The 57,671-nt window shown below is 67.7% G+C and carries 51 protein-coding genes and 2 rRNA genes; 27 read left to right on the top strand and 26 right to left on the bottom strand.

Features of this window, described 5'->3' with window-relative positions:
- Positions 1-170: 170 nt before the first annotated feature.
- The 9 genes from BJ970_RS13640 to BJ970_RS13600 all read left to right on the top strand — a co-directional run bounded on the left by BJ970_RS13640 (position 171) and on the right by BJ970_RS13600 (position 15,037).
- Positions 171-1,142, top strand: coding sequence for an ABC transporter ATP-binding protein (locus BJ970_RS13640; RefSeq protein ID WP_184726605.1), 972 nt, complete (start codon positions 171-173; stop codon positions 1,140-1,142).
- Complete coding sequence (locus tag BJ970_RS13635) at positions 1,142-1,996, top strand: ABC transporter permease (RefSeq protein ID WP_184726604.1); 855 nt, start codon at positions 1,142-1,144, stop codon at positions 1,994-1,996. Before BJ970_RS13640 ends, BJ970_RS13635 begins: the two co-directional genes overlap by 1 nt.
- A gap of 151 nt (positions 1,997-2,147) precedes the next feature.
- On the top strand, positions 2,148-5,918 hold the full coding sequence (locus BJ970_RS13630; protein WP_184726603.1) for an ABC transporter ATP-binding protein: 3,771 nt from the start codon (positions 2,148-2,150) through the stop codon (positions 5,916-5,918).
- A gap of 626 nt (positions 5,919-6,544) precedes the next feature.
- The gene (locus BJ970_RS13625; RefSeq protein WP_246471518.1) at positions 6,545-10,162 is read left to right on the top strand and encodes a multifunctional oxoglutarate decarboxylase/oxoglutarate dehydrogenase thiamine pyrophosphate-binding subunit/dihydrolipoyllysine-residue succinyltransferase subunit; all 3,618 of its coding nucleotides are present in this window, start codon (positions 6,545-6,547) and stop codon (positions 10,160-10,162) included.
- A gap of 334 nt (positions 10,163-10,496) precedes the next feature.
- On the top strand, positions 10,497-10,673 hold the full coding sequence (locus BJ970_RS13620) for a DUF6104 family protein (RefSeq protein WP_184726601.1): 177 nt from the start codon (positions 10,497-10,499) through the stop codon (positions 10,671-10,673).
- 796 nt (positions 10,674-11,469) lie between these two features.
- Entirely contained in the window at positions 11,470-11,742 is a 273-nt protein-coding gene (locus BJ970_RS13615; protein WP_184726600.1) for a hypothetical protein, read from the top strand.
- 156 nt (positions 11,743-11,898) lie between these two features.
- Positions 11,899-12,939 (top strand): L-threonine 3-dehydrogenase, encoded by a 1,041-nt coding sequence (gene tdh, locus BJ970_RS13610; protein ID WP_184726599.1) that lies wholly within the window; start codon positions 11,899-11,901, stop codon positions 12,937-12,939.
- Positions 12,939-14,126, top strand: coding sequence for a glycine C-acetyltransferase (locus BJ970_RS13605; protein ID WP_184726598.1), 1,188 nt, complete (start codon positions 12,939-12,941; stop codon positions 14,124-14,126). Before tdh ends, BJ970_RS13605 begins: the two co-directional genes overlap by 1 nt.
- Positions 14,123-15,037: a LysR family transcriptional regulator gene (locus tag BJ970_RS13600; protein ID WP_184726597.1), complete on the top strand. Its 915-nt coding sequence runs from the start codon at positions 14,123-14,125 to the stop codon at positions 15,035-15,037. The genes BJ970_RS13605 and BJ970_RS13600 overlap by 4 nt, the downstream gene beginning before the upstream one ends.
- A 410-nt stretch (positions 15,038-15,447) precedes the next feature.
- Here the strand turns inward: BJ970_RS13600 and hutI are convergent, their stop codons facing one another.
- The 5 genes from hutI to hutH form a co-directional block, all read right to left on the bottom strand.
- Positions 15,448-16,605 (bottom strand): imidazolonepropionase, encoded by a 1,158-nt coding sequence (hutI, locus tag BJ970_RS13595; protein WP_184726596.1) that lies wholly within the window; start codon positions 16,603-16,605, stop codon positions 15,448-15,450.
- Positions 16,606-16,678: 73 nt separating this feature from the next.
- On the bottom strand, positions 16,679-17,995 hold the full coding sequence (locus BJ970_RS13590; protein ID WP_312864238.1) for a formimidoylglutamate deiminase: 1,317 nt from the start codon (positions 17,993-17,995) through the stop codon (positions 16,679-16,681).
- 4 nt (positions 17,996-17,999) lie between these two features.
- Positions 18,000-19,202, bottom strand: coding sequence for an allantoate amidohydrolase (locus tag BJ970_RS13585; protein ID WP_184726594.1), 1,203 nt, complete (start codon positions 19,200-19,202; stop codon positions 18,000-18,002).
- 52 nt (positions 19,203-19,254) lie between these two features.
- Complete coding sequence (gene hutU, locus BJ970_RS13580) at positions 19,255-20,907, bottom strand: urocanate hydratase (protein WP_184726593.1); 1,653 nt, start codon at positions 20,905-20,907, stop codon at positions 19,255-19,257.
- Positions 20,904-22,451 (bottom strand): histidine ammonia-lyase, encoded by a 1,548-nt coding sequence (hutH, locus tag BJ970_RS13575; RefSeq protein ID WP_376775032.1) that lies wholly within the window; start codon positions 22,449-22,451, stop codon positions 20,904-20,906. Before hutH ends, hutU begins: the two co-directional genes overlap by 4 nt.
- Positions 22,452-22,562: 111 nt before the next feature.
- On the opposite strand from hutH, the gene BJ970_RS13570 reads away from it, so the two are divergent.
- Positions 22,563-23,354, top strand: coding sequence for an IclR family transcriptional regulator (locus tag BJ970_RS13570; RefSeq protein WP_184726591.1), 792 nt, complete (start codon positions 22,563-22,565; stop codon positions 23,352-23,354).
- A gap of 65 nt (positions 23,355-23,419) precedes the next feature.
- On the opposite strand, the gene BJ970_RS13565 is transcribed toward BJ970_RS13570, so the two are convergent.
- The 4 genes from BJ970_RS13565 to BJ970_RS13550 are packed head-to-tail and all read right to left on the bottom strand — an operon-like array spanning position 23,420 to position 26,773.
- Entirely contained in the window at positions 23,420-24,298 is an 879-nt protein-coding gene (locus tag BJ970_RS13565) for an ABC transporter substrate-binding protein (RefSeq protein WP_184726590.1), read from the bottom strand.
- Positions 24,298-24,978 carry an ABC transporter permease gene (locus BJ970_RS13560; protein ID WP_184729082.1) on the bottom strand — a complete coding sequence of 227 codons (681 nt, stop codon included), beginning with the start codon at positions 24,976-24,978 and terminating at the stop codon, positions 24,298-24,300. Before BJ970_RS13560 ends, BJ970_RS13565 begins: the two co-directional genes overlap by 1 nt.
- The gene (locus BJ970_RS13555; RefSeq protein WP_184726589.1) at positions 24,975-25,631 is read right to left on the bottom strand and encodes an ABC transporter permease; all 657 of its coding nucleotides are present in this window, start codon (positions 25,629-25,631) and stop codon (positions 24,975-24,977) included. Before BJ970_RS13555 ends, BJ970_RS13560 begins: the two co-directional genes overlap by 4 nt.
- A complete protein-coding gene (locus BJ970_RS13550; RefSeq protein ID WP_221467139.1) occupies positions 25,628-26,773 on the bottom strand; it encodes an ABC transporter ATP-binding protein in 1,146 nt (381 codons plus the stop codon). Before BJ970_RS13550 ends, BJ970_RS13555 begins: the two co-directional genes overlap by 4 nt.
- Positions 26,774-26,909: 136 nt before the next feature.
- Here BJ970_RS13550 and BJ970_RS13545 point away from each other — a divergent pair, with 136 nt between their 5' ends.
- On the top strand, positions 26,910-28,454 hold the full coding sequence (locus BJ970_RS13545) for a bis-aminopropyl spermidine synthase family protein (protein WP_184726588.1): 1,545 nt from the start codon (positions 26,910-26,912) through the stop codon (positions 28,452-28,454).
- A gap of 70 nt (positions 28,455-28,524) precedes the next feature.
- On the opposite strand, the gene BJ970_RS13540 is transcribed toward BJ970_RS13545, so the two are convergent.
- Positions 28,525-31,341, bottom strand: coding sequence for a sensor domain-containing protein (locus tag BJ970_RS13540; RefSeq protein WP_184726587.1), 2,817 nt, complete (start codon positions 31,339-31,341; stop codon positions 28,525-28,527).
- 313 nt (positions 31,342-31,654) lie between these two features.
- Positions 31,655-32,857 carry an NAD(P)-dependent malic enzyme gene (locus BJ970_RS13535; RefSeq protein ID WP_184726586.1) on the bottom strand — a complete coding sequence of 401 codons (1,203 nt, stop codon included), beginning with the start codon at positions 32,855-32,857 and terminating at the stop codon, positions 31,655-31,657.
- A 432-nt stretch (positions 32,858-33,289) separates the two neighbouring features.
- On the opposite strand from BJ970_RS13535, the gene BJ970_RS13530 reads away from it, so the two are divergent.
- Complete coding sequence (locus BJ970_RS13530; protein ID WP_184726585.1) at positions 33,290-33,898, top strand: dTDP-4-dehydrorhamnose 3,5-epimerase family protein; 609 nt, start codon at positions 33,290-33,292, stop codon at positions 33,896-33,898.
- Positions 33,899-33,902: 4 nt separating this feature from the next.
- On the opposite strand, the gene BJ970_RS13525 is transcribed toward BJ970_RS13530, so the two are convergent.
- Complete coding sequence (locus tag BJ970_RS13525) at positions 33,903-34,223, bottom strand: S24/S26 family peptidase (RefSeq protein ID WP_312864237.1); 321 nt, start codon at positions 34,221-34,223, stop codon at positions 33,903-33,905.
- A 75-nt stretch (positions 34,224-34,298) separates the two neighbouring features.
- Here BJ970_RS13525 and sodN point away from each other — a divergent pair, with 75 nt between their 5' ends.
- On the top strand, positions 34,299-34,706 hold the full coding sequence (sodN, locus tag BJ970_RS13520) for a superoxide dismutase, Ni (protein WP_184726584.1): 408 nt from the start codon (positions 34,299-34,301) through the stop codon (positions 34,704-34,706).
- Between the two features lie 122 nt (positions 34,707-34,828).
- Here the strand turns inward: sodN and BJ970_RS13515 are convergent, their stop codons facing one another.
- Both BJ970_RS13515 and BJ970_RS13510 read right to left on the bottom strand, forming a co-directional pair.
- The gene (locus tag BJ970_RS13515; RefSeq protein WP_184726583.1) at positions 34,829-35,299 is read right to left on the bottom strand and encodes an NUDIX hydrolase; all 471 of its coding nucleotides are present in this window, start codon (positions 35,297-35,299) and stop codon (positions 34,829-34,831) included.
- Positions 35,300-35,302: 3 nt separating this feature from the next.
- Positions 35,303-36,052 carry a DUF5919 domain-containing protein gene (locus tag BJ970_RS13510; protein ID WP_184726582.1) on the bottom strand — a complete coding sequence of 250 codons (750 nt, stop codon included), beginning with the start codon at positions 36,050-36,052 and terminating at the stop codon, positions 35,303-35,305.
- Between the two features lie 234 nt (positions 36,053-36,286).
- Between BJ970_RS13510 and BJ970_RS13505 the strand changes: the two genes are divergently transcribed.
- From BJ970_RS13505 to BJ970_RS13485, 5 genes are all read left to right on the top strand, one after another.
- The gene (locus tag BJ970_RS13505) at positions 36,287-36,484 is read left to right on the top strand and encodes a hypothetical protein (protein WP_184726581.1); all 198 of its coding nucleotides are present in this window, start codon (positions 36,287-36,289) and stop codon (positions 36,482-36,484) included.
- A 23-nt stretch (positions 36,485-36,507) separates the two neighbouring features.
- Positions 36,508-36,804, top strand: a complete 297-nt coding sequence (locus tag BJ970_RS13500) for a hypothetical protein (RefSeq protein WP_184726580.1) — start codon at positions 36,508-36,510, stop codon at positions 36,802-36,804.
- Positions 36,797-37,057 (top strand): hypothetical protein, encoded by a 261-nt coding sequence (locus tag BJ970_RS13495; RefSeq protein ID WP_184726579.1) that lies wholly within the window; start codon positions 36,797-36,799, stop codon positions 37,055-37,057. The genes BJ970_RS13500 and BJ970_RS13495 overlap by 8 nt, the downstream gene beginning before the upstream one ends.
- Positions 37,058-37,434: 377 nt before the next feature.
- Entirely contained in the window at positions 37,435-38,031 is a 597-nt protein-coding gene (locus BJ970_RS13490) for a histidine phosphatase family protein (protein WP_184726578.1), read from the top strand.
- A gap of 74 nt (positions 38,032-38,105) precedes the next feature.
- A complete protein-coding gene (locus BJ970_RS13485) occupies positions 38,106-38,573 on the top strand; it encodes a GNAT family N-acetyltransferase (protein ID WP_184729079.1) in 468 nt (155 codons plus the stop codon).
- A 9-nt stretch (positions 38,574-38,582) separates the two neighbouring features.
- On the opposite strand, the gene BJ970_RS13480 is transcribed toward BJ970_RS13485, so the two are convergent.
- Positions 38,583-39,020 carry a hypothetical protein gene (locus tag BJ970_RS13480; RefSeq protein ID WP_184726577.1) on the bottom strand — a complete coding sequence of 146 codons (438 nt, stop codon included), beginning with the start codon at positions 39,018-39,020 and terminating at the stop codon, positions 38,583-38,585.
- A gap of 108 nt (positions 39,021-39,128) precedes the next feature.
- On the opposite strand from BJ970_RS13480, the gene BJ970_RS13475 reads away from it, so the two are divergent.
- The 3 genes from BJ970_RS13475 (at position 39,129) to BJ970_RS13465 (ending at position 40,874) form a co-directional block, all read left to right on the top strand.
- Positions 39,129-39,374: a hypothetical protein gene (locus tag BJ970_RS13475; protein WP_184726576.1), complete on the top strand. Its 246-nt coding sequence runs from the start codon at positions 39,129-39,131 to the stop codon at positions 39,372-39,374.
- A 69-nt stretch (positions 39,375-39,443) separates the two neighbouring features.
- Positions 39,444-40,370 carry a diacylglycerol/lipid kinase family protein gene (locus BJ970_RS13470; protein WP_184726575.1) on the top strand — a complete coding sequence of 309 codons (927 nt, stop codon included), beginning with the start codon at positions 39,444-39,446 and terminating at the stop codon, positions 40,368-40,370.
- Between the two features lie 249 nt (positions 40,371-40,619).
- On the top strand, positions 40,620-40,874 hold the full coding sequence (locus tag BJ970_RS13465; RefSeq protein WP_010304783.1) for a WhiB family transcriptional regulator: 255 nt from the start codon (positions 40,620-40,622) through the stop codon (positions 40,872-40,874).
- A gap of 281 nt (positions 40,875-41,155) precedes the next feature.
- On the opposite strand, the gene BJ970_RS13460 is transcribed toward BJ970_RS13465, so the two are convergent.
- Together BJ970_RS13460 and BJ970_RS13455 are read right to left on the bottom strand one after the other, a co-directional pair.
- Positions 41,156-42,649, bottom strand: a complete 1,494-nt coding sequence (locus BJ970_RS13460) for a PAS domain-containing sensor histidine kinase (RefSeq protein ID WP_184726574.1) — start codon at positions 42,647-42,649, stop codon at positions 41,156-41,158.
- Between the two features lie 30 nt (positions 42,650-42,679).
- Positions 42,680-42,895, bottom strand: coding sequence for a biotin/lipoyl-binding carrier protein (locus BJ970_RS13455; RefSeq protein ID WP_184726573.1), 216 nt, complete (start codon positions 42,893-42,895; stop codon positions 42,680-42,682).
- Positions 42,896-43,077: 182 nt separating this feature from the next.
- On the opposite strand from BJ970_RS13455, the gene BJ970_RS39975 reads away from it, so the two are divergent.
- The gene (locus BJ970_RS39975; protein ID WP_371812874.1) at positions 43,078-43,155 is read left to right on the top strand and encodes a 50S ribosomal protein bL37; all 78 of its coding nucleotides are present in this window, start codon (positions 43,078-43,080) and stop codon (positions 43,153-43,155) included.
- 74 nt (positions 43,156-43,229) lie between these two features.
- Here the strand turns inward: BJ970_RS39975 and rsrA are convergent, their stop codons facing one another.
- Both rsrA and BJ970_RS13440 read right to left on the bottom strand, forming a co-directional pair.
- The gene (gene rsrA / locus BJ970_RS13445; protein ID WP_184726572.1) at positions 43,230-43,562 is read right to left on the bottom strand and encodes a mycothiol system anti-sigma-R factor; all 333 of its coding nucleotides are present in this window, start codon (positions 43,560-43,562) and stop codon (positions 43,230-43,232) included.
- Positions 43,559-44,191, bottom strand: a complete 633-nt coding sequence (locus tag BJ970_RS13440; protein WP_184729078.1) for a sigma-70 family RNA polymerase sigma factor — start codon at positions 44,189-44,191, stop codon at positions 43,559-43,561. Before BJ970_RS13440 ends, rsrA begins: the two co-directional genes overlap by 4 nt.
- A 302-nt stretch (positions 44,192-44,493) precedes the next feature.
- Between BJ970_RS13440 and ybaK the strand changes: the two genes are divergently transcribed.
- Positions 44,494-44,970 (top strand): Cys-tRNA(Pro) deacylase, encoded by a 477-nt coding sequence (gene ybaK, locus BJ970_RS13435; protein WP_184726571.1) that lies wholly within the window; start codon positions 44,494-44,496, stop codon positions 44,968-44,970.
- A gap of 451 nt (positions 44,971-45,421) precedes the next feature.
- Here the strand turns inward: ybaK and BJ970_RS13430 are convergent, their stop codons facing one another.
- From BJ970_RS13430 to BJ970_RS13420, 3 genes are read right to left on the bottom strand one after another with little or no spacing between them, the layout of a single operon-like run.
- On the bottom strand, positions 45,422-46,033 hold the full coding sequence (locus tag BJ970_RS13430) for an alpha/beta hydrolase family protein (RefSeq protein ID WP_184726570.1): 612 nt from the start codon (positions 46,031-46,033) through the stop codon (positions 45,422-45,424).
- Entirely contained in the window at positions 46,020-46,745 is a 726-nt protein-coding gene (locus BJ970_RS13425) for an SOS response-associated peptidase (protein WP_184726569.1), read from the bottom strand. Before BJ970_RS13425 ends, BJ970_RS13430 begins: the two co-directional genes overlap by 14 nt.
- A gap of 56 nt (positions 46,746-46,801) precedes the next feature.
- Positions 46,802-47,566, bottom strand: a complete 765-nt coding sequence (locus BJ970_RS13420) for an SOS response-associated peptidase (protein ID WP_184726568.1) — start codon at positions 47,564-47,566, stop codon at positions 46,802-46,804.
- A gap of 135 nt (positions 47,567-47,701) precedes the next feature.
- On the opposite strand from BJ970_RS13420, the gene aroA reads away from it, so the two are divergent.
- The 3 genes from aroA (at position 47,702) to BJ970_RS13405 (ending at position 51,045) form a co-directional block, all read left to right on the top strand.
- The gene (gene aroA, locus BJ970_RS13415; RefSeq protein WP_184726567.1) at positions 47,702-48,970 is read left to right on the top strand and encodes a 3-phosphoshikimate 1-carboxyvinyltransferase; all 1,269 of its coding nucleotides are present in this window, start codon (positions 47,702-47,704) and stop codon (positions 48,968-48,970) included.
- Positions 48,971-48,989: 19 nt separating this feature from the next.
- A complete protein-coding gene (gene rsgA, locus BJ970_RS13410) occupies positions 48,990-49,997 on the top strand; it encodes a ribosome small subunit-dependent GTPase A (RefSeq protein ID WP_184726566.1) in 1,008 nt (335 codons plus the stop codon).
- 184 nt (positions 49,998-50,181) lie between these two features.
- Positions 50,182-51,045 (top strand): SCO4651 family lipoprotein, encoded by an 864-nt coding sequence (locus tag BJ970_RS13405; RefSeq protein WP_184726565.1) that lies wholly within the window; start codon positions 50,182-50,184, stop codon positions 51,043-51,045.
- Positions 51,046-51,297: 252 nt separating this feature from the next.
- Here BJ970_RS13405 and BJ970_RS13400 read toward each other — a convergent pair whose 3' ends face one another.
- Positions 51,298-51,801: a DUF6912 family protein gene (locus BJ970_RS13400; protein WP_184726564.1), complete on the bottom strand. Its 504-nt coding sequence runs from the start codon at positions 51,799-51,801 to the stop codon at positions 51,298-51,300.
- The gene (locus BJ970_RS13395; protein ID WP_184726563.1) at positions 51,798-53,234 is read right to left on the bottom strand and encodes a WS/DGAT/MGAT family O-acyltransferase; all 1,437 of its coding nucleotides are present in this window, start codon (positions 53,232-53,234) and stop codon (positions 51,798-51,800) included. Before BJ970_RS13395 ends, BJ970_RS13400 begins: the two co-directional genes overlap by 4 nt.
- Before the next feature lie 83 nt (positions 53,235-53,317).
- Between BJ970_RS13395 and BJ970_RS13390 the strand changes: the two genes are divergently transcribed.
- A complete protein-coding gene (locus tag BJ970_RS13390; RefSeq protein ID WP_184726562.1) occupies positions 53,318-54,079 on the top strand; it encodes a TrmH family RNA methyltransferase in 762 nt (253 codons plus the stop codon).
- 124 nt (positions 54,080-54,203) lie between these two features.
- On the opposite strand, the gene rrf is transcribed toward BJ970_RS13390, so the two are convergent.
- Both rrf and BJ970_RS13380 read right to left on the bottom strand, forming a co-directional pair.
- A 5S ribosomal RNA gene (gene rrf, locus BJ970_RS13385) occupies positions 54,204-54,320 on the bottom strand.
- Between the two features lie 127 nt (positions 54,321-54,447).
- Positions 54,448-57,521, bottom strand: a 23S ribosomal RNA gene (locus BJ970_RS13380).
- Positions 57,522-57,671 lie beyond the last annotated feature (150 nt).

Genomic DNA, 57,671 nt, shown 5'->3' with positions numbered 1-57,671 from the left:
CCGATCGCGGCAAGATCTACCCGGCATCCGTGATCGACCGGTCGATCCGCTGGCTGCGGCCGCGATACCGCTGAGAACGACCTGGGAAATCGACGACTCCGCACCTGAGCACCGGTGCGTGTCCGGCAGGATGGGGACCGACGGCTGAACAGGTGACGATGGAGGGGCGTGTGCACGACGGCAGTGGCCGGCTCATTGTGCAGGGTCTCAGCAAGAGCTTCGGGCCGGTCAACGCGGTACAGGACCTGAGTTTCACAGTGCGGCCCGGCGCGGTGACCGGGTTCCTCGGTCCGAATGGGTCGGGCAAGACGACGACGCTGCGGATGCTCCTCGGCCTGGTCACGCCGACCTCGGGCACGGCCACGATCAATGGTCTCCCGTTCCACCAGCTACCGAACCCGGCGAAGGTGGTTGGCGCCGTCCTCGACGCGCAGAGCTTCCACCCAGGCCGCACCGCCCGCCACCACCTGCAGTGCTACGCCGCCGCGATGAACGTGCCGGACGCGCAGGTGGACCGCGCGCTTGAGCTCGTCGGCCTGTCCGCCGCCGCGAGGCGCAAGGCGGGCGCCTTCTCGCTGGGCATGCGGCAGCGCCTTGCATTGGCCACCGCGCTGCTCGGCGACCCGCAGGTGTTAGTGCTGGACGAACCGGCCAACGGGCTGGACCCGGAGGGCATCGCCTGGCTGCGGAACTTCCTGAAGGCCTTCGCCTCGAGTGGTCGAACGGTGCTGATGTCCAGCCACTTCCTCCGGGAGATCGAGCACACCGTGGACCAGCTCGTGATCATCAGCCGCGGGCAATGCGTCTTCGACGGCCACCTCGATCAGCTTCGTGCCGCGCAGCGCTCCAGGGCCCTCGTGCAGGCCGCCGACCCGGGCAGGCTCGTCGACAAGCTGCAGGAAGCCGGGCTCGGTATCGAGTACCTCCCGGACGGCCGGATCGCGGTGACCGGCGCCGACTCCCGCGCGGTCGCGGATCTCGCGTTGGATGCCGGGATCGCGTTGTACGGCATGCAGGACGAACGGATCGGCCTGGAGCAGTTGTTCTTCCAGCTCACCAGCGGCCAATACACCGGTGTCCAACAGCACGGCGACGCGCAGTGGGCCGCACCAGACGGCCGCGGATTCGGGGGGAACGCCTGATGGGCGGGCTGGTCAAGGCGGAGTTCCGCAAGATCTTCACCACGAGCCTGTGGTGGGCGCTGCTCATCCCGGTGGCATTGCTCGGTTTCGGCGCGGGTTGGTTGGGCACCGCCATCGTCGCGCTCATCGACATGGTGCAGCAGTACGACCGATCGCTGCCGCTCGGGCTGCTCTCGGTGTCGATGTCGACGAACTTCAGCACGATCTTCGCGGCGCTCTTCGGGGCGATGGCGTTCGCCGGTGAGTACCGGAACAAGAGCATCACGACGACCTACCTCACCGGCAACCCGCGAGGTGCCGTGCTAGTGGCGAAACTGATCGCATGCTCGGGCATCGGTCTGATCTACGGTCTCGCGAACGTACTGTTCGCAAGCCTGGGCGGCTTGCTCGGGGCGGGCCAGGACTTCGGCGATTTCGGCAGCCTGGCCGACTGGCTCAGCGTCGGCGCGGCCGGGGTGTTCGCAATGGTGCTGTGGACGCTGCTCGGAGTCGGGTTCGGCGCGCTGGTCGCTAACGCCGTGCTCGCGATCATCGTCCCGTTGGTCTACAAATTCGTGGTCGAGTTCATCCTGTCGCTGAGCCTGATCGAATCCCCAGCTGCCGGTGTCGGTGCCTACCTGCCCGGAGCGGCCGGGAACGGGATCGTCTCGAACCTGGCGGTGCCGTTGTTCGTCGCCGCGGTGGCCGGGCCAGACGAGCCGAACACGCCACGGGTCGCCTTCGAGTTCCTGCACCTCTTTTTCGGCGGCAGCTACGGCCACCCCTGGTGGGCGAGCCTGCTCACCTTCGTCGGCTACACCGCCGTGTTCGTCGCCGGCGGCTGGCTCGTCAGCCGTCGCCGCGACATCACCTGACACGCCCGACCCTGCCCGTCGCGGGTCGACGTCACTGAGATCCGCCGCCCGCACAAGGCCGTTGGTGAGCTTTCACCAGCTCCCCCGTTTGCCGAGGGTCGCACCGGCTCGGTCGGTCTGCGTGGTCGGTCGGGCGGCATAACCTGGCAGGGTGAGCGATTCCGGTAATCCCCGCCCTCCGGCCGGCGGTTGGATCCGTCGCCTCCTTGCCGCCGGCCGTCGGCATCCCGTCTCCCTGACATTGGCCTTGGGGGCTTCCGTCACGGCTGTCGGGTTGGAGGCGCTGGTTCCGCTGTTGACCAAACTCGCGGTCGACGACGCCGTCGCACGCACCACCGACCGCCTGTGGTGGATCGTGATCGCACTGGTCACACTCGGCGCGTTCCGCTTCGCTTCGGCGTTCGTTCGCCGCTACAGCGCTGGGCGGCTGGCCCTCGACGTGCAACACGACCTGCGACGGGCAGTGTTCGCGGCGATGCAGCGGCTGGACGGTGGGAAACAGGACGCGCTGCGCACCGGTCAGGTGGTGTCCCGCTCCATCAGCGATCTGCAGCTGGTGAACTCGCTGCTGGCGATGCTGCCGCTGGCGGCCGGGACAGCGGTGCTCGCGCTGTTCGCGATCATCGCGATGTTGTGGCTGTCGCCGCTGCTCACGGTCGTGTCTCTGATCGTCGCGCCGCTCATCGCCGTGGTATCCGCTCGCAGCAAGAAGAGCTTATTCCCGGCGACGTGGTCGGCCCAGCAGCGAGCAGCGGACATCGCGCAGCACGTCGAGGAAACCGTCACCGGTGTCCGGGTCGTGAAGGGCTTCGGCCAGGAGGACCGGGAGGTCGGTCGGCTGGAAGGCCGTGCGCGGTGGCTGTTCGCGGAACGGCTGCGCGCCGCCCGGATGACCTCGACGCCCGCGGCGAGTCTGGCCGCGCTGCCCTCCGCTGGACAGGTGGGGGTGCTCGGCCTCGGTGGCTGGATGGTGCTGCAGGACCAGGTCACCCTCGGCACCTTCGTCGCCTTCGCCGGATACGTGGCGATGTTGGCCGGTCCGGCCCGGATGTTGTCGAGCGTGATGATCCAGGCGCAGCTCGCCCGCGCCGGTGTCGAGCGCATCCACGAACTGATCGATTCCCAGCCCGAGGTGCAGGAGAAACCAGAAGCGGGGGCGCTGCCGGACGAGCCGCTGCAGGTCCGGCTCGAAGATGTGAGCTTCGGCTACACCCGGGACCAGCCGGTCCTGTGCAACGTGTCGCTTGACGTCCGTCCAGGCGAGACGATGGCGCTGGTCGGCCCGGCGGGATCAGGGAAATCGACGGTGTCGTTGCTGTTGCCGCGTTTCTACGACCTGCACTCGGGAAGCATCACGATCGGACCAGCCGACGACGCTGCGGCAAGCCACGACATCCGTGACCTGCGCTTGGGTTCGCTGCGGGCCGCAGTCGGGGTGGTATTCGAGGAGGCTTTCCTGTTCTCCGACACCATTCGCGGCAACATCGCCTACGGCCGACCTGACGCTTCGGAAGCCGACGTGGTCTCTGCGGCGAGGGCAGCCGAAGCGCACGAATTCATCACAGCCCTGCCGGACGGCTATGACACGGTGGTCGGTGAGCGTGGTCTCACGCTGTCCGGCGGGCAACGCCAACGCGTGGCGCTCGCACGGGCACTGCTTTCGAACCCGCGCGTCCTGGTGCTCGACGACGCCACCTCAGCGGTGGACCCCGCTACCGAGGCAGCGATCCACGACACCCTCAGGTCGGTGACCGCCCAGCGCACCACGCTGCTGATCGCGCACCGCCGGTCAACGCTGGCACTGGCTGACCGGATCGCAGTGCTCGACGAGGGACGCGTCGTCGACATCGGCACCGAAGACGAGCTGACCGAGCGGTGCGAGCTGTTCCGGTCACTACTAGCCGGCCCCGGGGAGTCGATCGACAACCGCTGCGACGGTCAGGTCGCGACAAATTCGGAGGGCATCACGCCGGAGCTTTGGCCGCCGGAGGACGCGGCGGAATCGGCGGCGACCAGTCACACAGCCGTCCTGACCGGGTCGCGCGGCATGGGCGGCACGGCGATGCCCCCGACACCTGAGCTGATCGAAGGCATCCGGAAGCTCCCGCCCGCAACCGATCAGCCTGATCTGCACGGCGAAGATCCCGCCGCGCCGGACCCGGAATTCAGGCTGTCCCGGCTGCTGCGGCCGATCCGCTGGGGCCTGCTGCTGACCGTATTGCTGGTGGCCGGGGACGCGCTGACATCGATCTCGCTGCCGTCACTGGTCCGCCACGGAATCGACGGCGGTGTGGGGGCCAGCGACATCGACGTGCTGTGGATCGCGACGGGACTGGGTGCCGTCGTCGTCGCCGTCGGCTGGCTGGTGGTCAAGCTGCAGACCGTCGTCACCTCGCGAACCGGTGAAACCCTGCTCTACCTGCTGCGATTGCGCAGCTTCGCGCATCTGCAACGGCTCGGGCTGGACTACTACGAACGCGAGCTCGCTGGCCGCATCATGACCCGGATGACCACCGACGTCGACGCGTTGTCGACGTTCCTGCAGACCGGGCTGGCGACGTTCGTGGTCAGCGTGCTGACGCTGTTCGGCATCGCGGGCGCACTGCTGATCACGGATGTGCCGCTGGCGTTGGTGGCCATGGCGGTGCTACCGGCCCTGCTGGTGGCCACAGCGATCTTCCGCAAGGTGTCGGCGACCGCCTACGCCGAAGCGCGCGAGCGGGTGAGCACGGTCAACGCCGACCTGCAGGAGAACGTTTCCGGGATGCGGGTGGCGCAGGCACACCGCCGTGAAGGGCACGCCGCGAAGGTGTTCGCGCAGCGCAGCGACGCATACCGGCGGTCTCGGCTGCGCGCCCAGCGCTACATCGCCACTTACTTCCCGTTCGTAGCCCTGCTGTCGGAGATCGCACAGGCCGCGGTGCTGGGCGTCGGCGCGGGGCGCGTGGCGTCGGGCAGCTTGACCGCCGGGGTGCTGGTCGCGTTCCTGCTCTACCTCGGCCTGTTCTTCTCGCCCGTGCAGCAGTTGTCCGGGGTTTTCGACGGCTACCAACAGGCCAAGGTGGGGTTGCAGCGGATCGGGGATCTGCTGCGTACCCGCACGTCGGTGCCCGCGGCGACCGAGCCGACCTCCGTGCCGGAACGGTTCGAAGGCGGCGTCGAGCTGCGGTCGGTGTCGTTCCGCTACCCCGGCACCGAGCAGTACGCGCTGCGCGACATCGCGTTGCGTGTGCGGTCCGGCGAGACCGTGGCGCTGGTGGGCGCGACCGGTGCGGGCAAGTCGACGCTGATCAAACTGATCGCCCGGTTCTACGACGCGACCGAGGGCGCGGTGCTGGTCGACGGCCAGGACATCCGCCGATACGACCTGGCGGCGTTCCACCGGCGGCTCGCCGTGGTGCCGCAGGAGGGCCACCTGTTCACCGGGGACATCGCCACCAACATCGCCTACGCGCAGCCGGATGCCCGCCCCGCTGATGTGGAGGCCGCCGCCCGGGCGGTCGGCGCGCTACCGGGGATCGCCATGCTGCCGCGCAGGTTCCGGCAGCAGGTCGGCGAGCGCGGGCGCGGCCTGTCCGCGGGCCAACGGCAGCTGGTCGCGCTGGCGCGCGCCGAGCTGGTCGACCCCGACATTCTGCTGCTCGATGAGGCGACCGCGGCGCTCGATCCGGCGACGGAGTCGTTGGTGGTCGCGGCCAGCGACCGGGTCGCCGCTCAGCGCACCACGTTCATCGTCGCGCACAGGCTGGCGACAGCCGCACGCGCAGATCGCATAGTCGTGATCGACGATGGCCGAATAGTTGAGCAGGGCAGCCACACCGAACTGCTCGCGGCCAACGGCCCCTACGCGCGCCTATGGCGGGCGGCTGACGCAGCGCCGAGTGAACCGACACCGAACATCGACGCGACCCACATCGCCTGACCGGACGCAGCAAGGGAACCTTTCTGTCATCCCCGCCGCTCACGCAAGCGTCTGGGTGTGAGGAAGGGAACCTTTCTGTCATCCATGGCCCGGCGCTCCGGGGCGGAGCGAAAGCAAGGGAACCTTTCTGTCACCTAGCCCGGCGCGGGCAGCGGCATGACACGGACGGGGACCAATACAGCACTCTCCGCGACCATTTTCCGCGTTGGTCACACCTTGCTGGTACGGGTGAGGCAGAAGCGTCGCAGAGGCCCAAGGATCGGGAAACCTTCCCCGCAAAACAGGAACACAGCGTGTCCGTGAAACGTCATACTGGTAGTGGACGACAACTGGGATGGAGTAGTACCGAGCAACGCCGACCTCGAGTGAGGCATGCAAGATGCGGTCCATGATCGTTCGCGTGAGCCGGACGGGGCTAGTTCCCCGTAAGCTGGGCTTTCCTGATCGATTTTGTGACCGAGCTCCTCGACCTAACGGCCGTACTGTGTGTCAACCTCGCGAATCGGACCGCTAGCCTGGTACCTGAGTGTGTCTGTAAATCACGAGCATATGGATCGAGGCGAACGCCAGCCGTGTCCAGCAGCCCTGCGTCACAGTTCGGCCCCAACGAGTGGTTGATCGAGGAGATGTACGAGCAGTTCCTCCAAGATCCCGCTTCCGTAGACTCGGCGTGGCACGAATTCTTCGCCGACTACAAGCCGGGCCAGGCAGCCACCGAGAACACCGCTGCTGCGGCCGGTGCTGCAGCGGCCCCGACGACCACGGCCACCGCGACGCGCCCCAGTGAGGCCAACGGCCAGGTCCCGCCGACCGCGCCTCCGGCAACCACGCCCGCAGCCGCACCCAAGCCCTCCCCGCAGCAGGCCGCCAAGGCGGCTCCGGTGAAGGAGCCCCAGGCCGGTGGCGACGTCAAAACACTCCGCGGGGCTGCGGCTGCGATCGCCAAGAACATGGACCAGTCGCTCACGGTGCCGACCGCGACGAGCGTGCGCGCGGTGCCGGCGAAGCTGCTGTTCGACAACCGCATCGTCATCAACAACCACCTCAAGCGGAACAAGGGCGGCAAGATCTCCTTCACCCACCTGATCGGCTACGCGCTGGTCCGGGCGGTCAAGGACTTCCCGAACATGAACCGCCACTACGGCGAGGACGCCAAGGGCAAGCCCGCAGCCGTCACGCCCGAGCACATCAACCTGGGCCTGGCCATCGACCTGCCGGGCAAGGACGGTTCGCGCAACCTCGTGGTCGCCTCCATCAAGGGCTGCGAGGACATGACGTTCCAGCAGTTCTGGCAGGCCTATGAAGACATCATCCGCAAGGCCCGCAACAACGCGCTGACCGCGGACGACTTCGCGGGCACCACGATCTCGCTGACCAACCCCGGCCCGTCCGGCACCAACCATTCGGTGCCGCGGCTGACCAAGGGGCAGAGCGCGATCATCGGCGTCGGAGCCATGGACTACCCGGCGGAGTTCCAGGGCGCCAGCGAGAAGACGCTGGTCGACATGGGCATCAGCAAGATCGTGACGCTCACGTCCACCTACGACCACCGGGTCATCCAGGGTGCGGAGTCCGGCGACTTCCTGCGCAGGATGCACCAGCTCCTGCTGGGCGAGGACGGGTTCTTCGACGACATCTTCGCCTCGCTGCGCATCCCGTACGAGCCGGTGCGCTGGACCCAGGACATTCCCGAGGGCGCGGTGGACAAGACCGCCCGCGTGCTCGAGCTGATCGACGCCTACCGCACCCGCGGCCACCTGATGGCCGACATCGACCCGCTGAACTACCGGCAGCGGCGGCATGAGGACCTCGACGTCCTGTCGCACAGTCTCACGCTGTGGGACCTGGACCGGGAATTCGCCGTCGGTGGCTTCGCCAGCAAGGAGCACATGCGGCTGCGCGACGTGCTAGGCGTGCTGCGCGACTCCTACTGCCGCACGGTCGGCGTCGAGTACATGCACATCCTCGAACCCGACGAGCGCGAATGGCTGCAGCAGCGGGTCGAGAAGCCGCACACCAAGCCCGAGCCGTCCGAGCAGAAGTACATCCTGTCGAAGCTCAACGCGGCCGAGGCGTTCGAGACGTTCCTGCAGACCAAGTACGTCGGGCAGAAGCGGTTCTCGCTGGAGGGCGCCGAAACCGTGGTGCCGCTGCTGGACGCGGTGCTGGACACCTCGGCGGCGCACGAACTGGACGAGGTCGTCATCGGCATGCCGCACCGCGGTCGGCTCAACGTGCTGGCCAACATCGTCGGCAAGCCGATCTCGCAGATCTTCCGGGAGTTCGAGGGCAACCTGGACCCTGGCCAAGCGCACGGCTCCGGTGACGTCAAGTACCACCTCGGTGCCGAAGGCAAGTACTTCCGGATGTTCGGTGACGGCGAGACCAAGGTGTCGCTGACGTCGAACCCGTCGCACCTGGAAGCCGTCGACCCGGTGCTCGAAGGCATCGTCCGCGCCAAGCAGGACATCCTGGACAAGGGCCAGGAGGGCTTCACCGTCCTGCCGGTGCTGCTGCACGGTGACGCCGCGTTCGCCGGTCAGGGCGTGGTCGCCGAGACCCTGAACCTGTCGCTGCTGCGGGGCTACCGCACCGGCGGCACGGTGCACGTGATCGTCAACAACCAGGTCGGTTACACCACTGCGCCGGAGCATTCGCGCTCCAGCAAGTACTGCACCGACGTGGCGAAGATGATCGGCGCACCGGTGTTCCACGTCAACGGCGACGATCCCGAGGCCTGCGTCTGGGTGGCCAAGCTCGCGGTGGAATACCGCCAGGCGTTCGGCAAGGACGTCGTGATCGACATGGTGTGCTACCGCCGCCGCGGGCACAACGAGGGCGACGACCCGTCGATGACGCAGCCGAAGATGTACGACGCGATCGACAAGATGCGCAGCGTCCGCAAGGTCTACACCGAGGCTCTGATCGGCCGCGGCGACATCACGGTCGAAGAAGCCGAGAAGGCGCTGAAGGACTACGCCGCTCAGCTGGAGCACGTGTTCAACGAGGTCCGCGAGTTGGAGAAGCACCCACCGGCGCCGAGCCCCTCCGTGGAGTCCGAGCAGCAGGTGCCGCGCGGACTGTCCACCGCGATCTCGCAGGAGACCCTGGAGCGCATCGCCGAGTCGCAGATCAACCTGCCCGAGGGCTTCACCCCGCACCCGCGGGTCAAGCCGGTGCTGGAGCGGCGCGCCAAGATGGGGCGCGAGGGCGGCATCGACTGGGCGTTCGGCGAGCTGCTGGCGTTCGGTTCGCTGGTCATGGAGGGCCGTCAGGTCCGCCTGACCGGTCAGGACAGCCGACGCGGCACGTTCGGCCAGCGGCACTCGGTGCTCATCGACCGCAAGCACGACGCCGAGTACACGCCGCTGCAGAACCTGTCCGAAGGCCAGGCGAAGTTCCTGGTCTACGACACGGCGCTGTCGGAGTTCGCGGCGCTGGGCTTCGAGTACGGCTACTCGGTCGGCAACCCGGATTCCCTGGTGTTGTGGGAAGCGCAGTTCGGCGACTTCTTCAACGGCGCGCAGTCGATCATCGACGAGTTCATCTCGTCCGGTGAGGCCAAGTGGGGTCAGCGGTCCGACGTGGTCATGCTGCTGCCGCACGGGCACGAGGGCCAGGGCCCGGACCACACCTCCGGTCGCATCGAGCGGTGGCTGCAGCTGTGCGCCGAGGGGTCGATGACGGTTGCGATGCCGTCGACCCCGGCGAACTACTTCCACCTGCTGCGGCGGCACGCGATGGACGGCATCCACCGCCCGCTGGTGGTGTTCACGCCCAAGTCGATGCTGCGGTTGAAGGCCGCGACCAGCTCGGTCGAGGACTTCACCGAAGGCAAGTTCACCTCGGTGATCGACGACCCGGCACAGCCGGACCCGGCGGGGGTGCGCAACGTGGTGCTGTGCACCGGCAAGCTCTACTACGAGCTGGCCGCGTACCGGGACAAGCACGGCATCACCGACACCGCGGTCGTCCGGTTGGAGCAGCTCTACCCGCTGCCGCACCGCAAGCTGGGCGCGCTGTTCGAGCGGTACTCCAACGCCACCTCGATCCGGTGGACGCAGGAAGAGCCCGCCAACCAGGGTGCGTGGCCGTTCCTCGGCCTTGCCCTGCCGGAGCTGTTCCCGCAGCTGGTGGGCAGGCTCGAGCGGGTTTCCCGTCGCCCGATGGCCGCACCGGCCACCGGCATGGCCAAGGTTCACGAAGTCGAGCAGGCCGAGGTCGTGCAGAACGCCTTCGCCTGATCCCCGGCTGAAACGGGCCGCCGGTTCCCATCCGGAACCGGCGGCCCGTTTTGCGCGCCGCGACGCCGACAACGCAAACCCGTCGCGGCCGTGAGGTGACAGGAAGGTTCCCATCCACACGTCAGGCTCCCCGGCTGGGAGTGATCTGGGGCGGCGGATTAGAGTTCGGCTCCGATCTCCGGCGGGCAGCCTGGGAGCGTCCGAGGAGCATGGGAACCTTTCTGCCATCCAGCAACGCACGGTTCCCCTGCCACAACCGACGTGGCGTTTCGTACTCTGCTGTTCTGCCGACATCGATCGCACCGGTCAAGGACGGAAAAACTAGGAGGACGCGGTGTACTTCACCGACCGCGGCATTGAGGAACTCGAAGATCGTCGCGGTGACGACGAGGTCACGCTGGCCTGGGTCGCCGACCGGATGCGGGCCTTCGTCGATCTCAACCCCGAGTTCGAGGACGCTACCGAGCGGCTGGCCACATTCCTCGCCCGCGACGACGCGGACGAGGAGTGACGGCGAAGCCCTGACGCAGGGTTCTCCCGGTCCGCACTGGCCGCCTTGCGACAGAAAGGTTCCCATCCGCTCGCCCCCGCCACGGCAGCGGAGAGCGCCGATCGGCTGGTGACAGGAAGGTTCCCATGCTCCTTCCCCGTAGCCGGCGGTTCGGCGACGTCAGGAAGGTTCCCTTCCCGCCACACCGGTTTCGCGCGTCACGCGCCTCCGTGGCGGGAAGGTTCCCTTGCCCCGGCAGCCCAGGCCCGGTGATGGGTAGGGTTTCGCCGTAGTCGGCGGAGGCTACTTGGAGGTCGCCGGTTCTGGGGGGCTGTTGGCGAGAACGGCTTCGTTCGTCCACTTCGTGTAGCTCACCACCCGGCTGCGTGCCGACGTCGAAGTAGGCGGCGAAGCGCGGCGCCCGGCCGATCCGGTTGCACGTTGCCGGGCGAGCGATACCTGATCAGACCGTTCGATCACATCCGCACCCGTCAGGGCCGGTTTGGATGACAGGAAGGTTCCCATCCTCCGGCCACAGGGCTCTGTTCGGGCTTGGCGGTGACAGGAAGGTTCCCATCCTCGCAACCGCGAATGCCCCGTCTGTCGGTGACAGGAAGGTTCCCTTGCTTCGATCTCCCAGCCGGGCGCTCGGGTTCGCCGATTGTGGGAGCCACCCGTGCCAGGTCGTGCGGCTCCCCTTGCCGGGTGGCCCGGGCTGGTAACTCGATCCTCTACCGAGTGATCCGCCCGGCGCACGGGGCAGATATGTGATCGTGTTCGTGCTGGCAATGCCAACGCCTCACCGGAGGAATATTCAATGCGACGTCTGCTTGCCAGCACCCTGCTCACCGGCCTCGTCGTGCTGGGCGCGGCCGGAACGGCCAATGCCAGCGATGAGCCCAAACCGCTGACGCCGGAGCAGGTCCTCTCCGCTGTCACCGCAGCTATCGACGGTCCGAAGGGGCCGTCTCAGAACGGCCAGCTGAGCCATCACGAACAACACTCGCATCAGGCCCTACAGCAGCACGATGTCCAGTCGTCCCCGCCGAAGGGTTCCGGCTCGATGCGCGGGTCGACCGGGATCGGCTGACCCCCGCCAGGTTCCGCGCCCCACTCGTCGAAGGCGGGTGGGGCGCGGTGCGCTGTGCAGTGCCGCTAACCAGCCAGTGCAGAAAGTCGCGATGGACCCGCCGCGCCTCACCAGGACAAACTCCGTTGCGACGAAGCCGTCGAGAGCGGAGGAACCTTGCGCGCTCTGGTGAAGACCTCGCCCGCGCCCGGCCTGGAGCTGACCGAGCTCCCGGACCCGGCGCCCGGGCCGAACGAGGTCGTGGTGCGGGTGATGCGCACCGGGATTTGCGGCACGGACCTGCACATCGCGTCGTGGGACGAGTGGGCGGCCCGCACCGTGCCGACCCCGCTAGTGGTCGGTCACGAATTCGCCGGTGAGGTGGTGGCCATCGGCAACGCGGTCACTCAGGCGGCGATCGGCGACTTCGTCAGCGGCGAGGGCCACCTGGTGTGCGGCCGATGCCGCAACTGCCTCGCCGGCCGACGCCACCTGTGCGCGCACACGAAGGGACTCGGGGTGCACCAGAACGGCGCGTTCGCCGAGTTCGCGGTGCTGCCGGAGCAGAACGTCTGGGTGCATCGCAGCGAGGTCGATCCGGACGTGGCGGCGATCTTCGACCCGTTCGGCAACGCGGTGCACACCGCGCTCAGCTTCCCGGTGGTCGGCGAGGACGTGCTGATCACCGGTGCCGGGCCGATCGGGCTGATGGCGGCGAGCGTGGCCAAACACGCAGGTGCACGGCACGTGGTGATCACCGATGTCAGCGAACACCGGTTGGAGCTGGCCCGTCGCCTCGGGGTGGATCTGGCCGTGGACGTGTCGCAGACCCGGATCGCGGACGCACAGCAGAAGCTCGACATGAGCGAAGGCTTCGACGTCGCGATGGAGGTTTCCGGTCAGCCCGACGCGTTGCGGGAGATCGTGGCGAATATGGCGCACGGCGGCCGGATCGCGATGCTGGGGTTGCCCGCCGAGAGCTTCCCGCTCGACTGGAGCGCGGTGGTGTTCAAGATGCTCACCGTCAAGGGCATATACGGACGCGAAATGTTCGAGACCTGGTATTCGATGTCGGTTCTGCTGGAGTCCGGGCTGGACCTGACGCCGGTGATCACGCACCGTTTCCCGTACACGCAGCACGCCGAGGCGTTCGAGACGGCCCGCAGCGGCCGCTGCGGCAAGGTCATCCTCGATTGGACAACGGAGGGTTCCGCCTGATGTACACGATCGCTGACGACGTCCGGGCCAAGCTGGCCGAGATCCGGGCCGCAGGCCTCTACAAGGACGAGCGGGTGCTGGACTCGCCGCAGAGCGCGCGCGTCGATGTCGGCGGTGCCGAGTTGCTGAACTTCTGCGCGAACAACTACCTGGGGCTGGCGGATCACCCCGCACTGCTCGCCGCGGCCGAGGAGGCACTGGCGAAGTGGGGTTTCGGGATGGCGTCGGTGCGGTTCATCTGCGGCACGCAAGCCCCGCACAAGGAGTTGGAGCGGCGGCTTTCGGAATTCCTGGGCACCGATGACACGATCTTGTACAGCTCGTGCTTCGACGCAAACGGCGGCGTTTTCGAGACATTGCTCGACGATCGGGACGTGGTGATCTCCGATGAGCTCAATCACGCGAGCATCATCGACGGCATTCGGCTGTCCAAGGCCCGCCGTGGCCGGTACCGGAATCGCAACATGGCCGACCTGGAGCGACTGCTCACGGAGAACTCCGACGCGCGGCACAAGCTCGTCGTCACCGACGGCGTGTTCTCCATGGACGGATACCTGGCGCCGCTGGACGAAATCTGTGCACTCGCCGAGAAGTACCGGGCGCTGGTGATGGTCGACGATTCGCATGCGGTCGGGTTCGCCGGACCGACCGGCGCGGGCACTCCTGAGCTCTTCGGCGTTTCCGACCAGGTCGACATCGTCACCGGGACGCTCGGCAAGGCGCTCGGCGGCGCCAGCGGCGGCTACGTGTCCGCACGCGCCGAGATCGTTGAGCTGTTGCGGCAGCGTTCTCGGCCGTACCTGTTCTCGAATTCGCTCGCGCCGTCGATCGTGGCCGCTTCGCTGGCCGCATTGGACCTCGTGGCGGGGCAACCGGAGTTGCGGGAGCGGCTGCGGGAGAACAGTGCGCTGTTCCGCCGCCGGATGACTGAGGAGGGTTTCGACCTGCTGCCCGGGGAGCACCCGATCATCCCGGTGATGATCGGCGATGCGGCCGAGGCGGCGCGGATGGCGGACCTGCTGTTGGCGGAGGGCATCTACGTCATCGGCTTCTCATACCCCGTGGTGCCCAAGGGCAAGGCCCGCATCCGCACCCAGATGTCGGCCGCGCACCGCACCGAGGACGTGGAACGTGCGGTTTCTGCGTTCGTCGCGGCGCGCGATCAGCTGGGTACCATCGCCCGGTGATCGACCCTCGGCGTCTCCTGGTCCTCCGCGCGCTGGCCGATCATGGCACTGTGCGCGCGGCGGCGGAGAAGCTGTATTTGACGCCTTCTGCGGTGTCGCAGCAGCTCACCGTGTTGGAGAACGAGGTCGGGCAGCCGCTTCTGGTCCGGCAAGGCCGCCGGGTGCGGCTGACCGCAGCTGGTGAGCTGCTGGTCGAGCACGCCAAGGCGGTGCTTGCCGAGTTGGAGCGCGCCGAAGCGAGTCTGGCGGCGTGCGCCGAAGGCACTGTCGGCACGGTCGGTGTGGCGTCATTCGCCTCGGCGATCACGCAGGTTGTGGCGCCATCGATCGTTGCGTTGCGCCAGCGAGCACCGGATGTCCGGGTGCTGGTTCGCGACGCCGAGGGCCACAACAGCCTGATGATGCTGCTAGCCGGGGAGATCGACATCGCGATCTCGATGGAATACACGTCGATGTTGCAGGCCGACGCGCGCCGGGTGAGCCGGTTTCCGCTCTACGCCGAGCCGTTCGACGTCGTGCTGCCACCAGATCACCGGCTCGGTGCCGCCGCTGAGGTCGCGATCGACGAACTCCGCGACGAGGATTGGATCGCGCCGCTGCCGGGCAACCCGTGCCGCGCGGTGGCCCAGGTGTGCTGCGAGAATGCGGGGTTCGTTCCGACCATCACGCACACTTCCGATGATTTCCACGCCGTGGTGGCGCTGGTCGCGGCAGGCACCGGTGTTGCGTTGGTACCCCGCACCGCCATCACCCGCAGCGAGGGTGTGGTGGCACTGCCGGTCGCGGGTAAACCGCCGACCCGCCGCGTCTTCGCGGCCGTCCAGCGCGGACGAGAGGATCACCCGTTGGTCCGCGTCGTGCTGGATGCGCTGTTGGCGAGCAAAGAATGCGGCGCTATTTGGCCTTTGTGAGGAAGCGGACGATCCGGGCGATGGTGTCCGCTGAGTTCGTGCGAGGCCTGCCCGGTCAGGCCCAGTGCGTCGGTGGCGGCGACATGGTCAGCGGTACGACGAACTCGCCAACGCTGATCGTGTTCGAGCGGGTCCGCCTCAGCGAATGGCAGCGATGCCGGATGGAAGCAAGGGAACCTTCCTGTCACCACGCCTCGGCAACACCGCAGCAAGGGAACCTTCCTGTCACCCACCACCCCCACCACACCGCAGCAAGGGAACCTTCCTGTCACCCACCACCCCACAACACCGCAGCAAGGGAACCTTCCTGTCACCCACCACCCGTGGAATGCGCTGGTAGCGAAAGGAGGGCGCCTTCAGGAGCGCAGGAACATCGCGGCGATGGAGGCACCCCTTTCGAGATGGATGGCTCACCGGACCCGGACCCCCCTGCGCCACACGGCGTGGGTGAGCGGGACGCCGGGCCGGTATGCGAGCCAGGTTGCGCTCGGGGCGTCCAGGACGTGGACGTCCGCTCGCGCGCCGACGCGGAGCACGCCTACCGCGCCTTCGCCCGACTCCCGGCGTAATGCTCGCGCACCGCCCCAAGTCGCGGCGCGCACTGCCTCATCGATGCTCATCCGCATCTGAAGCACGGCAGTGGCCACGCAGAACGCCATCGACGAGGTGTAGGAGGAACCCGGGTTGCAGTTGGATGCCAAGGCGACCGTCGCTCCTGCGTCGACAAGCGCCCGAGCGTCCGGCAGTGACTGGCGGGTCGACAGATCGCATGCGGGGAGCAGCGTCGCCACGGTGTCGGAGCCGGCCAAGGCATCCACATCGGACTCCGACAGGTAGGTGCAGTGGTCCACGCTCGCGGCACCGAGTTCGACCGCCAACCGCACGCCGGGCCCGGGAGCGAGCTGGTTGCCGTGCACGCGCAGGCCCAGCCCGCGTTCCTTCGCTGCCACTAGCACCCGCCTTGACTGGTCCGCGTCGAATGCGCCCTTCTCACAGAACACGTCGCACCAGCCGACGTGCTGGGCCACCGCGTCGAGCATCTCCCCGCACACCAGATCCACATAGGAGTCCGCATCCCCGCCGGGCGGCACCAGATGTGCGCCGAGGAAGGTCACCTCGTCGGCTTGGGCGGCGATCTTGGCGGCGCGCAGCTCATCGGCGACTGTCAGGCCGTAGCCGGTCTTGGTCTCCACGCACGTCGTGCCTTGGGCTGCGGCTTCGGCGATGTGCTTGCGCAGGTTCGCCGCCAGCTCCTCGTCGGTGGCGGCCCGGGTAGCCCGCACCGTCACCGCGATTCCGCCTGCCTGGTAGGGTTTTCCGGCCATCCGGGCGGCGAATTCAGCGGTTCGGTCCCCGGCGAACACCAGGTGCGTGTGGCTGTCGACCCACCCCGGCAGTACCGCTCGCCCACCGACGTCGAGGCGCTCGTCGGCGTCCGGGGCGCTCGTCGCGGGGCCGACCCAGACGATCCGGTCGTGGTCGATGACCAGCGCGGCATTGGTGAGCGTGCCGATTTCGTCGTCGTTCGTCGTCAGCTCGCCGATCTCCGTAATAACAGTGCTTGTCATCGTTTCTGATCCTCGCCCTGTCGTATCGTCGAGTGCTCGTGCGTGAGCAGACCGGTGAGAGCCGGAAAAACACTCACGCGCGAAGTGCGGTGATCGCGTCCTGGAGCTCTCGTGCCGCGTCGATCGAGTGGTGCTTGCCGTGCTGCACGATGCGGCGTCCGTCGGCGACCACGCCCCGCACGTCGTCGACGCGCGCGACCGCCGGAACCGCCTCCGGTGCGACGCCCGCCAGGCGGGTTGAGCCGAGATCGACTGCTACGAAGTCGGCGCGGGCGCCGACACCGAGCCAACCAGCATCGGACCAGCCGAGCGACCGGTGCCCGGCTGTGGTGGCCATCGCCAGCAATTCCTCGGCCGCGAAGTGCCCGCGTGTCTCGGTGGCCAGCCGCAGGTACGACTCGACGGACTGCACCTCCGCCAACGGGTCGATCACCGAATGCCCGTCGCTGCCGATCGAAAGCGGGCTTCCGGCAACGCTCAACACCGCCGCCGGTCCGATGCCGTCGGCGAGGTCGGCCTCGGTCGTCGGGCACAGGCACACCCCCGTCCCGCTACCGCCCAGCAGCGCCGCGTCGGACGCCGCCAGATGTGTGGCGTGCACGGCGGTCACGTCGGCGCCCAACGCTCCGCGCGACTCCAGCAGTTGGGTCGGAGTGCAGCCGTGCGCCGCCAGGCACGCTTCGTTCTCGGCGCGTTGTTCGGACAGGTGCAGGTGCAGCGGGGCTTTGTTCTTGCGTGCCCAGCCGGTCACTTCCGGGATTTCCTCGGCGGGCACCGCGCGGACCGAATGCAGCGCGGCACCGATGCGGACCCGGTCGCCGTCCACCGTGAACCGTTCGATCCGGTCGGCCCAATCCGTGGCGGCATGGTCAGAGAAGCGCAACTGCACGCCGTCCAGCGACTGACCGAAACCACCCGCGAGGTAGCACGTGTCCAGCAGGGTGATCCTGATCCCCACGTCCAGTGCGGCCTGCGCGAGGGCTTGGCTCATCGCGTTCGGGTCGTCGTAACGGGCGCCGTCGGGGGCGTGGTGCAGGTAGTGGAACTCGCCGACGCACGTGATCCCGGCCAACGCCATTTCGGCGTAAACACCGCGGGCGAGCCGGTAGTAGCTGTCCGGGTCTAGTACCGCAGCCACCTCATACATCTGGTCGCGCCAGGTCCAGAACGTGCCGCGAGCGCCGGGGTGCCAGCCGCGCAGCGCGCGGTGGAACGCATGGGAGTGAGCGTTCGCGAGGCCGGGCAGTGTCATTCCCGGCAGCCGTTCGGCCTGCTCCGGTGGGGTTCGCGTGAACCCGACGGCGGTGATTCGGCCGCCGTCGACTTCGAAGAGCACGCCCTGCGCGGGCCCGTTACGTAGCCAGGCCCAGTCGCACCAGTATGTGTTCACCACTTCACCCCGCCAGGTGTGCCAGGCATTTCGCGAGCGCGTGTGCGCCCGAATCGCAGTCTTCGGGCTCCGCGTGTTCCTCTGGGGCATGGCTGATGCCGGTCGGGTTGCGCACGAAGAGCATCGCCGTCGGAACTTCGGCGGCGAGAATGCCCGCGTCGTGCCCGGCTCCGGTCGGCAGCGCGGGTGCGTCGTCGAGCAGGCCGCTGAGCCGGTCGCGCAACGCCGCGTCGAAATGCACGGTGTCCGCGTAGGACTCTTCAGTCACGTCGAGCTCGCAGCCCTCCGCGGCGGCGAACTTTGCCGCCGCTCCGGAGAGGTCTTCGACGATCGACCTCGTCGGCCGGTCGCCGGGCGATCGCGCATCCAGCCAGACGTCCACCGCGGAGGCGATGACGTTGGTACCTCCTGGGTTCGGGACCAGCCTGCCCACCGTCGCCCGACCGCCTTCGACGCCCGCCGCGATCCGGCGTGCTTCCAGGACCAACTGCGAAGCCGGCAGCATCGGATCGCGCCGATCGGAGATCAGCGTTGCGCCGGCGTGGTTGCCCTGGCCGCTGAACCGGAATCGCCACCTGCCGTGCGCCAGGATCGACGACGCGACCGCAACCGGCCGATCCAGGTCGATCAGGCCGCGGCCCTGCTCCACGTGCAGCTCGACGAATTGCCCGATGCGCCGCAGCGCCGCCTCGTCCCGGCCGATCCGTGCCGGGTCCGCTCCGGAGGAACGCATCGCCTCGGCGAAGGTCACCCCGCTGGGATCGCGCAGCGCGCCGGCCCGGTCGGCATCGATGGTGCCGGTCAGCAGCCTGGACCCCAGGCAGGGCACGCCGAACCGGCCGCCCTCCTCCTCGGCGAAAACCACCACCGCGAGCGGTTTCCGGGGCGTGAACCCGTTGGCCCGCAACAGGTCCACCGAGCTCAGCGCGCTGACCACGCCCAACGGGCCGTCGAACGCACCGCCGCCGGGCACCGAGTCGAGATGGCTGCCTGTCACCACGGCGCCCTCGCCCGGATCGCCCCACCAGGCCCAGACGTTGGCATTCTGGTCGGTGGTGGTGCGCAGGTCGCGCGCCTCGGCTTGCTCGACGAACCACTCGCGCAGCTCCCGCTCGGCATCGTCGAAGACGTGCCGGGAGTACCCGCCCCGGCGCCGGTCCGCGCCGACACCATCGAGGGCCGCCAACAACTCGTTCGGTCCCGCCACATCTGCTCCTTCCGGGTGGGCGATTTCATGGAAATCGCCCACACAACGGGATTCAGCCGACCAACGGGGTGCGGATGCCGCGGTCCGCGGCGACCTGCTCCGCTCGTTCGTAGCCCGCGTCGACGTGCCGGATGACGCCCAAGCCCGGGTCGTTTGTCAATACCCGCGCCAACTTCTCCGCCGCCAGCTCGGTGCCGTCCGCGACCGTGACCTGGCCTGCGTGCAGCGACCGCCCCATGCCGACGCCGCCCCCGTGGTGCAGCGACACCCAGGTCGCGCCGGAGGCCGTGTTGACCAGGGCGTTCAGCAGCGGCCAGTCCGCGACCGCGTCCGAGGTGTCGGCCATCGCCTCGGTCTCCCGGTACGGTGAGGCCACCGACCCGCAGTCCAAGTGGTCCCGGCCCAGCACCAGCGGCGCCGTGAGCTCGCCGGAGGCCACCATCTCGTTGAACCGCAGGCCGGCCGCGGCGCGCTCGCCGTGGCCGAGCCAGCAGATCCGCGCGGGAAGCCCCTGGAACGACACCTTCTGGCCGGCCAACCGAATCCACCGGGCGAGGTGTTCGTCGTCGCCGAACAGGTCGAGGATCGCCTGGTCGGTCCTGGCGATGTCGGCCGGCTCCCCGGACAGCGCCGCCCACCGGAACGGGCCCTTGCCCTCGCAGAACAGTGGCCGGATGTAGGCGGGCACGAAACCGGGGTAGGCGAACGCTCGCTCGTAGCCCCCGAGTTGGGCTTCGCCACGCAGCGAGTTGCCGTAGTCGAACACCTCCGCCCCGGCGTCGAGGAACCCCACCATCCCCTCGACGTGCTTGGCCATCGAATCGCGCGCCCGCTCGGTGAACTCGTCTGGCTTCGTGGCAGCGTAGTCGTCCCAGTCGTCCAGGTCGACGCCCAACGGCAGGTAGGACAGCGGGTCGTGCGCGGAGGTCTGGTCGGTCACGATGTCGGCGGCCACGCCGCGCCGCAGTATCTCGGGCAGCAACTCGGCGGCATTTCCGATCATCGCGACCGAGTACGCGCGTCGCTCCTTCTTGGCCGCGACGGCTTTTTCGATCGCGGCATCCAGACCGTCGGCGACCTCGTCGAGATAGCCGTGCCGGACCCGGCGGTGCGCGCGTTCGGGGTTGCACTCGATGACCAGGGCCACGCCCTCGTTCATCGTGACCGCCAACGGCTGCGCACCGCCCATGCCGCCGAGCCCTGCGGTGATGGTCAGCGTGCCCGCTAGGCTGCCGCTGAAGCGGCGGGCCGCGATCGCCGCGAACGTCTCATAAGTGCCCTGCAGAATCCCCTGCGTGCCAATGTAGATCCACGACCCGGCCGTCATCTGCCCGTACATCATCAGGCCGAGCGCGTCGAGGCGGCGAAACTCCGACCAGTTGGCCCAGTCGCCGACCAGGTTGGAGTTGGCGATCAGCACCCGCGGCGCCCACTCGTGGGTCCGCAGCACCCCGACCGGCTTGCCGGATTGCACCAGCAGTGTCTCGTCCGCGCGCAGCGCGGTCAGTTCCCGGACGATCGCGTCGAAGGACGCCCAGTTGCGCGCCGCCTTGCCGGTGCCGCCGTAGACGACGAGGTCGTCGGGCCGCTCGGCGACCTCCGGGTCGAGGTTGTTCTGCAACATCCGCAGCGGCGCTTCGGTGCTCCAACTGCGCGCCGTCAGCTTCGTCCCGCGCGGGGCACGCACGGGTCGGGCTTCGCTCATGACACCCTCCGGTCCACTGTGGAGTCCGTGAAGCCGGCGACGGCGTCGCGCACCGCGCCGGAACGGATCAGTTCTTCGGCCGCGGCGATCTCCGGCGCGACGTGGCGATCGGCAGCCGGGCCGGGAACGCGGCTGCGCAACAGGTCCCGTACCGTGCCGGTGGCCGGACCCGGTTTCAGCGGCGCACGCAGGTCCAGGGCGCGGGCGGCGGTCAGCAACTCGACGGCGAGCACGGTCACTAGGCCGTCGATGCCGCGACGGAGCTTGCGCGCGGCGGACCAGCCCATCGACACGTGGTCCTCCTGCATCGCGCTCGTCGGGATCGAGTCGACCGATGCCGGGACGGCGAGCCGCTTGAGCTCCGTCACCACCCCGGCCTGCGTGTAGTGGGCGATCATGTGCCCGGAATCCACGCCCGGGTCGTCGGCGAGGAACGCGGGCAGCCCGTGCGAGCGCGCGACGTCGAGCATCCGGTCGGTGCGACGCTCGGCCATGCTGGCGACGTCTGCCAGCGGGATGGCGAGGAAATCCAACGCATAGGCCAGCGGAGCGCCGTGGAAGTTGCCGTTGGACTCGACCCGGCCGTCGTCGAGCACCACCGGGTTGTCGATGGCTGCCGCGAGTTCCCGATCCGCCACGGTCTCGGCGTGGCGGACGGTGTCCCGCGCCGCGCCATTCACCTGCGGCGCGCACCGCAGCGAGTACGCGTCCTGCACGCGCGTGCACTCGGGCCCGCGATGGCTTTCCACGATCGGCGAGTTCGCCAGCAGCGCCGACATCCGCGCTGCCGAAACCGCCTGCCCGGGATGCGGGCGCAGCCGCTGGAGGTCAGCGGCGAACGCCCGGTCGGTTCCCAGGAGCGCCTCCACGCTCATGGCCGCCGTCACGTCGGCCACGTCCAGCAGCGCCGACAGGTCGTGCAGGGCGAGCACCAGCATGCCGAGCATGCCGTCGGTGCCGTTGGTCAGCGCCAGGCCTTCCTTTTCCACGAGCACCAGCGGCTCGATCCCCGCTTCGGCCAGGACTTCGGCCGCCGGGCGGAGTCGTCCCGACGCATCGAAGACGTCACCTTCGCCGGTCAGGGCGAGCGCGACGGCGGCGAGCGGTGCGAGGTCGCCGGAACAGCCCAGCGACCCGAACTCGTGCACTACGGGCACGATGCCGGCGTTGAGCATCGCGGCCAGCGCGTGCGCGGTCTCCGGGCGGACGCCGGTGTGCCCGGTTGCGATCGTGTGCAGCCGCAGCAGCATTTGCGCTCGTACCACCTCCGGTTCCACGGCCGGACCGGCGCCCGCCGCGTGCGAACGCACGAAGGACCGCTGCAGGGCGGTGCGCCGGTCGGCGGGGATGTGCCGCACGGCCAGCGCCCCGAAGCCGGTCGACACCCCGTAGACGGGGCGTTGCTCGGCGGCGAGTGCCGCCACGTGCTTTCGGGTCGCGGCGATGCTCTGCTCGGCGAGCGGGGTCAGTTCCACAAGCGTGCCGCGTCGCGCGACGTCGACGACCTGATCGCGGTAGAGCGGCTCGCGGCCAACATTCAGCATGTTGTCCTGCATAACTCCATACCAGCGCTGCTGCGCGACCGGAAGAAGCCCGGATAGGGTGAGAATGTCTGGGATCCCAGACTAAAACCTTCGAGCCGACCGGGAGAGACCGTGGGCCACAGCAGCGACGTGCCCGCGCTTCGGCGGGGCTTGGCCATCCTGCGGGTGCTCGCGGGCCGCGCCGGGCCGGTGTCGGCCGGGGTCATCGCCCGCGACCTGAACCTGCCCAGGTCGACGACATACCACCTGCTGGCCGAGTTGGTCGGGGCCGGTTTCGTGACCCACCTGCCGGAGGAGCGGCGCTACGGGCTGGGCATGGCGGCCTTCGAGCTCGGCTCGGCCTACCTGCGCCACGACCCGCTGGAACGACTCGCCGGGCCGCTGCTGCGGCGGCTGGTGGACCAGGTGGGCCACACCGCGCACCTGGGTGTCCTGCACGGCGGCGAGTCGCTTTACCTGATCAAGGAGCGCCCGTCCCAGCCCCAGACGCTGGTCACCGACGTCGGAGTCCGGCTGCCGGCACAGCTGACCGCGTCCGGGCGCGCGATGCTCGCGCACTTGCCCGCCGCGCACGTGCGCGCCCTGCTGCCGTCGAGCGAGCGGTTCGTGCGCCGGACCGACCGGGGCCCGCGGAACCTGCCCGAACTACGTCGCTTGCTTGCGGCGGAGCGACGCCGCGGCTGGGCGGTCGAGGACGGCTTCGTGACCGCGGGCTTCGCTTCGGTGGCGGGCGCGGTGTTCGACCACGGTGCCCGCCCCATCGCGGCCATCAGCGTCACCTTCCGGCACTTCTGCGACACCCCGGACGGCACGCCCTGCGACCAGAGCTGGCCGGACCTGGCCGACCAGGTCCACCACACCGCCGCGGAACTCACCACCAGAATCAGCGGCCGCACCGCCTGATAGCAGGCGCGAAATCGCCAACGTGCAACGAAAGGCGCTCCGCTGGGTGCCCTTGCCGCGAGCGGTCAGAGTCCGGCGGAGGCGACGAACTCCTTGGCCACGTCGGCCGGGTTGGCCTTGTCGACCTCCAGGCGGCGGTTGAGCTCGGTGAGCTTGTCCGTGCTGAGGGCGCGGGACACCTTGTTCAGCGCCTCGGCCTGCTGCGGGGTCAGCTTCCCCTTGTGCACCAGCGGAACCACGTTCTGCGCGGGGAACATGTTCTTCGGGTCGTCCAGCTTGACGAGGTTTTTCGCGGCGATTTGCGACGAGGTGGTGAACAGGTTCGCCACCTGGATCTGGTTGTCAACCAACGCGTTCACCGTGATGGTGCCCGCCTCCACGGGGCGGATCTCCTTGAACCGGCAGCCGTAGTCCTGCGCGATCTTGGCTTCCCAGCGGGACTTCCACTCCGCCGGCGCGCCGAGCACGAACTCGCCGCAGCGCGGGCCGAGGTCGCTCATCGACCGCACCCCGGACCCGGCCGTGGCGGCGGTGACGGTCAGCACGTCGGAATCCTCCGCCGGGGACTGCTCCAGCAGCTCCATCTCGGCCGGGACGGCCCGCTTGAGCTGGTCGTAGACCTGCTGGGTCTCGGTCACCGACGACTGTGGGTCCAGGTATTCCAGCAGGTTCCCGGTGTAGTCGGGCACCACCGAGAGCTCCCCGTTGCGCACCGCGTTCACGTAGAACTCCCGGGCGCCGATGCGCGGCCGGGTCTGCACGTCCGCTCCGGTGGTCTTCAACGCCTCGGCGTAGATGTACATCAGCAGCTCGCTCTCGGCGAAGTCGGCCGAGCCGATCACCAGCGCGCCGCCCTGGTTCCGGTTGGCTTCCAACGGATTCTGCGAACCGCAGCCGGTCAGCAACAGCGCCGCCGCAGCCGCGCACGCCAGCAACCTCTTCATCAATCCTTACCTCCCCGTCGGGCGGCCAGCACCAGACCGCGCGGCACCAACAGCCGGGTCGCGCCGGCCAACACCAAGTCGAGCAGCACCGCGAGCACCGCGATGACGATCGCGGCCGAGGCCATCTGCGCGTAGTCGCTAATCTTCAGCCCGTCCAGCAAGATCCGGCCCAGCCCGCCGAGACCGACATAGGCCGCGACCGCCGCGGTGGCAACCACCTGCAGCATCGCGCTACGCACCCCGCCGAACACCAGCGGCAGCGCCGTCGGCAGCTCCACCTGCCACAACCGCTGCGCGGAGGTCATCCCCATGCCTTTGGCCGCGTCGACCGCATCGGCGGGCGCATTGCGGATCCCGGCGTAGGTGCCGGAGAGGATCGCCGGGATGGCCAGGATGACCAGCCCGGCCAGGGCGGGACCTGTACCGAGCCCGAACCACAGCACCAGCAGCGTCACCAAGCCCAAGGTCGGCAGCGCCCGCATCGCGTTGCTGATCCCCACCACGAAGACCGCACCGCGCCCGGTGTGTCCGATGTAGACGCCGAGCGGCACGGCGACCGCCGACGCGACGACGACCGAGAACACGCAGTAATACAGGTGCAGCAGGGTTTGCGCCAGGATCCCGCTCGGCCCGGTCCAGTGCGCCGGGTCGGTCAGCCAAGTGATCAGCTCGCCGATCATGCCCGGCTCACCCCCGCCCGTGCCCAGGGCGTCGACACCCGCCACAACGCCACCAGCAGCAGGTCGACCACCAGGGCCAGCAGCAGGGTCAGCGCGATCCCGATCACGATCTGCTCCGGGTAGTCCCGCTGGAACCCGTCGGTGAACAGCCGCCCCAGGCCGCCGATGCCGACCAGGGCACCCACGCTGACCAGGCTGATGTTGCTGACCGACGCGACCCGGACGGCGGCGGCCAGCACCGGCACCGCAAGCGGCAGCTCCACGGTGAGCCACCGCCGACCCGGCCGGTATCCCATCGCGGTCGCGGCGGCGACGACGTTCGCGGGCACCGAGTCCAGCGCGTCCCGCACCGGGCGCACCAACAGCGCCGCGGTGTAGAGCGTCAGGGCGATGATCACGTTGATCGACGACAGCAGCGGCGTGCCCAGCAGACCGGGGATGAGCACGAACAGCGCCAGCGACGGGATCGTATAGAGGATGTTCGCCCCGCCTTGCAGCACGCCGCGCGACCAGCGGACCTGTTGGGCGAGCCGCCCCAGCGGCAGCGCCACCAGGACGCCGAGCAGCAGCGGCAGCAGCGCAAGGTAGATGTGCTCGCCGAGCTGGCTGAGCACCAATTCCCGGTTGCTTGGGCTGTCGAAGAAATCGATCATGGCAGCCCTTGGCCGACCTTGCGCCGGTGCCGCTGGATGACATCTAGCACGTGCTCGGCGCTGATCACGCCGACGTACCGGCCATCGGCGTCGACGACGACACCGCGCTCGGACGGCGCGGACAACGCGGCATCGAGCGCACCGCGCAGCGGGGCGTGTTCGGTGTAGAGCGAACCACCGGCCGCGAGTTGGTCCTCGGTGAGCGCGCCGTCCACCGCGGCCTCGGGCGGGAGCCAGCCGCGCGGTCGCCCGTCGCCGTCCAGCGCCAGCCGCCAATGCAGTTCCGTCGCCACCTGCGTGCCCAGTTCGACCGTGTCCACCGGTTCCGGCCGCACCCGGTCGGATTCCACAAAGGACAGACGTCGGTAGCCGCGGTCCCGGCCAACGAAGGCGGTCACGAAGTCGTCGGCCGGTTCCGCGAGCAGGTCGTCGGGCGCGGCGTACTGGGCGAGATGACCGCCCTGGCGTAGCACCGCGACCTTCTCGCCCAGCTTGATGGCCTCGTCGATGTCGTGGGTGACGAACAGGACCGTCTTGTCCAGCTCGTCCTGCAGCCGCAGCAGCTCGTCCTGCAAGCCCTCGCGGACCACCGGATCCACCGCGCTGAACGGCTCGTCCATCAACAGCACCGGCGGGTCGGCGGCCAGCGCCCGGGCCACACCGACGCGTTGCTGCTGGCCCCCGGAGAGCTGCGCCGGGTAGCGCTTGCCCAGTTCTCGCGGCAGCCCCACCAGCTCCAGCAACTCACCGGCGCGCCGCCGCGCTTCCTGCCGACTACGGCCGTGGAGCAGCGGCACTGTCGCCACGTTGTCGAGCACGTTGCGATGCGGGAACAGCCCGGCCTGCTGGATCACGTAGCCGATGCCGCGGCGCAGGTGCGCCGGGTCGCGCTCGCGCACGTCCGTGCCGCCGACCAGCACCGTTCCCGACGACGGCTCGATCATCCGGTTCACCATCCGCATCAGGGTGGTCTTGCCACACCCCGACGGCCCGACAAGCACGGTGATGGTGCCGGTCTCCACCGACAGACTCAGCTCGTGGACGGCGACGGTGCCGTTGTCGTACTGCTTGCGCACGGCCTGGAACTCGATCACCCGAGCCCCCTCATAGATCGTCGCGATCGCCCAAACCCGGCCGACCATAGCTCGACCGGCCGAATCTTGCGATCGACCGAGACCGTTGCGTGATCTTCCCAACTGTCCCAGCGGTGCTATCCCAGCAGCTGGGAGCCCGGCGCGGCGGCGGCGCCGCGAGGCACGCCGTAAGCTGAGGAACCCGATGAACACTGCTCAGCATCCCGCGACTCCCGAGCCGATCGACGCCGTGCAGGCGATGCTCGCCGACGCCGGAGTCCTCGCCCGGCACCTGCGCGAAGCCCTCGCACAGCTCGCCGAAGGCGCGTTGTCGCTCGACGACCTGATCCGGCGGACGGCCATCTCGCGGCGCACGGTAGAAGACCTGCTCGCCGCCGCCGGTCCCGACGTCGAGGCCACCCACGAAACGTACCGGCTGACGCCGCAGGCCCGCGACCGCTACCGGCAGCGCTTCGCGCTGGACGAACTGCGCGCCGCCGAGCCGTCCGGGCCCGAACGACTGGAGCTGATGCGCGGTTTCATCGACAGCGGACCGGCGCCTTCGGCGGCGCTCGACCATGTGACGGCGACGCCGGATACCGTGCTGCGCCGTGCCGAATGGCTGCGCGACAACTACGACCTGCGCGGCGCGCAGGTGCTCTGCCTGGGTGATCACGACCTGACTTCGTTGGCGTTGAGCATGGTCGCGCCGTCGGCATCGGTGACCGTGGTGGACGTCGACGAGCGGATCTTGCAGCACATCGACGCGGTCGCGGCCGAGCACGGTTTCGCCATCCGCACGATGCACGCGGACCTGCGGTTCGGGGTGCCGCCGGCGCTGGAGAGCAGCGCGGACCTGGTGTTCACCGATCCGCCTTACACCCCGGAAGGCATTGGGCTGTTCGCCACGCGAGCCGCCGAATGCCTGGCCGGCCCGAACAGCCGGCTGCTGATCGCCTACGGCTACAGCCCGCGGACCCCGGCCCTGGGGCACAAGGTGCAGCAGGAGTTGCTGCGGCTGGGCATGGTGTTCGAGGCGATCCTGCCCCGGTTCCACCGGTACTTCGGCGCGCAAGCCATTGGCAGCGCCAGCGACTTGTACGTATGCCAGCCGACCGCGCACACCCGCAAACTGGCGCTGCGCCAAGCGCCGGGCATCTACACCCACGGCCCGCAGTCGGTGGAGGCGTTGGAAGCTTCCGCGCCCGCGGCATTCCTGGAAGCGGTCGGCGGCCGGGTCGGGGGCCCGGTCCCGTCGCTGCGGGAGCCCGGCTGGTCCCGGCCGATCCGGTCGAAGCAGGGCGCACCGGTGTTCGACCTGCGGGCCGATCCGGGACCGTGGCTGCTGCGGATGCTGCTGGCCTGCAGCGCCGAACGCGCCGGATTCCTGGTCGACAACAACCACCCGGACATCACCAGCGAGCGCGCGCAGCACGCCCTGGCCGAAGTGGTCTCGGCGAAGTACCGGCTGCGTTTCCACCGCAGCAGTCCGGACTCCAAGCACGCGATCGTGGTGGCGGATCTGATGGCAACCCCATCGGTCGCGGGCTACCTGCTGCACCGGGCGCACGGCAAGGTGGGCAACATCTGGCGGGAGGCCCTGATCACGCATGCCGAGGCGGACCTGACCAAGCGCGAGGCCAAGGAACGCGTCAGCGCCCTCGCGCCCAACGCCGCCGACCTAGAGCTGCGCCTGATCGACCTGCCCCGCCACCGGATCGCCGAAGTGCTCCGCTCCGCAACCCGGTAGCCCCCCGTTCCCGCGCGGGGCCGTGAGTCGGCTGGGCGGACTTGGCCATCCTCGAAGATTTACGGAATCCTTACGCACCCGGGATGGCCAGCGGGCCGCGACCCACGAGATCCCGGAAGGCATGGGCCGGAATCGCACCGGAGAACAGCCAGCCCTGGTATGCCTCCACCCCGACACCGCTGAGCACGTGGAACTGCGTCGCCGTCTCCACGCCTTCGGCCACGCACTGCCGACCCATCGCGCGTGCCATGTCCACAACCGCCCGAGCCACGGCGAAATCCGACGCGTCACCGCCGACCCCGGCAACGAACCGGCGATCCACCTTGATGATCTGCGCGGGCAGGTCCTTGAGCCGGGCCAGCGACGAGTAGCCGGTGCCGAAGTCGTCGACGGCGAACCGCACCCCGCGCCCGACCAGCTCGCCCATCTCGTGCCGGGTCCGCGACGGCAGATCCACCAGCGCGGTCTCCACCAGCTCCAGGATCACCCGGTCCCAGGCGATGCCGGTCTCGGCGACGATGTCGGCGACGGCGTCGACGAACTCCGGGCCGCCGGGCACCAGCCCCGCCAGGTTCACCGCGACGCCGACCGGGCGGCCATTGCGAGCGGGCCACGTCGCCGCCTCCCGTAAAGCAGTCCGCAGCACCCACCGATCCAGCTCGCGCAACAGGTCGCCCTGCTCCGCGACTGGCAGGAAGGCGTCCGGCGCGAGCATCCCGCGATCCGGGTGCGGCCAGCGCACCAGCGCTTCGGCGGTGACCACCACGCCGTCCGAATTCACCACCGGCTGGTAGTGCAGTGCCAGGCCGTCGTTGTTCAACGCCTCCCGCAGCTGACCTTCCAAATGCAGCTGCCGGTCCGCCGAGGCCATCAGCGCGGGACTGGCCAGCGAAACCTTGCCGGTGCCGCGCCGCTTCGCCTCGAACATCGCCGCATCGGCGAACCGAAGCAGATCCTCACCGCCGGCGCCGGTTCCGTTGGGCACCGCGGCCCCGATCGACGCGGACACCCGGATCAGCTGGCCGTGCACCGGAACCGCGGTGCGCAGCAGCCCGGAAACCCTGGTAGCCAGGGAGTCAACCCCGCCGACCACCTCGATGTCCTGGCAGATGATCAGGAACTCGTCGCCGGACAACCGGGCGGCCGTGCAACCGTCCGGCAAGCCGCCTTCCAACCGCCGCGCCAGCGCCACCAGCAGTTCGTCTCCGGCGTCGTGACCCAGCGAATCGTTTACTCGCTTGAAGTTGTCGATGTCGCAGAACAACACCGCGACGCGGTGCGAGTCCGCGCGTCCGAGCAGATTGCTCAGCAGATCCTTCACCGCCGCCCGGTTCGGCAGCCCGGTCAGGTCGTCGTGCGTCGCCTGATAGCGCAGCGCCTCGGCCGCGCGCCGCCGCTCGGTGATGTCCTGGAACACCACCAGCCAGAACTGCGTGCCGTCGTCCTGCACCGACGAAGAGGTGTGCAGCTCGCAGTACACCGGCTCGCCGTCGGAACGCACCAGCACCCGCTGCGGCACCCGACGCCGGATCCCGCACCGCTCGCCGGGCGCGGGCAGGCCGGTCGCCTGCTCGTCGGGGTGGGTGATGTCCGGCACCGTCATTCCGCGCAGCTGCTCCAGCCGGTAGCCGAGCAGGTCGCACAGCGCGTCGTTGGCGTCGACCAGCCGCTCGGCCCCGTCGAACACGCCAATCCCGACCGGGGTGATGCTGACCAGGTCGGTAAACCGCTGACTGGAACGTTCCATGCGGGTCACCACGGCACGCTGCTCGGTGACGTCCTGAGCGGTGCCGACCAGGACTGTCTGTCCGTCCGCGTCCCGGATCGCGGTGCCGTGCAGGCGCAGGATCCGCATCGCACCATCGAGCCGCACGTAGCGGTGCTCGACCTCGACCGGCTCGTTTCGGTCGATCAGCGGCCGCCACGCCTGCCGGACCCACTCCTGGTCGTCCGGATGCACCCGTTCCAGGTAGCTGCCGAAGGTGGTGTGCGCGGTGGTCGGCTTGCCGATGATTTCGTGCAGCATCGTCGACAACCGCATGACGTTGGTCCGCGGATCCCACTCCCAGGTGCCGAGCCGGGCGATCCGCTGCGCGTCCTGCAGCTTGCGCCGCTCGTCGCGGAGCTGGCGCTCCAGGGCACGGTGCTCGGTCACGTCCTGGACGGTGCCCTGCACCCGTTCGATCCGGCCGGAGCGGTTGTACTCGGCACGCCCGGTGCACAGGTAGACCCGTCTGCCCGGCAGATCGCGGAGCTCGACCTCCAGCAGCTCGTCCTCGCGAGCTCTGAGCACATCGCGATAGAACTGCTCGGCTCGTTGCCGGTCCTCGGGGTGGGTCAACGCGATCATCGCGCCGACGTTGGTGGCGTCGTCGGTGGTCGAGCTGCCGAGGAACTCCGAGAGCACCGGGCTTTGATACATCTCGCCGGTTTCGGGGTAGTACACCCAGCTGCCGACCTTGGCGATCCGCTGCGCCTCGATCAACCAGCGCCGTTCCTTGCTGTCGCCGACGTTGTTCTGCTCCGGCACGGCCTCGGTCAGGTCCGACACATCGAGCAGCACGGTAACGCGCAACCGCTCGTCGTCGGCGTGCGGCCAGCTCAGCGGGCGGACCGGGATCCGGCCGCCGCGCGCCCGCAGCAGCGACACCGCCCCGTCGCGCACCACCAGGTCCGCGAGCCGGCAGCCGATCAGGGCGGCGGGGGTGGTTTCGCCGGCCAGCTTCACGGCCTGCTCGGTCGCGCGCACCACGACCCCGTCCTCGGTGCTCAACAGGGCTGGCGCGAGGGGCAGCGGGATCAGCGCGAATTCATCGGCGCGGGCGCTGGCAAGGCCGAGACCGCCGGAGGTCGCCCGGTTCCTCTCGCTCCGCTCGGTCAACAGCACCCCTCCTGCGTAGCAGCCATCTGGCTGCCGACTCCGGACGCCCGGCAGGCCACTGGCGAGTGACCTGGAACACAGCGAACCGTGCGGCAGACCTTACCGGTCGACGCACCGGCGGTAACGCAATGGTGCCGGGCCCCGGACCGGTTCCCTGGAGAGGTGACAGCCGTCGCCCGACATGATGACGCCGACCGACGGAATTCGGCTGCCGCCGCCCACACGACGGGGCCGGGGAAGCCGCTGCTGACTCCCCCGGCCCCGCGCCCGCAAGTCCGAACGTACCGCCGTCCGGCCCCGCAGCGACAGCCTCAACGGCTTACACGTTGGCGACACCGTCGACTCGGGCCGCCCGCGCGACGGCCTCACTGACCTCGATCGCCACCCGCGGGTCCAATGGGCTGGGCACGATGTAGTCCGCGCTGAGGTCGTCGGCGGCGACCGCCGCGATCGCCTCGGCCGCCGCGACCTTCATCCCGTCGGTGATCTTGCGCGCCCCGGCGGCCAGCGCGCCCTTGAAGATGCCGGGGAACGCCAGCACGTTGTTGATCTGGTTGGGGAAGTCACTACGCCCGGTGGCCACCACGGCCGCGTGCCGCCGAGCGACCTCCGGGTGGATCTCCGGATCCGGGTTGGACAGCGCGAACACGATGGCGTCCTCGGCCATCGTCGCCACCAGCTCCTCGGCGAGCTGCCCGACCGACACCCCGATCACCACGTCGGCACCGCGCAGCGCCTCGGCCGCCCCGCCGGTCACGCCGTTCGGGTTGGTGAATCCGGCCAGTTCCCGCTTGATCGACGTCAGGCCGCCGTCCCGCCCGGAGTGGATCACCCCGCGTGAGTCGAGCACGATGATCTCCCCGACACCGGCGGTGTGCAGAATCTTCGCGCACGCCACCCCGGCCGCGCCGGCGCCGGAGATCACCACTCGCAGCGAGGCGAACGCCCGGCCCACGACCTTGGCGGCGTTGCGCAGCGCGGCCAGCACGACCACGGCGGTACCGTGCTGGTCGTCGTGCATCACCGGACAGTCCAGCGCCTCGATCACCCGGCGCTCCAGCTCAAAGCAGCGCGGCGCGGAAATGTCCTCCAGATTGACCGCACCGAACGACGGGCGCAGCCGGACCAGGGTCTCCACGATCTCATCGACATCGACCGTGTCCAGCACCAGCGGAATCGAGTCAAGCCCGGCGAAGGTCTTGAACAACGCCGACTTGCCCTCCATCACCGGCAACGACGCCCGCGGCCCGATGTCGCCCAGGCCGAGGACCGCGGTGCCGTCGCTGACCACGGCCACCAGCCGTTGAGTCCACGTGTAGCGGTCGGCCAGTGCCGGATCACCGGCGATCGCCCGGCTGACCTGCGCCACGCCGGGGGTGTAAGCGATCGACAGATCCCGCGCGGAATCCAGCGGCGCGGTCACCTGGACACCGAGCTTGCCGCCCTCGTGCGCCGCGAAGATCTCCTCGTTGGTCAAATCCGCACCGACTCCGCTTGCGGTGCTGCCGTTCACGGTGGTCACGGCGTCCCTCCTGTAGCCATGCCTGCGGCCCGGGCACATTCCAGGCCGGGTGAATCGGCGGCATTCGCCGCCGGTGAGACGCCGTCCGCCCGGGCGTACCGGGCGGGCGAACGTCTTGAAAATGACCGAGACCGGCCGTCCTGGTCGGACAGCGGCTCGGCGACGCTGCGGTTCGCATAGTGTGCCAGGCCGCGAGATCAATGTCAGCGACCAGGATCACACATCTCACCAGCGCGTTCAACAAAATGTCAAGAACATTCCGCAGTACGCGCGTTCTTTTTGGATCAAGCCCTCAGCAGTACGCACGTCCGATTTCGGTGGCCATTTTCGTAATACGTATGTCCGGTTTTGAAAATGGCGATTCATTGCACAACTCGATAGCAACTCCGCCCCGGCGGAGCGCATTCCAGCCCGCCTCCTAGGCTTTCGGCTGTGCAGGCACGCCGACTCGAGATCACGGGCGCATACGAGTTCACCCCGAAGTCCTTCCCAGACCGCCGGGGGCTGTTCGTGGCGCCGTTCCAGGAAGCGGCGTTCGTCGACGCCACCGGACACCCGCTGCGCGTCGCGCAGACCAACCACAGCGTCTCGGCCCGCAACGTCGTCCGGGGCGTCCACTTCTCGGACGTGCCACCGGGGCAAGCCAAGTACGTGTACTGCCCGCAGGGCGCGCTGCTGGACGTGGTTGTCGACATCCGGGTCGGCTCGCCGACCTTCGGCCGCTGGGAGGCGGCCCGGTTGGACTCCACCGAGTACCGCGCCTTCTATCTGGCCGAAGGACTCGGACACGCGTTCGTCGCGCTCACCGACGACACCGTGATGAACTACCTCTGCTCCACGCCTTACAACCCCGCGGCCGAGCATGGCATCGACCCGCTCGACCCGGACCTGGGGTTGCCCTGGTCCGACCTCGACGGCGAACCGATCCTGTCCGAAAAGGACCGAACCGCCCCCGGCCTGGCGCAAGCCGCCGAACAGGGCATGCTTCCGGATTACGAAACCTGCCTTGCGCATTATGAAAGCTTGCGAGACCGGGGCTGAGCGGTCACCGCACGCGACCCGGCTTCGGCCACAGGCGCCAGCGGATGATGCCCAGGACCACTGCCGGACCGAGCTCCCGTGAGTCGGTCGAGCCGAAGTGGTTGTCGCCTTCGACGTGCCAGCCTTCGCCCTCGCGGCGCAGCGCGCGTTTCACCGACAACTGCCCGGGACGCTGGGCCCAGCGGACCAGCACGACGTCTCCCGGCCTGGCCAGAGCCCGCAGCCGCAGCAGCACCACGTCGCGATCCCGCAGGGTGGGAGCCATGGACGGCCCGCGCACCAGCAACCGCCGCCAGGGCCACCGCCCGAGGGATTTCACAGTCACCTCCGGTAGGACGTCGAGGATCTTCAAGAGTAGGGTCGGGCGTGTCGGAGCACTCACTGTTGTCAGGGAGGAATCATGCGACTCTTGTCGCGAATCCTCAGCCCCCGCCTCGAGGCGACCGCGCACTGCGACCTTCCGTGTGGCGTGTACGACCCGGCGCAGGCACGGATCGAGGCTGAGTCCATCAAGGCGATCCAGGAGAAGTACCAGGCCAATGAGGATCCGGAGTTCCGCACCCGCGCGATCATGATCGCCGAGCAGCGCTCCGAGTTGGTCAAGCACCACCTGTGGGTGCTGTGGACCGACTACTTCAAGCCGCCGCACTTCGAGAAGTACCCGCAGCTGCACGAGCTGATCAACAAGGCCACCAAGGCCGCCGGCGCGTCGGGCACGAAGGGCTCCATGGAGACCAAGTCCGGCCAGCAGCTGCTGGACTACATCGCCGAGATCGACAAGATCTTCTGGGAAACCAAACAGGGCTGAGCACTATCGCTTTAAAAGGACGCTGACCAGCGGAAACACCGTCCGCCGGTCAGCGTCCTTTTCTCGTCCCCTGCCGATACAGAACAGCCCAGGGACGGACAGGTTCGGCAACGTGCGCACTGTCAGGTGTAGAACGGCTCAGGGCGGTTTTCCAGGGCGTGCTGAAGGCGAAGCCGAATCGATGGGTGGATGTTGAGCCCCGCCAGAAGTTCTGGCTCGACCCAATGGACTTCCTTGGATTCGCTGCTGGTTCGCAGCTCGCCACCTATTGGCCTGGCTCGGAAGCAGATGGAGAACTCTTGGCGGACCTCGCCGTCGTCATAGGCGATGACGTGCCGGGGATTGGAGTACAAACCGATCACTCCGGTGACCTCGATTTCGATTCCGGTTTCCTCATCTACCTCCCGGACCGCTGCCTGTGCCAGGGTTTCGCCGAGTTCGAGCTGACCTCCCGGGACTGCGTAATAATCGTTGTCCGTCCGACGGATCATCAGGATGCGCCCCTGATCGTCTTGCGCGAACGCACTGACGGCGATGGCGACGCTGTTCGCGGCGGGCGCGTTCGGGTCGTCAAGGTAATCGATGCGAGCCACGGCTTATCCCCAGAGGTCAGCAGGCTTGGACTGGCCCCAGACCGCCTCGAAGCTCTCAGAGTAGATCTCGAAGAGCCCCCCAGCCGAGAGCTGACGTAGGTGCAAGGCCGGGGCGTATGCGCCCTGGAAGCCGTATATGTGCGTGTTGACGATCATCTCGTCGTCGAACCGGAAAATTGAGTTGTACAGCGTAGCCGTGTGCAGCCGCAGCTCGATCCCGGTGACGCCTCGGGTCGGTCGGTAGAACGCGAGGGCGTTGCGGATACGACTGCCCAGTGTTCCCTCCCCCAGCTGCTCTTCTTCGCTACGCAGTTCTACTTCGTCGCTGTCCGGGTCGCCGAACAGCAGGCGGACGTTCGTGCCGTTCTCAGCTTTCTTGATCAGGTGCTTGATAAAGGTGGGGCGCTCAATGAGGAAAAGGCCAGCGTGGACGAGGATCTCGATGGTCGCCGATGCGTCCCTGATCAGCCGGTTCCACAGGTCGACCGGGACGGAGTTCCGGTGCGGGTACATCTGCACCAGCTCGGACTCGGCAACGGCCGTCTTGCGCTCGGTCGGCACCGCATCCGGCCAGAGGTAGCTTTCGCTCTCGCGCACCATCGCCGCAACTGCGTACCGGTACTTCGGGTACGGGTTACGCCCCTTGGTGATCCAGCGCTCGACGGTCTTGCGGTCAACGCCCACGGTTTCGGCGACTTGGTCAGGAGTAAGTCCCATACGCAGCAGGGAATCTCGGAGACGTTCGTTGGGCATCGCGCCCCTTTCGACGAAACGAGGGATCAGCAGGGACGCCTTGACCGTAGCAAGGACGTCCCGAGAGGTCCCGCGTTGCGGTGATCATGTCCCCGGATTTCGCCGAAGGTCGTGGTTACCAGCTGAGAAAGACTCGGCGTGAACCACCAGGAGGCAGACGGATGCCCGATGACATCTCCTCACGCTTCACCTCCCATGTCGGGTATACGGCGTAGTAGGCGAGCGGTGCGCGAAATGGTCGATGTCCCGGTCACGGCCGACCTCCCAATTCGAGTGCGGGCTCTGTCGGTCGCTGACCTAGTCGAGATCAGATTCGGCAAGGCATTTCCGGTCTCTCTGCCCGCCGACAGGGCCGCGCTGTGCACGCTCGGCAGCATGCCGGGGATCAGGACGGACGAGTTGACAGCTGACGAGCGGTCGGAAAGGGCGTGAGAATAGTGCCGATCTTTGTCACGGTGCAGCCTGACAACGGCACCCGTGCGGAGTGCTTGATCTACACGACTGGGACGCCGATGCTCGCGATTCACGATCCGTCCGCGAGCGTGATGATCACGATCGGGCAAGATCCCGAATCCGCTGCACGGGCGGCGGTGTTCGCGACGCAGTTGGTCCGCGCGGGTAGGCAGTTCGAGCACGAAGCACGGCGGTGCGCCGGATTCACCGGCATCACCGCTGCTGGATCGCTGATCACAGCTCCATCGCAGGCTGAGGCCCCGGTGAGCCAGTGGCGTTGTGAGGGGCGTCTTGACTGATCCGTTCAAGCGGTCGTTGCCTTCTGGTGTCCCGAGTGGCGTCACGGTTCCGATCAGGTCGCCGACGCGGCTGCTGATCGTGGACGGCACCCGGATCGAGACGCGCGTGTGGCCGCAGTTCAACACCGTGGACCTGCTCATCGACTGCCGGACACCGACCGTCTACACGATGGGATGGCGAAACACGTTTCGGCTCAACGAATCCATCGCTACTGCTGTCGCCGAACTCGGCGTCTTGGAAGGCGGGCATTGAGGTGATTGTGAAGTTCTTGCGGCGCTGGCGACAGAACCGCGAATGGCAACGAATGCGCCGTCGGCGAGTGCGCGTCCACCTGTAGAAGAGCGGTCAGCCCGCCCCGAATCAAGGGGCTGACCTCTGGTTGGCGGGGCGGTATTCCCCCGGCCTGCCCCGCCAACCAGCCACGCACGTCCGGTTCAGACCGCGCACTGGCGATTTCGCTGAACTCGCTCGACCCGACATGGTGGTCGTCCCGGGTATCTCCCAGTTGGCACACGAGTTTGAACGAGCTACCGCCGTTTCACAACGGATCGCAGGCGCAGGCGGACCCCGCACTGGTGGCCGTCGTGTGTGAAGCGGTAGCCCCTGCGCAGCGCGGTTACGCTCGACCGGTGACACCGGATGAGCACCGCGTTTACGTGCTCCGGCACGGCACGACCGAATGGTCCCGGACCGGTCGGCACACCAGTCGTTCCGACATCCCGCTGACTGTCGAGGGCGAGCTGCGGGCGCGGCAGGCCGGGGAGGCACTATCCGCGCTGCGCCCGGCCGGGCCGGTCGTGGTGCTGGCGAGCCCCCGGCAGCGCGCGCAGCGCACGGCGACATTGGCGGGGCTGGCCGATGTCGTCACCGAACCGCTGCTCGCCGAGTGGGATTACGGCGACTACGAAGGCCTGACCACGCCGCAGATCCGCGAGAAGGTGCCGGGTTGGACGGTGTGGACGCACCCCTGCCCCGGCGGCGAAACCGCGGCGGACGTCACCGTGCGCGCCGACAAGCTCCTGACCCGCATCCGGAACACCGATTCCGACGTGGTCCTGGTGGGGCACGGGCACTTCAGCCGCTGCCTGATCGCGCGCTGGCTGGGATTGCCGGCCACCTCGGGGGTGCACTTCGCTCTCGATCCGGCGGGGATCACGGTGCTTGGCCGCGAGCGGGGTGCGCCGCAGGTGCAGCGTTCCAACATCCCGCCGTGGCAGCACGGCTGACCCGGTTGCACCGCTGCGTCGGGGGTTGCTCGTCGCCGAATATTCTGGGCGATGCAACTCTTGTGGAGGTGTTGATGATCCGCCGGGCGACCCAAGCCGACATACCCGCCATGGTCGAGCTGGTGTACGAGCTGGCGCTTTACGAGAAGGCGCCGGAGCAGTGCCACCTGACCGAGCAGCAGCTGCGCGAAGCGCTCTTCAGTCCGGCACCGGCGCTATTCGGCCACGTGGCCGAAGTGGACGGTGCGGTCGTGGGTTTATCGTTGTGGTTCCTGAACTTCTCAACTTGGGAAGGCGTGCACGGCATCTACCTTGAGGACCTGTACGTCCGTCCCGGGCACCGCGGCCGCGGGCTCGGCAAGGAGCTGTTACAGACCCTGGCCAGGGCGTGCGTGGAACGCGGTTACGCGCGGCTGGAATGGTCGGTGCTGAACTGGAACGAGCCCGCGATCAACTTCTACAAGGCGGTCGGCGCGATACCGATGGACGAGTGGACCGCATACCGTCTCACCGGCGACGCGCTGCGCACCTTCAGCACCTGACGCGCAGGTTCACTCCTCGCGGTCGGCATCCGGGGCGGTGCTCGAGTGGAACCCCCAGGCACGCCCCTCGCGGTTGAACAGGAACCACAGCACGGCGATCGCGGGCACTGCGATCATCAATGCGATCACGGGCTGCCCAGACGGTCCGAACGCGTACCACGCGGTACCCAGCAGCAACAGTTGCAACAGCAGGGCCGGGGTGCGTGCCCAGTGCTTGCCCTTCCACAGCCCGATGCCCGTGGCCAGCACCCCGGACGCCAGCAGCGTGTAGTACCCGGCCTCGCCGAACATCTGGCCGCGCTCGAACTGCCCGACTCCGCCGAGGTCAGGGGCAGTGCTGCGGATCAGCAGCGCCGCGACGAACACCAGCCCGGCCACCGCCTGCAGAGTGGTCAGGACACCCGCGATGCGGATGGTGCGCGGGACGACTTCGGTCGGCACGGTCACTATGGCCTTTCCGGGAATCAACTCGGTGACGCTGCGTATGCGCCCTCGATGGTAATACCGCCCGAACGCCGCATGGCTGCGACCACGGTCGCGCGCAATGATCGAATCATGGCTGGAGCGGCGGTCGCGGATGACGGGGTGTCCTTGCGATTCGCCGTGCGCCCGGCACGTACCGGTGGACGACGATCGGATGCGCTCCGGGGTTGCGCATCCGGTTTCCACCGGATCCTGGTGGTAGTCAACGGCACGGCGCACCCGTTACCGGTGTCTCAGCCTGCCGACCCCACCGTGGTCGGGCACGTCGGCCGGTCGGTGTGCGGCCTGCTGCGGAAGGGGGCCTGCCGGGAGAGCTGACCCGCGGCGCGACGCCGCCGAACGCCGGACGGTGCATAGGCTCGCAATGGCCTCGCCTAGGCTGCGGGTGTGCGCGCCGTACTCGTCGTCAACCCTCAGGCGACGTCCACTACTGCGGCCGGCCGGGACGTGATCGCCCACGCGCTGGCCAGCGAGCTGAAGCTGGACGTCGTCGAAACGCAGTACTGGGGCCACGCCTCCGCCACCGCCCGAGCGGCGGTCGAGGACGGCGTTGACCTGGTGATCGCGCATGGCGGCGACGGCACGGTGAACGAGGTGGTCAACGGCATGTTCTCGGCCGCCGAACTCGGCGATCGGACGATGCCGACGCTGGGCGTGGTACCCGGCGGCTCGGCGAACGTGTTCGCCCGAGCTCTCGGCTTGCCCAGGGATCCCGTCGAGGCCACGCACCGGCTGATGCGGGCCGTGGCCGACGGCAGTGGCCGATGGGTCGGGCTCGGCAAGGCCGACGACCGGTGGTTCACCTTCAACGCCGGCGTTGGTTGGGACGCCGACGTCGTGGCCGAGGTTGAGCGGCAACGCTCCCACGGCCGGAACGTCACCCCTGCCCTGTACGCGCGCACCGCGTTGAGCTGCTACTTCCGCATGGCACGCCGGGAACCGTTGATCAGTTTGCGAATCGGTCACGAGGAACCGATCGAGCGACTACACAGTGTGTTTGTTTCGAACACCGACCCATGGACGTATCTGGGCTCGCGACCGGTCCGCATGAGCCCCGAGACCAGCTTCGATACCGGCCTTGGCGTCTTTGCGTTGCACAAGATGAGCGTTTACCCTGTGTTACAACATGTAGCCGAGATGCTACGCGGTAGAGGGAAACCACACCTGAGAAACTCAATTCAGCGTGCGGACGTGGGGTATCTGCGCGTAACCTGTACGGAGCCGTTGCGCCTGCAGGTCGACGGTGACTGCCTGGGCGAGCGCTCGGAGATCGAGTTCTTCTCCGTTCCGGACGCTGTCCGCGTCGCTGTATAACCTTCTAGTAACGGATGAACGTAGTTGTCGGCTCGCGACCCCCATCTGCGACCGATGGCATACCGAAACCCCTGGTCAGGTCCTTTCGATCTTTCAGGTGAGTTCCCTCACCACGCGAGATCGAAGTCTTGACATCGCGGCAGTTCGTGAAAGCATTCACAAGCACACGGACTCCGTGAAAGCATTCACAAACACCCCGAACGATAACGAGCGGCGCGCGTGGGCGCGCCTAGCGAGGAGTAAGGAACGATGGACTGGCGCCACCGTGCGGTTTGCCGTGACGAGGACCCGGAACTGTTCTTCCCCGTTGGGAACAGCGGTCCTGCGGTGCTGCAGATCGCCGAGGCGAAGGCCGTTTGCCGCCGTTGTCCCGTCGCCTCCGAGTGCCTGGCCTGGGCACTGGAGAGCGGGCAGGACGCCGGCGTATGGGGCGGTATGAGCGAAGACGAGCGGCGCGCGCTCAAGCGGCGCAACGCTCGCACCCGGGCCCGCACGAACGCCTGAGTAGCGAAGCTCGCCGAGAACGTGCCGGGTCGGTCGCACCCCCGGTGACCGACCGCACGTTTTCACCCCGTTCGAACGAACGGCCATCGCACTGACCATTCAACAAACCCCAACGAGACCCCCGGCCGATCCGCGTCGATGTCGGCCCCGGAAAGAAGCTCTCCGTTCGATGAGCTCACGACCGCCGGGAACCCGACCTGATCGGCCACGACACGCCACCCCGACCGGCGTGTCACCGGAGATCGACGCACTGGCGCGGCGCCCGACCAACCGGGCCGACGTCAGCGCCGGTACTTCAGAGGCACCCGCAACACCGCCTCGGTACCAGGTTGCCGACCGCGACCGCGCAAGCTCAACGACCCTCGGAGCTCAGATTCCACGAGGGTCCGCACGATCTGTAGGCCGAGACGTTCGGCGCGTTCGAGGGAGAAACCCTTCGGCAGGCCGCGACCGTCATCGGAAATGACGACGTCCAGCCAACGCGCCGAACGCTCCGCCTGCACCACGACTTCGCCGCCCTGCCCCTCCGGGAAAGCGTGCTCGAAAGCGTTCTGCACCAACTCGGTCAGGACCATCACCAACGGCGTGGCCAGCTCGGCCGAGACCACCCCGAAACGTCCCTCGCGGCGCACCTTCACCCCGGTCTCCGCCGCGGCGACATCGCTCATCATCGGGATCACGCGGTCGACCACGTCGTCGAGATCCACCCGTTCGTCCACCGACATCGACAGCGTTTCGTGCACTAACGCGATCGACGTCACTCGCCGAACTGACTCGTCCAACGCGAGCCGAGCCTCGTTGTTGCCGGTGCGCCGCGCTTGCAGCCGCAGCAGTGCCGCGACCGTCTGCAGGTTGTTCTTCACGCGATGATGGATCTCGCGAATCGTCGCGTCCTTGGACATCAGCGCGCGGTCCCGGCGCTTGACCTCGGTGACGTCGCGCACCAACACCAGCGCGCCGGCCGCCTGTCCGCGCGGCCGCAGGGGCAGCGCCCGGAACAGCACAGTAGCGCCGCGCGCCTCTGCCTCGATGCGCATGCTGGGTTGCCCGCTCACCGCCCTGCGGGTGCGCTGCGCGACTTCGTCGGCGTCGAACGGATCGTTGAGCAACGACCGGGTGAGCGGGGCTAGCTGCGCTCCGACCAGGTCCGCCGCGTGGCCCATCCGGTGATAAGCCGACAACGCGTTCGGGCTGGCGAACACCACCGTGCCGGAGCTGTCCAGGCGGATCAGACCGTCGCCGACCCGCGGGCTGGTGTGCACGTCGGGGGCCGGCTCCGGAGTCGGGAAGGAACCGTCGGCGACCATCTGGCACAGGTCGGCGGCGCTGCCCAGGTAGGAGATCTCCAGCGGCGACGGCACCCGCGGCACTGCCAGATTGGTGTCCCGGCTGAGCACCGCGACGATCTCATCGGCCAACCGCACGGGGATCGTCTCGCGGCGCACCGGAACCCCCAGGTGCCAGCGCGGGTCCTCCTCGCGGCAGATCCGGCCCTCCAGGGCGGCGCGCCGCAACTGCGGGTGCTCCTCCTGGGTGACCTCGGTGCCGACCACGTCTTCCGGGTGGGCCGTGGGAGCCGTGGTGGGCCGCGCCTGTGCCACGCACAGGAAGCGGCTATCCGGCGCGTGCTGCGGGCCGATCGGCACCCAGAGCAGAAAGTCGGCGAACGACAGGTCCGACAGCAGCTGCCACTCGGCGACCACGAGTTGGAGGTGGTCGGCGGCGGTGCCGGACAGACCGGTGTGCTCGGCGAGCAAATCACTCAGCGTGGACAAGATCCGCCTCTCGGGGTCGGCGCGGTCGCGTCATTCCACGACCGCGATGAGATCGCCTTCCTGGACCACGTCGCCGGGCCTGACCGCCACCGTGCTGACCGTGCCGGCCACCTCGCTGAGCACCGGGATCTCCATCTTCATGGACTCCAGCAGCACCAGCGCGTCGCCGTCACTGACCGAGTCGCCCTCCGCGACCGACACCGTCATCACGTTGGCGACCATCTCGGCGCGGATCTCCTCGGCCATTGCTTTCCTCCTCACCGCGGACCCGGTGGGCCCCTGACTAGGAAACCACGACCGGAACCACCCATCGGTGGCAGGTGGTGGCCATGTCAGACTGGATGCTCGAAACCCCAGCGGAGACCGGGTGGTCACGAATGCCCGCCCACGGTCGGACTGGTTGGACAGACGAACCTGAGGGAGAGGCCATGGGTAAGCGGGCCCGCAAGAAGAAGGACCGGCGCAAGAACAAGGCCAACCACGGCAAGCGCCCCAACGGCTCGTGAGCGCGGCGGCACCAGCCGTCGAAAGCTCGAATGGCCCCGGACCACGCGGTCCGGGGCCATTCGTTGTCTTATGGTCATTCCGCCGAGGTTCGCTTGGCCCGCACCTCGACCGAGGTTCCTTCCGGGCCGCGTTCGACGGTCACCTCCGCCTTGCGCAGGACAGCCTCGCGGATGGAGGCCCGGAGCCGATCCTTCAGCTCCGTGGGCGCGTGCTCACCACTGCACTTGCGGTGCAGCAGCGCCTTGATGTGCTCTTCTATACCGAAGTGTTCGAGACAGCTCCCGCAACCGTCGAGGTGCTGTTGCACGGCTGCCCGCCGCTGCTGGTCGCACTCGTTGTCCAGGAACAGCCACACCTCGGCGAGCACGTCCTCGCAGGAGGCCTCTCCCGGCCCACCGCAACTCATGAAGTGCTCACCTCCCGCTTGGTCTCCCGCAAGAAGCCTCGATCACGGGCGACGTCGGTGAGCATCTCACGCAGCTGCCGGCGACCACGGTGCAGCCTGGACATCACAGTGCCGATGGGCGTACCCATGATCTCCGCGATCTCCTTGTAGGCAAAGCCTTCCACGTCCGCGAGGTAGACGACCATGCGGAACTCTTCGGCCAACTGTTGGAGGGCGGCTTTCACATCGGTGTCCGGCAGCCGGTCCAGCGCTTCGACCTCGGCCGAGCGCAGACCACTGGAGGTGTGGTTCTCAGCCTGCGCGAGCTGCCAGTCGGCGATCTCGTCGGTCGGCTGCTGCTGCGGCTGCCGCTGCCTCTTGCGGTAACCGTTGATGTAGGTGTTCGTGAGAATCCGGTACAGCCAGGCCTTGAGGTTCGTGCCCTGCGCGAACGACTTGAAGGCGGAGAAGGCCTTGAGATAGGTCTCCTGGACCAGGTCCTCGGCGTCTTGTGCGTTGCGGGTCATCCGCAGCGCCGCGCCGTAGAGCTGGTCCAGCAGTGGCATCGCGTCCCGCTCAAAGCGAGTGGCGCGCTGCGCGTCGGTCTCCTCGCTGCGGTCTACTTCGGCCGAGCCGACCGGCAACTCGATATCGGCAGTGCTGAGCCGCCGGGCGTCGCCGGGCCGCCCGGTCGTGTCCGGGTGCTCTGGGGTGCTGCTTGGCACCGGGCTCCTTTCCCGCCGCCTGGACGAGGTGACTGCAGGCGACGAACCCATGCGATCTTTTGCATGGTCCGTGTTCGAGGATACCCGTGCTCGCCTGCTAATACTCGGTTGTGACAGCGGTGTACGCGCGAGGCGGTTCAGCACGCAAGTGTTCGTCGAGTCCATCGTCACGCCCCGTGCAACGCAATCGGCGTCAAGCGTTATTCCGGCCTTCTACAGTGACGCGCATGGCAGGCAAGGGCACGCCGGCGACGGCGCTGTTGAGCAAGCGACGAATCCCACACCAGGTGCATGCATACGAGCACGATCCACGTGCCGATTCGTTCGGTTTGGAAGCGGCCGAGGCGCTGGGCCAGCCTCCGCAGCGGGTCTTCAAGACGTTGGTCGCGGAGGTCGACGGCAAGCTCGCGGTGGGCGTGGTCCCGGTCACCGGGCAACTCGATCTCAAGGCGCTCGCCGCGGCCGTCGGCGGGAAGAAGGCGAAGATGGCCGAGATCGCCGACGCCGAACGCGCCACCGGCTACGTCGCTGGCGGCATCTCACCGCTCGGCCAGAAGAAACGCCTGCCCGTGGTGATCGACACGTCGGCGACTGGGTTCGACACGATCTACTGCAGCGCCGGGCGCCGTGGCCTGGAAATCGAGCTAGCTGCCGATGATCTGGTTCGGTTGCTCGACGCACGCGTCGCCGATATCGCCGGTTGACTTCCCGTGGGCAGTGCCCTCCGACGAGCCGGGCCTGGACCATCCGCACGACCTGGCAAAGCCGGCGGCGCAACAACCACACCCGAACGCGGCTGGGCGGCCTCGTGTCCGGAGGCATCGGCATTTCGCGTGATTCGCAAGCGAACGCCACTTTGACCGAACGTGCAGCTGAATGCGGTGTCCATCAGATGGATTCATCTGCTGGACGCCATCCGCATCGACTTTCGACGCGTTCAGAAAACTAATAGAACGGTTCCCGTCCTTCCCTGCCCACCCGCATGTGATGACAGGAAGGTTCCCTTCCTCACACGCCGCAGCCCAAGGCCGGTGACGGGTGACAGGAAGGTTCCCATGCTGCTGGTCGTGCGCGCCTGGGGTGACAGAAAGGTTCCCATGCTCGCATCGGTCTTGGGGTGGGTGGGGAATACGTTGCCCCTTGGCGAAGCGGTGGCTAGTCGATGAGGCGGAGAACTCGTCCGAGCCATTCCTGGGCCGCGCGGAAGACAGCGTCCACATCGGCCTTCAGCGAGTGGTCACCAGGCACCAGCACCACCTCGCGGTCGTGCGAGGGCTCCGGCTGCCCGAACGCGTCCCGGTCGCCCTGCACCACCAGCACCGGCGCTTCCACCCCGTCGAGTTCCGCGAGTCGCGACTTCTCCGGCTTGCCCGGGGGATGCACCGGGAACGCCAGGCACAGCACCGCCGAGGCGGCACCGGCCTCGGCGGTGCGGCAGGCCACCCTTGCCCCGGAAGATCTACCGCCGAAGATCAACGGCAGGTCCGCGAACCAGCGTTCGCCGAGATCCTCCACCACCGCGAGCCAGGCCGCATCGAGTTGCTTGGCCGGGGCAGGCGCCCTGCGACCGGCAACCCGGTAGGGCTGCTCGATCAGCGCCACGTGCACCCCGGCTTCGGTCGCGGCTCGGGTCACCGCCACCAGGTCAGGTGCCTCGAATCCGCCGCCTGCGCCGTGTCCGAGCAGCAATGCGGCACGGCCCTCTTCCGCACAGTGCAGTTCGGCCCGGGCCGGACCGTGCGGAGTCTCGACGTCAACCCTGGTCATGATCAAACAGCGCGGCTTGTTCGGCCGGTTCGGGAGCGGGTTCGACCCGTTCCAGCAGTTCCGGATGGTTGTTGCGCATGCTGTTCACCTCGATGGAGACGGGGTGGATCGCCAGTTCGTCGAGCACCTCCAGTTCGGGCCTCAGCAGATCCGTGATCTCGTTGCGCTGGGGGTCGAGCCAATCGGCCCAGCGATGTTCCGGCAAAACCAGCGGCATGCGGTGGTGGATGTCGGCCAGTTCACCGACGGCGTCGGTGGTCACCACGGCGCAGGTCACCAGCGGCTGATCGGTGGAATTCGGTGCCCACCATGCGGAAAACACCGCGGCCATCGCCAGGCTTGCGCCATCCCCCCGGGTGCACAAGTACGGTTGCCGCCGCTGGTCACCGGGCCGCCACTCGTACCAGCCGGTGGCCGGCATCAGGCATCGTCGACGACGCGCCGAGTCCGCGAAGGCCGGTTTGGTGGTGATCGACTCTGCCCGCGCGTTGATCATCGGCGGCCCGCTGCCAATCTCCTTCGCCCAGGTTGGCACCAGCCCCCAGCGCACCGGACGCATGCTCCGTTCGATGCCGCGTTGCACGATGATCGGCACCGTCTTGGTCGGCGTAACGTTGAAGTCCGCGCCGACGGCACCTGCCGTGCGATCCGTTGCCGCGAACTCTTCGGCCAGCGCCGCCGGATCCTGCCGGACGGCGTACCGACCACACATCAGAACTCACCCCGGTTCGCCTGCGTCGTGTTCTGCCCGGCACCCGAGCCGTCGACTCACTTCACTTCCCGGTCCAAACCTACCGCCTGCGCTTGCGCATCGAGCGACACGCGTTCCACGAGTTGAGCGCCGTTGTTGCGGACGCTGTTGACCGCAGTCGACACGGGTCGAACCTCCAGGCTGTCCACCAGCTCCCGCGATGGCGGGCCCAGCAGGTCGGCGACGTCGGTGAGGTCGGGGTCGAGCCACTGATCCCACGCCGCCGTGGGCAGCACCAGCGGCATCCGGTCGTGCACATCGGTCAGCTGCCCCACCGCACTGGTGGTGAGCACGGCGCAGGTCACCAGCGGCGACGCGTCCTCGGCCTGGGGATCGTGCCAGGTGGCGAAGATCCCGGCCATCGCCAGGCTGTTGCCGTCCGGGGAGGTCATGAAGAACGGCTGCTTGGCGGCGCCCTCCCGTTTCCACTCGTACCAGCCGTCGGCGGGCAGCAGGCAGCGGTAGCGCTTGATCGAGTTCCGGAAGGCGGGCTTGGTGGTCACCGTCTCTGATTTGGCGTTGATCATCCTGTTGCCGATGGACTTGTCCTTCGCCCACATCGGCACCAGGCCCCACCGCATCACCCGGATGGTGCGTTCCGTTCGATCTGGATCCCGATCACCGGCCTCGTCGCGCGGGTGCCGCTGCACCACGCTGAACACGTTCTTGGTCGGCGCGACGTTGAAATCGGCCCCGGGGGCGGCCCCGCCGGTGGCGTCCAACGCCGCGAACTCGGCCGCGAGCTTGCCGGGATCCTTCGTGGAGGCGTACCTGCCGCACATGCCTGGTCGAACCTCCGTCGCCTCGTAGTGGAACGGTCGACCTCATCCTTGCAGTCCGCATCGTCGCAGGCGAGCGGCGCGGCCGGATTGCCCCCGCTGCTGAAATCGGCGGGCCGGGTGGGGGATCATTGCCCTATGACCCAGCTCTGGCCTGCTCCTGTCGCACCCGCCGCGGTGCGCGCAACCGTCCCGGTGCCCGGTTCGAAGTCCATCACCAACCGTGCGCTGGTGCTCGCTGCGCTCGCCGAGAGCCCGTCGACCCTGCGCGCCCCGCTGCGCAGCAGGGACACCGAGCTGATGGCCGGTGCACTGCGCTCGCTGGGGGTAGAGGTGCAGGACGGGCCGGAGGGCTCGTGGCAGGTCACGCCGACCGCGCTGCGCGGTCCGGCCGAGGTCGACTGCGGCCTGGCCGGCACCGTGATGCGGTTCGTGCCACCGGTGGCGGCCTTGGCCTCGGGCCGGATCACCTTTGACGGTGACCCGCAGGCTCGCCAGCGGCCATTGGGCACGGTGCTTGACGCACTGCGTGAGCTGGGAGCGGACATCGACGGAAATGCCCTGCCGTTCGACGTGCATGGCACCGGGAAGCTCGCCGGTGGCGCGGTCACCATCGATGCTTCGGCGTCGTCGCAGTTCGTTTCCGGCCTGTTGCTTTCCGCGCCGCGCTTCGAGCAGGGCGTCGTGGTCCTGCACGAAGGCAGCCCGGTGCCGTCGCTGCCGCACATCGAAATGACCGTGTCGATGCTGCGGGCAGCCGGCGTCGACGTCGACGACCAGGAACCGAACACCTGGCGGGTGGCCCCGGGCAAGATCCACGCGCTGAACGTCGAGATCGAACCTGATCTGTCGAACGCCACCCCGTTCCTCGCCGCTGCGGCGGCCACCGGCGGCACCGTAACCGTGCCCGGCTGGCCCGCGCAGACTACGCAAGCAGGCGATGCCATTCGCCACATCCTCGGCCAGCTCGGCGCGCAGGTGCAGCGCACCACGGCAGGGCTGACCGTCACCGGCCCCGAGGAACTCACCCCGATCGACATCGACCTGCACGACGTCGGCGAGCTCACGCCGACCGTCGCCGCGCTGGCAGCGCTCGCCGCCGGTCGGTCGCGACTGCGAGGCATCGCACACCTGCGCGGCCACGAAACCGACCGGCTTGCCGCCCTCCAGAACGAGCTCAACAAGCTGGGCGGTGCGGTCGAGCAGACCCCGGACGGGCTGCTGATCGAGCCCCGGCCGCTGAGCGGCGGAAACTGGCATTCCTACGCCGACCACCGGATGGCCACGGCAGGTGCGATCCTCGGGCTCAAGGTGCCCGGCGTGGTCGTCGAAGACATCGCGACGACCGCCAAGACGATCCCCGACTTCCCCGGGATGTGGGCGGCGATGCTAGAGGGATCGGCGTGATCCCGGAGGCGGCGGTCTGATGGGCAAGCGCGGCTGGCGGGATCTGGACGAGTCCGATGTGCGGGTGCGCCCCGGACGCCGCGGCAGCCGTCCGCGCAGCAAGCAACGCCCAAAGCACGCGGAGGCCGTGGCGGCGATGGTCGTCGCCGTCGACCGCGGTCGGTGGACCTGCGCGCTGGACGGGAACCCGGACCGGCTGGTCACCGCCATGCGGGCGCGCGAACTCGGCCGCACGCCCGTGGTGGTCGGGGATCGGGTCGACCTGGTCGGCGACATCTCCGGCAGGCCGGACACGCTGGCCCGGATCGTGCGGGTCGCCGACCGCACCAGCGTGCTGCGCCGCACCGCCGACGACACCGACCCCTACGAGCGGGTCGTCGTGGCGAACGCGGAACAGCTGGTCATCGTGACCGCGCTCGCCGATCCGCCGCCACGCCCCGGCTTCATCGACCGCTGCCTGGTCGCCGCCTACGCGGGCGGGCTCACCCCGGTGCTGTGCCTGACCAAGGCCGACCTCGCCGACCCCGGCGAGTGGATCGACACGTACTCCTCTTTGGACATGCCGATCGCGATCACCCGGCTGGACGCCGAACCGGTGGAACTGCGGTCGCTGCTTACCGATCGGGTGTCCGCGCTGGTCGGCCACTCCGGGGTCGGGAAGTCCACCCTGGTCAACCGGCTGGTGCCAGCCGCCGACCGGGCGACCGGCGAGGTCAGCGGGGTCGGCAAGGGCCGGCACACCTCGACCTCCGCAGTCGCGTTGCCGCTGCCCGAACGCGGCTGGGTGGTGGACACCCCGGGCATCCGCTCGTTCGGCCTGGCGCACGTCACCGCAGATGACGTGATCGCCGCGTTCGAAGGGTTCGCCGAAGCGGCCGAGGAATGCCCGTCGAACTGCGGGCACCTAGGCGGCTCCGACGATCCGGACTGTCACCTGGACATCTACGCATCCGATGGCGGGAGCGCCGAACAACTCGCCTCGCTGCGCCGTCTGCTGCGCTCCCGTGCCGGGCTCGACGAAGCCTGAGCATTCCGGGTCACCGCTGCTGACTACTTCCCCCGAACGGGCGCGATCGTCCCCTGTGGAGTCCCGACATCGTTGCTAGCGTGGGTTCAGGTCTGCGCGGCTCGTTTTTCCTTGCCGTGCTGGCCAACGGGCGTGCGGGTAACCGCACGAGAAAGTGCCGTCGCCAGCCGGAGGAGCTCGCCCGATGCCACGAGCCCGCACCAGGACCGCGGTGTTGCCCGCCGGTCTCGCCCTGATCGCCGCACTAGGCGCCTGCAGTGCCGAGCTACCCACGCAGCCAAGTGCGTTGCTGGCCCGCCCCGACCCGCGCCCCTCCGCAGTTGGAATGTTGTCTCAGGTCATCGGGAAGATCAGCGAGCGCGGCAGCGTACACAGCAGCGTGCGCGGAAGTCTTGGTGTGGTGGGCGAACTGACCGCGGAAGGTGCAGTTCGGTACCGGGGACCGGACTCCGATCTCACCTTCGGCGGGCAGACCCGGACCACCAACAGCCAGCCGCCGCAGCCCATCAAACTGTCCATCGTGGACGGCGTCGGCTACCTGAACGCCCCGATGGTGCGCCCCGAACCGAACAAGCCCTGGCTCAAGATCGCGCCCGGCGGCGAGGACTTGGGCGCTAAACTCCTCAGTCCTGCGCTGGACCAGCTACACGAGGCGGTCGATCCGCGCGCCACCTTCACCGGCGTCGAACCGGCCACCCGCATCCAGACCAGCGCGCCAGACACCGTCGACGGCAAGCCGACCACGCGCTACGAACTGCGGATCATCACCGCGCAAGCCGCCGAGGTCTCCGCCGACCCGCAACAGCGGGCCCGGTTCCAGCAGGCCGCCGACGCCGGGGAAGCAGAACTCGGCTACCAGCTTTGGCTGGACGAGACCGGCCTGCCCGCGCGGTTCGCGGCCACCCAGGACGTCGCCCAGGCTGGCAAGGTGTCGCTGACCTCGACCTATCGCGCCTGGGGGACGCCCACCGAGATCCCGGTCCCACCGGCCGAGCAGGTCGGCACCTTTCGCGGCCACTCGGCGCGGGCCCCGCAAACGCCGCGCTGACCGATTTCCGGCAAACCACCCTAATCGTCGAGCTCAAACAGGCCGTGCGGGTGGACTCCGAGGACCTACCGCTCAAGGTCTCCTCGACCACGCCCGCGATGGGCATGGCGAGCCAGCAAGTTCCCGAGATGACCTTGACCATGCGCTACGCGGACTAGGGCAAGACGGTGCAGATCAGCGCCCACCTGCGAACCAGGTGCAGGTGCCGCCGTAGCGGCGCGGCCTGGGGCAGCGCGCCCCGGGCCACGCACGTCACATCAGTTCCAGCAGGAACTGCACTTCTTGCGGTGCGTACCAAGCCAATTCGTGGTCTTCGGCCTCGCCGAGGATGAAGTCCGCGTCCGGATCACCGAGATCGGCCGCGTCGACCACCTCGGCCGCCGGGCGCACCGCGTCCTCGGCTTCCGTCGCGTCCACGTGCACCGCCGCGACCTGCTGCCATTGCACCGGGCCGGAAACCTTCACCACGGCGTAGTCCAGATCCGGCCGCAGCGTCACGTCCTCGACATCGGCGGAGATCACCACCCGGCGGAGATCCACCTTCTCGCCCGCGCCCAGATCGCCGGCGATCAACCGCAGCGAAGCGCGAGTGGCCTCCCGCATCGCCGCGTACTCCAGCTCTTCCGTGTCGCCGCTGGCGTAGGACTCGCGTAGCGCAGGGGTCAACGCGAACGCGGTCCCGCCCAACGGCTGCAGCTGCTTTTCCTCCACCAGTCGCCGCAACATCGGCACCGTGGCGGGCAAGTAAACCCTCATGCGTCGACCGTCCCGATCATCTCGTCCACTGCTTCTCCGATCATCGCCGCCAACACGTCCACGTCGGGCATCGCATCCCGATCCGCGTTCAACCCGAAGTACACGCCGCCGTCGTAGGAGGTCACGCCTACCGACAGCGACTGGTTTTTGGCCAACGGCACCACCGGGAACATCTCCATCATCCTCGCGCCCGCCGCGTACAACGGCACCTGTGGTCCCGGCACGTTGGTCACCAACACGTTGAACAGCCGGTCGGAGAACTGGTTGGCGACCCGCGCACCCAACGCGTGCAGGGTAGGCGGCGCGAAGCCCGACACCTTGACCAGCGCACCGGCCGCCACCGACTGGCCGGACTCCGCGTGCGCGCGCATCGCGTGGCTGACCTGGTGCAGCCGAACCGTGGGGTTTCCTTCCCCCACCGGCAGGTCCACGAGATACGCCGACACCTTGTTGCCGACCGAACCAACCGGGAGGCTGCCGGTGTCCGGATAGGTCGCGCGCGCCGCTGCGTCGTCGGAGCGAACTGACACGGGCACCATCGCACGCACTGTCGTCGACGGCGTCACCACCTCACCGCGAGACAACAGCCAGGCCCGCAGCGCACCAGTCACCACGGCCAACACAACGTCGTTGACCGTGCTGCCGTGCGCCCGGCGGACTGCCCGAAGGTCGTCGAGTCTGGCCCGCGCGACCGCGAAACGCCGCTGGGTCGACGTCGGCGCGTTCAGCGGCCCGCTCGGCGCCGGAACAACAGCCGTCCGCAGCGCCGAGGCGACACCGCCGAGCGCCCGGGTGACCTTCTGCACCGTCGCGGTGGCGTCGACCACCGCTGCCCGAACGTTCTCCACCACCTCGCCGGGCCGTTGCACTGCGTCGGTCATCGCCTCCACGACCAACTCCGCCACGCTCGGCTCCGGGCGCGGCATCCACAGCTCGTCGGCGTCCGGGACTTGCCGGTCGCGTTCCACGTCCAGGATCACCTGTCCGATGTCGATCGCACCGATGCCGTCCACCATCGCCTGGTGTGTTTTGGTGATCACCGCAACCCGGTTCTTGGACAAGCCCTCCACCAGGTAGATCTCCCACAGCGGGCGGGTGTGGTCGAGCTTTCGGGACATCAACCGGGCGGCCAGGTCGTGCAGTTGCTCGTCGTTGCCCGGCTTAGGCAGCGCCGACCGGCGCACGTGGTAGGTGATGTCGAAGTCCTGGTCGTCCACCCACACCGGGCGGACCAGCTTGCCCGGTACCTGCATCACGCGCTGCCGGTAACGCGGTACCAGGCCCAGTCGACGGTCGATCAGCGCCAGCACCTTGTCGTAGTCGAACCCGGTGCGCGGCCGTCGGAACACCGCGACGCCTCCGACGTGCATCGGCGTCGTGTAGTCCTCCAGGTAGAGGAAGGAGGCGTCGACTGCGGAGAGACGATCGGACATGACCGCGATCCTGGCACACAACCGGCCGAGCCCGAGGGGTTCCAGTCGAGGAGCACCCGGCAGCGCATGTGACACTTGAAAGCGTGACCAGCGAAGTTTCCCCGAAAGATCGATTCGTTACCGTCTACGGCCGAAAGCCGGTGCTGGAGGCTTTGGCGGACTACGACCTGCGGGTGGACAAGGTGATCCTCGCCGAGGGACTGCGCGGTCCGGTGATCGAGGAGATCAAGGACGCCGCCGCCGACCGCGCAGTGCGGATCCACCGGGCGAGCGCGCATCGGGTGAAGGTGCTGGCCGGGAACGGCCGGCACGACCAGGGCGTGGTGGCCGATGTGGTCGCACGCAAGATGCGGCCCCTTTCGGACGCACTAGCCGACCCGGCGCACGCGCCGCGGACCATTCTGTTGCTCGATGGCCTGACGACACCGGCGAACGTAGGCATGATCCTGCGCACCGCCACGGCAGCCGGAGTCGACGGCATCGTGGTGCCGCACCGCGGGGTCGCCAGTCTCGATCCGCTGGTCATCAAGGCGTCGGCAGGGGTGGCGTTTCACGCCCCGGTGTTGCGGACTCGAACTGCCGGCGAGGCGGCGGAGATGCTGAGCGAGGCGGGATATCCGTTGTTCGCATTGGAGGCGTCCGCCGAGGGGAGCATCTTCGACGCCGATTTCGGCTCGCGTGCCGTTTTCGTGCTGGGCAGCGAGACCGCAGGTCTTTCGGAAGACGTGCAGTCGCGCATCGCACAGCCGTTGGCCATTCCGATGGCTGGCGGGGTGGAATCGCTCAACGTCGCCAGTGCTGCCGCTGTGCTCTGCTTCGAGCTGCTTCGACGCAAGCTGGCGTGACCGAAGAGATCAAAAGGGGTTGGCCGGCTTGGCCAGCCCCTTTAGTCTTCAAGCCTTTCCTGTTGAAGCAAAAAAAGGGGGCTCCCTCTTCCGTTTCCAGAAGAAGGAGCCCCTCTTAGTTGTGTGTCGGCGGTGTCTTACTCTCCCACACCCTGTCGAGTGCAGTACCATCAGCGCTGGGGAGCTTAGCTACCGGGTTCGGAATGGGACCGGGCGGACCCTCCCCGCCATCGCCACCGACAACCCACACCCCACCACCACAAGCAGCGGGAAAACTCGGGCATCGATAACCGACAAACGATTATCCAATTTATCAACATGTCTGATTGTTGTCTCAGACACCGTATAGTGGGTGCGTAGCAATCTTTGTGAACAAGTCCTCGGCCTATCAGCACCAGTCAGCTCCACACGTTACCGCGCTTCCACACCTGGCCTGTCAACCCGATCATCTCTCGGGGGCCTTAACCCACAAAGGGGTGGGAGACCTCATCTAGGAACAGGCTTCCCGCTTAGATGCTTTCAGCGGTTATCCCTCCCGCACATAGCCAACCAGCCACGCCCTTGGCAGAACGACTGGCACACCAGAGGTACGTCCGTCCCGGTCCTCTCGTACTAGGGACAGCCTTCCGCAAGTCTCCTACGCGCGCGGCGGATAGGGACCGAACTGTCTCACGACGTTCTAAACCCAGCTCGCGTGCCGCTTTAATGGGCGAACAGCCCAACCCTTGGGACCAACTCCAGCCCCAGGATGCGACGAGCCGACATCGAGGTGCCAAACCATGCCGTCGATATGGACTCTTGGGCAAGATCAGCCTGTTATCCCCGGGGTACCTTTTATCCGTTGAGCGACACCGCTTCCACCAGCCAGTGCCGGATCACTAGTCCCTGCTTTCGCACCTGCTCGACCCGTCAGTCTCACAGTCAAGCTCCCTTATACACTTACACTCAACACCTGATTGCCAACCAGGCTGAGGGAACCTTTGGGCGCCTCCGTTACCCTTTAGGAGGCAACCGCCCCAGTTAAACTACCCACCAGGCACTGTCCCCGATCCGGATCACGGACCCGAGTTAGATGCCCGGAACGACCAGAGTGGTATTTCACCAACGACTCCACCACAACTAGCGTCATGGCTTCACAGTCTCCCACCTATCCTACACAAGCCGAACCAAACACCAATACCAAGCTATAGTAAAGGTCCCGGGGTCTTTCCGTCCTGCCGCGCGAAACGAGCATCTTTACTCGTACTGCAATTTCACCGGGCCTGTGGTCGAGACAGCGGAGAAGTCGTTACGCCATTCGTGCAGGTCGGAACTTACCCGACAAGGAATTTCGCTACCTTAGGATGGTTATAGTTACCACCGCCGTTTACTGGCGCTTAAATTCTCCGCTACACCCTTACAGGTTCACGGGTCCTCTTAACGTTCCAGCACCGGGCAGGCGTCAGTCCATATACATCGCCTTACGGCTTCGCATGGACCTGTGTTTTTAGTAAACAGTCGCTTCTCCCTGGCCTCTGCGACCACCACCAGCTCCCACCGCAAGGGCGTTCACCAGCAGCGGCCCCCCTTCTCCCAAAGTTACGGGGGCAATTTGCCGAATTCCTTAACCACAGTTCACCCGACCGCCTCGGTATACTCTACCTGACCACCTGTGTCGGTTTCGGGTACGGGCCGTGAAGACACTCGCTAGAGGCTTTTCTCGACAGCATGGGATCACTCACTTCACCACCACGGCTACGCATCACCCCTCACCCCTCATGGCATGCGGATTTACCTACACACCGGGCTACAGGCTTACACCAGTACAACCACTCACTGGCAGAGCTACCCTCCTGCGTCACCCCATCACTTAACTACTACCCCATCAGGCCCCATGCCAGCATGCACATCACCCAAAGGATCAACACACACCAGGATGGTTAGTATCAAAGGATTCGCTATGGACGCATCAACACGGGTACGGGAATATCAACCCGTTATCCATCGACTACGCCTGTCGGCCTCGCCTTAGGCCCCGACTCACCCTGGGCGGACGAACCTTCCCCAGGAACCCTTAGTCATCCGGCGGCAGAGATTCTCACTCTGCACTCGCTACTCATGCCTGCATTCTCACTCCCACACACTCCACACCTGGCTCACGCCGGCGCTTCACCGCATGCAGGACGCTCCCCTACCCAACCATATGTCACCACACAGTTGGCATGGCTTCGGCGGTGCGCTTCAGCCCCGCTACATTGTCGGCGCAGGACCACTTGACCAGTGAGCTATTACGCACTCTTTCAAGGATGGCTGCTTCTAAGCCAACCTCCTGGTTGTCTCAGCGATCCCACATCCTTTCCCACTAAGCGCACACTTAGGGGCCTTAGCCGATGCTCTGGGCTGTTTCCCTCTCGACGACGAAGCTTCTCCCCCGCCGTCTCACTGCCACGCTCAACTCAGGCGTATTCGGAGTTTGGCTGATCTCAGTAACCCGCGAAGGCCCATCAACCAACCAGTGCTCTACCCCACCCAAGCAACCACGCAACGCTGCACCTAAATGCATTTCGGGGAGAACCAGCTATCACGGAGTTTGATTGGCCTTTCACCCCTACCCACAACTCATCCCCCAGGTTTTCAACCCTGGTGGGTTCGGGCCTCCACACGGTCTTACCCGCGCTTCACCCTGGCCATGGGTAGATCACCCCGCTTCGGGTCTACACCACGCGACTAAAACGCCCTCTTCAGACTCGCTTTCGCTCCGGCTACCCCACACACAGGTTAACCTCGCCACGCAGCAGTAACTCGCAGGCTCATTCTTCAAAAGGCACGCCATCACCCGAAGGCTCTGACGGTTTGCAGGCACACGGTTTCAGGAACTCTTTCACTCCCCTCCCGGGGTACTTTTCACCATTCCCTCACGGTACTATCCACTATCGGTCACCAGGGGGTATTTAGGCTTAGCGAGTGGTCCCGCCAGATTCACAACACCCTCCACGAAAGCGCTGCTACTCGGGAACACCACCACACGCGCCATGCAGATTTTCGCCTACGGGACTCTCACCCACTACGGCCGGCTATCCCAAACCATTCGACTAACCCACACAACAACGCTGAAGACTCGGTAGCGTCTTCCAGCAGCGTCCCACAACCCCGCACACGCAACCCCTACCAGGTATCCCACGCGCACGGTTTAGCCTCCTCCGCTTTCGCTCGCCACTACTCACGGAATCACCAGTGTTTTCTCTTCCTACGGGTACTAAGATGTTTCACTTCCCCGCGTTCCCCCCAACACCCTATACATTCAGGCATTGGTAACCCGACATCACCCGGGCTGGGTTACCCCATTCGGACACCCTCGGATCACAGCTCGGTTGACAACTCCCCGAGGACTATCGCAGTCTCCCACGTCCTTCATCGGCCCCTGGTACCAAGGCATCCACCATGTGCCCTACACAACTTGGCCACAAAGATGCTCGCACCCACTATACAGTTCTCAAACAACAACCAAACACACAAGAAAACACACACAATGTGCTCCCTCAGACACCCAACAGCGAACTGTCTTGTTGACGTTAGTGTGTTCCACAATCCATCGAGCACCCACAGCGGAAAA

It is taken from the genome of Saccharopolyspora phatthalungensis, from assembly GCF_014203395.1.
Lineage (GTDB): Bacteria > Actinomycetota > Actinomycetes > Mycobacteriales > Pseudonocardiaceae > Saccharopolyspora > Saccharopolyspora phatthalungensis.
The sequence above is the reverse complement of the archived record's forward strand: the minus strand, read 5'-3'. Positions and strand labels throughout refer to the sequence as shown.

Coding starts and splice junctions, on each gene's coding strand:
- BJ970_RS13635 (WP_184726604.1), top strand. CDS start 1,142: ATGGGCGGGCTGGTCAAGGCGGAGTTCCGCAAGATCTTCACCACGAGC.
- BJ970_RS13625 (WP_246471518.1), top strand. CDS start 6,545: ATGTACGAGCAGTTCCTCCAAGATCCCGCTTCCGTAGACTCGGCGTGG.
- BJ970_RS13615 (WP_184726600.1), top strand. CDS start 11,470: ATGCGACGTCTGCTTGCCAGCACCCTGCTCACCGGCCTCGTCGTGCTG.
- BJ970_RS13605 (WP_184726598.1), top strand. CDS start 12,939: ATGTACACGATCGCTGACGACGTCCGGGCCAAGCTGGCCGAGATCCGG.
- hutI (WP_184726596.1), bottom strand. CDS start 16,605: ATGACAAGCACTGTTATTACGGAGATCGGCGAGCTGACGACGAACGAC.
- hutU (WP_184726593.1), bottom strand. CDS start 20,907: ATGAGCGAAGCCCGACCCGTGCGTGCCCCGCGCGGGACGAAGCTGACG.
- hutH (WP_376775032.1), bottom strand. CDS start 22,451: ATGCTGAATGTTGGCCGCGAGCCGCTCTACCGCGATCAGGTCGTCGAC.
- BJ970_RS13565 (WP_184726590.1), bottom strand. CDS start 24,298: ATGAAGAGGTTGCTGGCGTGCGCGGCTGCGGCGGCGCTGTTGCTGACC.
- BJ970_RS13560 (WP_184729082.1), bottom strand. CDS start 24,978: ATGATCGGCGAGCTGATCACTTGGCTGACCGACCCGGCGCACTGGACC.
- BJ970_RS13555 (WP_184726589.1), bottom strand. CDS start 25,631: ATGATCGATTTCTTCGACAGCCCAAGCAACCGGGAATTGGTGCTCAGC.
- BJ970_RS13550 (WP_221467139.1), bottom strand. CDS start 26,773: ATGGTCGGCCGGGTTTGGGCGATCGCGACGATCTATGAGGGGGCTCGG.
- BJ970_RS13545 (WP_184726588.1), top strand. CDS start 26,910: ATGAACACTGCTCAGCATCCCGCGACTCCCGAGCCGATCGACGCCGTG.
- sodN (WP_184726584.1), top strand. CDS start 34,299: ATGCGACTCTTGTCGCGAATCCTCAGCCCCCGCCTCGAGGCGACCGCG.
- BJ970_RS13510 (WP_184726582.1), bottom strand. CDS start 36,052: ATGCCCAACGAACGTCTCCGAGATTCCCTGCTGCGTATGGGACTTACT.
- BJ970_RS13505 (WP_184726581.1), top strand. CDS start 36,287: ATGGTCGATGTCCCGGTCACGGCCGACCTCCCAATTCGAGTGCGGGCT.
- BJ970_RS13485 (WP_184729079.1), top strand. CDS start 38,106: ATGATCCGCCGGGCGACCCAAGCCGACATACCCGCCATGGTCGAGCTG.
- BJ970_RS13475 (WP_184726576.1), top strand. CDS start 39,129: ATGGCTGGAGCGGCGGTCGCGGATGACGGGGTGTCCTTGCGATTCGCC.
- BJ970_RS13465 (WP_010304783.1), top strand. CDS start 40,620: ATGGACTGGCGCCACCGTGCGGTTTGCCGTGACGAGGACCCGGAACTG.
- BJ970_RS13455 (WP_184726573.1), bottom strand. CDS start 42,895: ATGGCCGAGGAGATCCGCGCCGAGATGGTCGCCAACGTGATGACGGTG.
- BJ970_RS39975 (WP_371812874.1), top strand. CDS start 43,078: ATGGGTAAGCGGGCCCGCAAGAAGAAGGACCGGCGCAAGAACAAGGCC.
- rsrA (WP_184726572.1), bottom strand. CDS start 43,562: ATGAGTTGCGGTGGGCCGGGAGAGGCCTCCTGCGAGGACGTGCTCGCC.
- ybaK (WP_184726571.1), top strand. CDS start 44,494: ATGGCAGGCAAGGGCACGCCGGCGACGGCGCTGTTGAGCAAGCGACGA.
- BJ970_RS13430 (WP_184726570.1), bottom strand. CDS start 46,033: ATGACCAGGGTTGACGTCGAGACTCCGCACGGTCCGGCCCGGGCCGAA.
- BJ970_RS13425 (WP_184726569.1), bottom strand. CDS start 46,745: ATGTGTGGTCGGTACGCCGTCCGGCAGGATCCGGCGGCGCTGGCCGAA.
- BJ970_RS13420 (WP_184726568.1), bottom strand. CDS start 47,566: ATGTGCGGCAGGTACGCCTCCACGAAGGATCCCGGCAAGCTCGCGGCC.
- aroA (WP_184726567.1), top strand. CDS start 47,702: ATGACCCAGCTCTGGCCTGCTCCTGTCGCACCCGCCGCGGTGCGCGCA.
- rsgA (WP_184726566.1), top strand. CDS start 48,990: ATGGGCAAGCGCGGCTGGCGGGATCTGGACGAGTCCGATGTGCGGGTG.
- BJ970_RS13405 (WP_184726565.1), top strand. CDS start 50,182: ATGCCACGAGCCCGCACCAGGACCGCGGTGTTGCCCGCCGGTCTCGCC.
- BJ970_RS13400 (WP_184726564.1), bottom strand. CDS start 51,801: ATGAGGGTTTACTTGCCCGCCACGGTGCCGATGTTGCGGCGACTGGTG.
- BJ970_RS13395 (WP_184726563.1), bottom strand. CDS start 53,234: ATGTCCGATCGTCTCTCCGCAGTCGACGCCTCCTTCCTCTACCTGGAG.